This is a genomic window from Luteimonas sp. YGD11-2 (assembly GCF_004118975.1).
Taxonomy (GTDB): domain Bacteria; phylum Pseudomonadota; class Gammaproteobacteria; order Xanthomonadales; family Xanthomonadaceae; genus Luteimonas; species Luteimonas muca.
Genome location: NZ_CP035376.1, coordinates 1,074,012 through 1,130,288 on the forward strand (window position 1 = coordinate 1,074,012; position 56,277 = coordinate 1,130,288).

The window sequence follows — 56,277 nt, forward strand, 5'->3', positions numbered from 1 at the left end:
GCGCCGCCCGGCAAGGATGGCGGCGTGGACATCATTGCCTACAACGATCCGCTGGGTACCCGCCCGCCCCGGATCAAGGTCCAGGTCAAGCGCAACGCGAACTCGCCGCGCATCGATGTGATGGGACTGCGCAGTTTCATGGCTGTGCTCGCCGATGGCGACGTCGGGCTGTTCGTCGCGCTTTCCGGCTTTACCAAGGATGCTGACTACGAGGCGCGCCAGTCCCATCGCCGGGTCAGCCTGATCGATGCGCGTCGCTTGCTAGAGCTGTGGACCACGCATTACGCCCAACTGGATGATGGCGCCCGCGCGCGGCTGCCGCTGAAGCCGGTCTGGTTCCTGGTCGGGGACAAGTAAGTAATGGCTGCGAACAACGAGCTCGACTTGCGGTTCTGGTTTGAGCACCGCAATGGCAAGCGCCTCTATCCCTATCGGCTTACCAATCAGAAGACCGGAAAGGTCGCTTTTCGGGTGGCGCGCCCCGGGACCGGTGCCAACCGCAACGAAAACCAGATCGAGCTGGAAGACGTGGAGGAAGTATTCCGCTATGTCTTCGCGCTCGGTTACTCGGTCCGCCTGCGCGGGCACGATCCTAAATTCAACGGGCTTTACAGCCCCCACGGCCACAGCATCGTCAAGACCTCGGAGTCCTGACGGAGCACGAAGAAGCACACGCAATGATCACAGGCACCATCAAATCCCAGGTCGACCGCATCTGGGACGCTTTCTGGAGCGGCGGCATCTCCAACCCCATGGAGGTCATCGAGCAGATGACCTACCTGCTCTTCATCAAGCGGCTGGACGAGCTGCACACGGTGCAGGAGAAGAAGGCCAACCGCCTCAAGCGCCCGATCGAGCGGCCGGTCTTCGACCCCGGCCAGCAGCACCTGCGCTGGTCGAACTTCCGCCAGTTGGGCGACCCGGCCGAGCTGTACCGGGTGGTGGCCGAGGAGGTCTTCCCCTTCATCAAGAACCTGGGCGGCGCGGAGGACTCCACCTACGCCACCCATATGAAGGATGCGCGCTTCACCATCCCCACGCCGGCGCTGCTGGCCCGGGTGGTGGACATGCTCGACGCCATCCCCATGGACGACCGCGACACCAAGGGCGACCTGTACGAGTACATGCTCGGCAAGATCGCCTCGGCCGGGCAGAACGGGCAGTTCCGCACCCCGCGGCACATCATCAAGCTGATGGTGGAGATGATGGCGCCCAGGCCGTCTGACACCATTTGCGACCCGGCCTGCGGCACCGCCGGCTTCCTGGTCGCCGCCAGCGAATACCTCAGCGAGCACCACGGCCAGGAGATCTACGCAACGCCCGAGGCCGCGCGCCGCTTCAACCACGACACCTTCCACGGCTTCGACTTCGACAGCACCATGCTGCGGGTCGGCTCGATGAACATGCTGCTGCACGGGGTGGAGAACCCCGCCATCGAGAACCGGGACAGCCTCAGCGAAGGCCACGCCGGCGTGGCCGGGCAGTTCAGCCTGATCCTGGCCAACCCGCCGTTCGCCGGCTCGCTGGATTACGAGAGCACCGCCAAGGACCTGCAGCAGATCGTCAAGACGAAGAAGACCGAACTGCTGTTCCTGGCCCTGTTCCTGCGCCTGCTCAAGCCCGGCGGCCGCGCCGCGGTGATCGTGCCTGACGGCGTGCTGTTCGGCTCATCCAAGGCGCACAAGACACTGCGGCGGATGCTGGTGGAGGATCAGAAGCTCGACGGCATCGTCTCCATGCCCTCGGGCGTGTTCCGCCCCTATGCCGGCGTGTCGACCGCAATCCTGCTGTTCACCAAGACCGACTCGGGCGGCACCGACAACGTCTGGTTCTACGACATGCAGGCCGACGGATACTCGCTGGACGACAAGCGCAACCCGCTGGATGCGGCGAAGCATGAGAGCAACAACCTGCCGGACATCCTGGCGCGCTGGCGCAACCGTGATCGCGAGGCGGGCCGCGCGCGCACCGAGCCGAGCTTTCTGGTGCCGAAGGACGAGATCGCCGGCAACGACTACGACCTGTCGATCAACCGCTACAAGGAAGTGGTGTACGAAGAGGTCGAGTACGACCCGCCACAGAAGATCCTTGCCGAGCTGAGGGAGCTGGAGACAGAGATCATGCGGGGAATGGAGGAGTTGGAGGGGATGCTGAAGTGACGGTCGCGACTGCTACGCTCTACGAAGTCGCAGATATCAATCCGCGCTTTGATCGAGCTGAGTTCTCCAATCTGGCGGAAGTCGTCACCTTCGTTCCGATGGCGAAAGTATCCGAAGTGTCGGGTGCGATCACCACAGAAGAACACCGCCCGGTCGGTGAGCTGCTTAAGGGCTTTACACCGTTTTCCGACCGGGATGTTCTGGTTGCGAAGATCACGCCGTGTTTCGAGAATGGAAAGATTGCTCACGCAAGAATCAGTAAACGCGCGGGGTTTAGCTCCACCGAGTTCCATGTCGTTCGTGCTGATACGGAGCGGCTTGATGATCGATATCTATTCCATTTCTTGCGGCAGCCCCTGATCCGCGTTCGTGGTGAGAAGCGGATGACCGGCAGTGGCGGTCAACGCCGCGTGCCGAAGGCATTCTTGGAAAGTTTGAAGGTGCCGCTTCCGCCGCTTGCGGAACAGCGCCGCATCGCGGCGATCCTGGACAACGCCAACGCGCTGCGCGCCAAGCGCCGCGAAGCCATCGCCAAGCTCGACCAGCTGTTGCAGTGCGTTTTTATCGACATGTTCGGCGACCCGGTGACGAACCCGAAAGGCTTGTCTGAATTATCGCTCGGCGAGCTTGTAAGCAGCACCAAGATTGGTCTGGTTCGCTCAGCCAATGAGTTCGGTGAAGATTTTGATATTCCCTACGTACGGATGGATGCGGTATCTGCCGATGGCAAATTCCTGCCAGACAAGGTCAAGAAGACTAGCGCCAGCGAATCGGAGATGAGTGATTACGCGTTGGAGCCTGGCGACTTCCTTTTCAACACGCGTAACTCCAAGGAACTTGTTGGCAAGACATGCGTTTATAACGGGCCGCCGGGCTGGACGTTCAACAATAACCTGATGCGTATCAGGTTCAAGGAAGGGGTTGCATCTTCTGTGATTGCTATGCAATTCCAGTTCGGGCGCGTCAAGCGGGAACTCGAAAAGCGCAAGTCCGGGACCACGAGTGTCTATGCTGTTTATTGGCGGGAGTTGCAGTCACTTCCACTTTTGTTGCCACCAGCTAGCCAACAGCAAAAGTTCGCCGCCATCAAAGCGAAGATCGAAGCCCACAGGCGCGCCCTGCAACGCCACGGGACCCAATTCGACGATCTCTTCGCCGGCGTCCGACAACGCGCCTTTGCCGGCACGCTTTAGCTCATGCCCGCCTACCAGCCGCCCTTCCAGCTCACCCACCGCATGACCGCGCTCGTCGCGGACATCGCCGAACGGCTGGGCGCCTGGAAGGCGGCCAACCGCGGCGCGTTGCTGCCGGAGCTGCGCCGCGGCAACCGCATCCGCTCGCTGCAGGCTTCGCTGGCGATCGAGCAGAACACGCTGAGCGTGGAGCAGGTCACCGCGGTGCCAGCCTGCAAGCCGGTGCTGGTCTCGCCGAAGGTGATCAAGGGTCCGCTGACTGCGGTGGCTCGCTCGAGGCCATCCGCGACAGCCTGAGAGGCTGTAGCCAACAAACACGGGTGGAAATGCAGGTAGAAGCGCGGGTGGAACCAGGGTCCGGCGGCGGTGACATTCGCCGGCGACGTGGCATGACAGTGGACGGGCTGATTTGAGTAATATTACGATTCTTAGGGGGGATTTGTAATCCGCATAAAGTGCCTATAGACTCTCCCCATGGACCCGATCTCCAATCCCTACACCCCGGGTGCAGGCACCCAACCACCGGAACTCGCTGGCCGGGATGAACTGCTGGAAGCCGTCCGCATCGCAAGCGAGCGCGTGCGCGCCGGCCGTCATGCCAAGAGTGTGCTGATGATCGGCTTGCGCGGTGTCGGCAAGACCGTGCTGCTCGACCGGATGCGTCGGAATGCAGAGGCTGCGGGCATGGAGACGGTGCGCGTGGAGGCGCCGGAGGGCCGGTCGCTGCCGGCAATGCTGGCACCGCAACTCCGACAGGCCCTGCTGCGCCTGTCGAGGAAGGAGCAGGCAAAGGAACTGGCACTGCGAGGGTTGCGGGCACTTGCCGGCTTCGCCAAGGCCCTCAAGGTGAAGTTCGCGGACATCGAAGTCGGCATCGATCTGGAGCCCGAGCCGGGGCTGGCCGATAACGGTGATCTTGAACACGACCTGCAGGCACTGCTCGAGGCCGCGGGAGCGGCCGCCGGTGCCGCCGGTAGCGCGCTGGTCCTGTTTGTCGATGAACTGCAGTACGTGCCCGAGGAGCAGCTGGCTTCGCTGATCACCGCGCTGCACCGGTGTGCCCAGCAACAGGTGCCGGTCATGCTGGTCGGCGCCGGCCTGCCGCAGCTGCCGGGGCAGATGGGCCGGGCCAAGTCGTATGCGGAACGCCTGTTCGATTTCCCGTTCGTAGGCCCGCTGGACGATGACGCGGCGCGCGCCGCGCTGGAGGTGCCGGCGGCCGAGTTGGGTGTGCGCTACGAACCGGAGGCGACGGCGCGCGTGCTGGCGGCGACGGAGGGCTACCCCTACTTCCTGCAGGAGTGGGGAAAGCACGCCTGGGATGTCGCCGAAGCGCCGCCGATCGACTCGCAGGATGTCGAGATCGCGTCGCGCGAAGCGACTGCGGCGTTGGACGAGAGCTTCTTCCGGGTGCGCTTTGATCGCCTCACTCCGGCCGAGAAGCGCTACTTGCGCGCAATGGCCGAGTTGGGCCCGGGGCCACATCGCTCGGGCGATATCGCTGCAGTGCTGGGGCGAAAGGTCACGGCACTGGGTCCCACGCGCAACCAGCTGATTGCCAAGGGCATGGTCTGGAGCCCCAGTCACGGCGATACTGCGTTTACGGTGCCGATGTTCGACAGCTTCATGCGGCGGATCATGCCGGGGGATGATTGGCGGACCGCGTAGTGGGATTGAGCGCCCGCGCTGGACACAAGGCGCGAAAGCGGTGGGGGACGCAATGACCAACTTCGATTTCTTGCAAGCCGAGTTCAAGCCGCTCTACGAACCGGCGCGCGGCGCCGAACAACTGGTTTACTCCGACCCGCGTGCCTGCTGCATGCGCACCCGGCATGCGCTGGAGCAGGCGGTGCACTGGCTGTACCAGCACGACCTCACCCTGCGGATGCCGTACGACAACGGCCTTGGCGTGCTGCTGACCCAGCCCGAGCTCGAGCGGCTGCTGCCCCCGCATATCCATCAGAAGACCCGGCTGATCCAGAAGCTGGGCAACCAGGCAGTGCACGGCACCGGCCGGATCGGCCCCGGTGATGCGATGCGGCTGGTGCGGGAGCTGTTCCATGTGCTGTTCTGGCTGGCGCGCACCTACACCCGCGGCAGCGACCCGAAGAGCCTGGAGGCGACCTTTGACGAGAAGCGGGTGCCGCACCTGGTCCGCGCAGACGAGGCGGTGGCCTTCACCCGGGAGGAGCTGGAAAAGCAGGAAGCGAAGTTCCGCGCGCAGATCGAGGCGCAGCACGCCGAGATCGAAGCACGCGAGGCGCGCATCGCCGAAACCAGTGCCAGCCTGGCCGAGCGCGAAGCGGCGCTGGCCGACCTGGACGCCCAGCTGGCACAGGCCCGCGCCCAGCTCGCCGAGGCCAAGGCCGCGAACCTGGCGGTGCCCGACACGCACGACTACCGCGAGGCCGACACACGCCGCTTCCTGATCGACGTGCTGCTGCGCGAGGCGGGCTGGGAAGTCGGCCGCGATGCTTCCGCCGAGGTGCCGGTCACCAGCATGCCCAACCAGAAAGGCGAGGGCTTCGTTGACTACGTGCTGTGGGGCCGCGACGGCAAGCCGCTGGCCGTGGTGGAGGCCAAGCGCAGCCTCGTCGACCCCGACGTGGGCCGTCAGCAGGCCAGGCTCTATGCTGATTGCCTGGAGAAGGAGAAGGGCCAGCGGCCGCTGATCTTCTACACCAATGGCCACCGCACCTGGCTGTGGGACGACCGCCGCGCGCCACCGCGCGAGGTGCAGGGCTTCTACACCCGCGACGAACTGGAGCTGGCGATCCAGCGCCGCAGCCTGCAGCAGGACCTGAAGGGCCTGCCGGTGAACCGCGAGATCGCCGGGCGCGAGTACCAGATCCGCGCCATCCGCTCGATGGCCGAGGCCTTAGCGTCCGGGCGTCGCGCCGGTCTGCTGACCATGGCCACCGGCACCGGCAAGACCCGCATGTCGATCGCCCTGGTCGAGCTGCTGATGCGTGCCAACTGGGTGAAGCGGGTGCTGTTCCTGGCCGACCGGGTGGCGCTGGTGAACCAGGCTGTCAGTGCCTTCAAGACGCACCTGCCTGGTTCCAGTCCGGTGAACCTGGTAACGGAGAAGGACGGGCAGGGGCGCGTCTACCTGTCCACCTACCCCACGATGATGGGCCTGATCGAGCAAATGGAAGGCGACCGCCGCCGCTACGGCGTCGGTCACTTCGACCTGGTGATCATCGACGAGGCCCACCGCAGCGTGTACCAGAAGTACGGCGCGATCTTCCGCTACTTCGACAGCTATCTCGTCGGCCTGACCGCCACCCCGCGCGACGAGGTGGACCGCGACACCTACCACCTGTTCGGGTTGGAGACCGGCGTCCCCACCGATGCCTACGGGCTCGAAGAGGCGGTGGCCGATGGCTACCTGGTGCCGCCGCGGGCGCAGTCGGTGCCGATCCGGTTCGTGCGCGAAGGCATCCGCTACGACGAGCTCAGCGAGGCCGAGAAGGAACACTGGGAGTCGCTGGATTGGGGCGACCGGGACGAGGCACCCGACGAGATCCACGCCTCCGAGGTCAACAAGCAGCTGTTCAACGAAAGCACCATCGACCTGATGCTCAAACACCTGATGGAGCATGGACTGAAGGTGGACGGCGGCGACCGGCTGGGCAAGACCATCATCTTCGCGGTGAACCAGCGCCACGCCGAGTTCATCGCCAGGCGCTTCGACCACCACTACCCGCAGTACAAGGGCGAGTTCGCGCGGGTGATCACCCATTCGGTGAAGTACGCGCAGAGCCTGGTCGACGCTTTCAGCCAGACAGGCAAGCTGCCGCAGATCGCGATCTCGGTCGACATGATGGACACCGGTATCGACGTGCCGGAGGTCGTGAACCTGATGTTCTTCAAGGCGGTGCGCTCGAAGGTGAAGTTCCTGCAGATGATCGGCCGAGGCACCCGCCTTTGCCCGGACCTGTTCGGTCCGGGGCAGGACAAGACCGAGTTCCTGATCTTCGATTTCTGCCAGAACTTCGAGTACTTCAACGAGCACCCGGCAGGTGCCGCGTCGCCGCTGAGCGAGCCGTTGGGGAAGCGGCTGTTCAAGAAGCGGCTGGAGTTGTTATCGCTGCTACCTGTTGAGGAGAAGGAGGCGACAACGAAGGCAGCAGACGGTCACGCCGACTATTCCGCGCTGACACAGCTGCGCCAGGACCTGGTCGACGGCTTGCATGGCGAGGTCGCGGCCATGAACCAGGACAACTTCATTGTCCGCACCGAGCTTGAGCACGTATTCCGTTTTGCTAAGCGCGAGCGCTGGGAGACGCTTGCCGAGACCGATCTGGTGGAACTGCGCGAGCATGTGGCCGGCCTGCCTAGCGAGCTGGAGCACGGGCACATCACTGCCCGCCTGTTCGACCTGGCCTGCCTCAACCTGCAGATCGCCCTGGTCAACGCGACCGCAGACTTTCTCACCTGGCGCGACAAGGTCATCGAGATCGCCAGCAATCTGGAAGGCAAGGACGCCATTCCTGCAGTCAAGGCTCAGCTGCCGCTGATCCAGGAACTGCAGACGGAGACCTTCTGGCAGGACATCACGCTGCCGATGATCGAGAACGTGCGCCGCAGGATCCGTGGGCTGGTGCAGTTCGTGGACAAGACGTCCAGCACGCCGGTGTACACCGCGTTGGACGACGAGATCGGCGAGGGTAGCGAGGTGACGCTGACCAGTTTCAGCGCCGGCATCAACCTGGCGCAGTACAAGCGCAAGGTCGAAGCCTACATCCGTGCCAACGAGAACCATGTCGCTATCGCCAAGCTCCGCCACAACAAGCCACTGACACCCATCGATCTGGAGGAGCTGGAGCGGTTCGTGTACGGAGCGGAAGTCGTGGGTGGGCGGGAGACGTTCGAAAAGTACTATGGCGACGAGCGGCCGCTGGCGGTGTTCATCCGCTCGCTGGTGGGATTGGACCGCAATGCCGCCAAGGAAGCGTTCGCGCAGTTCCTCGACGCGAACCGCTATGGCGCGCAGCAAATCAGGTTCGTGGAGATGATCATCGACCGGCTGACCCATAGCGGCGTGATCGAACCCGCCCAAATGTACGAACCGCCGTTTACGGCTATCCATTACGAAGGCGTGGATGGCGCGTTTGGCGATGCCGACGCAGAGGCGATTTTCCAGATCGTGTCGGCCATCAACTTGCGTGCGGCCGCGTAGGGAAGGCGCTCGGAGATCGACGTGCCAGTAACAACGCAGTCGATGATCGTGCAAGCGAACTCCGAGTTTCGACGATCTGGTGGGCGCGTGTTTTGCGTTGCCAGCGCAGTGCGCTGGATCTGACGCCGCGTCGTCGACGTCACGGGCCTGGGCATGCATCATCAGCGCCTAGCGTGTGCAAGGGTTCTCGAAGTATCTATGTCCGTACTGCCTGCTCAACTGAAGTTGGTCGCCGCACTGATCGCCTTGGCTCCTGCGTTTTCCGCTGGAGCGGCCGCGCGGAGTGCACCTGCGGCAACCACGCAAAAGAGCACGACCATGCAATCCCCGGTACTCGAACGCTTCGCCACCCCCGTCGACGGCATCCACAGTGGTGGCCGGATCAGTGCCGACGATCTGCCGGCGCTGCGCGCGGCGGGCATCCGCCATGTGATCAACCTGGCGCCGACGGCGGAGACGCCCGGCTTCGACGAGGCGGGGGCGGTGCGGGCGGCGGGGATGCGCTACGACACCCTGCCCATTGCCGGCGCGGGTGATCTGGACCGCGAGGCGGTGGTGGCCTTCGACCGGCTGCTGCGGGCGGCCGACGGGCCGACGCTGGTGCATTGCGCCAGCGGCAACCGGGTGGGCGCGCTGGCGGCGCTGCGTGCGGCGTGGCTGCACGGTGCCGACGAGGAGGCCGCCGTGGAGGAAGGGCGGCGCTGGGGCCTGCGCGGGCTGGAAGGCGAGGTGCGTGGGCGACTGGCGCGCGAGCGCTGCGTGGCCGATGCGCGCGACGCTGACGGCGCGGCGCGCTGCGACGCCGCGGGCTGAGTTGGTGCATGTGGGAAGGTTGACAGTCATGACACCCGCCGCAGCGCTGTGTAGATTCAGGGCCTGAATGGATGCGGGAGACAAGGATGTCGACACTTTGGATCGTCGTTGGCGATACGACCACGAACGGGGGCGCCGTGATCGCGGGTTCCCCTTTCACGGATGTGCACGGCAAGCCCGTCGCCAGGATAGGTGACGCTGTCGTGTGCGGCCTGCACGGGCCGACATCCATTGCATCGGGCGACAGCACTCCGATCATCGACGGCGCACCTGTGGCGCGCCACGGTGACAAGTGCGCCTGCGGGTGCTCACTGTTGGCAGTAAGACAGATGTCGACCTCAGTGGAATCCGCGCCATCGTTTGCCCGCCGGGCTGATGCATCTGCGGTGGGCACTGCCACCGCTGCAGTGATGGGTGCAGTTGCACGAGCCAAGCAGGAGCAGGAGGAGCACACAGCTGCGGTTGGGTTCGATGGGCGAAGGACTGCTGCCGGCGTCGTAGATCCGTCCAAGGCCCGGGACGCCGTGCGCGACGCCAATACGGCGCTCCGCGAAGCTGGGGCCTACCGGTCCTATGACACGGAACTCGAGGCAGCGCACGCCTGGAGGCAGCACGTGCTGCCCGTGGCGGACAAACACGGTGTAGAGATCGGTGCCCTGATCACCCGAGATGCCTCGGGGCAGTACCACCTGGGGCCTGCGTTCTCGAACGGCGCTTACGACAACGTCAACGGCCTCCTCGAGAATGGCCAGCAGGTCGCCGGTACAACCACCGCCTACATCCACACGCATCCCTACCCAGGCGGTTGGGTGGGTGCTGACCGGTCGTTCGCGTTCGGTGAGGAACCGGACATCACCCGAAGTGGTCTCCTGGGTGGGACCAACATGGGACCGGACGTCGCTGGCGATCTCGTGTCCGCCTACAGTGAGCAGCTCAACGCATACATCGCCGACAGTGCCGGCCTGCACCAGTTCGATTACAGGCGATACGTGGAACTGCAGCGCCAAAACGCTGGCGGCGTGCGCCTGGGCGACGCTTTCAGGAGCCTGGGACCATGAAGTTGGTCGTGCTCGCGGGCTTGCTCGCCCTGGTTGCCTGCGGTGGTCCGGTGGCGGGTGTGGACGCTGTCGCGCCAGCTTCGACCCATGGCCCCGTAACCGAGGAGCCCCGCTACTGCACCCAGGCAGGCGGCTTCGAAGTACCGCTGTGCAGATACGAACTTCGGGAACTCGCCGGGATTCACGACGACGTGGCTGTCGAGGTTCGGGGATACCTGAAACGCGGGCCAGGGGGCGTGCTTTCTGTTGCTCCGTCACCAGACGGTTCCGGTGCCGTGCCGATCACGCAGATCAATCCAGAGCATGCAGAAGGCTGGTATCTCGATGCAGTCGAGGGCCGTCTGGTGGCCGTTCGCGGTCACTACCGCCACGAACAGAGAGCTCTGGACGTGCTGTCGCTGCGCTGGGTGCAGGAGGAGGGGAGGGAGCCCCCGTCGTTCCCGCCACCTGCACAACGGGGGCGGCCGTCAGCCAGACCCATCGATCCCGCCCAGCCCTGATGTGAGGTGGTGCGAACTGGCCGCGCCACGCCACATGCGCTGCTATATGAGGCGGATATCGCTGCCTGATCCACGTGCAGCGTGGCAGTGACGACCGGCCCGACGGGCGTGCTCAGGCCGCCATTTACCGCCCTTTGCTCGCAGTCGTGTGCGCTGGCGTCGGCGCAGCGCTGCATGGCGGGAGTCGTCCTCGGCAGCGCGGCGCAGCTGTCGACTCAGGACAGGAAATCCACCAGCAATTTGCGCTTGTCGACCGGCAGCTTGCGGAAAGCGGCGAGCAGGCTGGCCTCCTTGTCGCTGAGGCGCCGCGAGGTGGGAGGCGGCTCGCCGGCGCCCAGCTGGAACTGCAGCCAGTTCCGGCTGAAGAAACTGCGGCAGCACATGGAATTCCTCTCGCAGCTGGCGGAACCGCGCACGGCGGACGAGGAACGCGAGTCGGCGCCCGAGGTGAGCGTGGGCGAGGTGGCGATCTGCCTGGAACTGCTGGCCGAGCAGGTGTCCATCGTGCTGGACGAGGTGTCGTGGCCGGCACGGCTGCAGGCGGCGAAGGCAACGCCTAAGGCGGCTGCGAAAGAGGACGAAGACGACGACGAAGAAGACGAGAACGAGGACGAACGCGAGCAGGCCATGGCAGCGCAGGCTGCACCCATGGACGGGGCGCCCGATGCCGAGGCCCGCCCTCGTTACACCTTCGGCATCACCCTCTCGCAGGTGGATGCGCTGGCCCGCCTGATCCAGGCGGTGTCCGCGCATGGCGACGTGGTGGCCGTGGGGCCGCTGGACGATCTGGCCGACGGCACGCTGCCGCAATTGGGGCAGGCAATCTGCGATGCCGCCGATGCGCTGCGCGCCATCCTCGACCAGGTGGAGGACCAGGGGCTCGCCGCGCCCGCGCGGCCCGGCGTCGCCGAGGCGCGCGCGGCGTACTGCGTCGGCCCTCTAGATGGCACCGCGGGCCGCGGCTGGCGCGCGGGGCCGGGCGGCATCGGCATCGCATCGGTGCACTGATATCCGCTGGCAGGCGCGGGTCGGCCGGTGGCCCCGGCAGGCGGCGGCCCGCTCCTGCTGGCTCCCGGCTCCGGCGCTGTTGGCTTTGATCGAACAGCGCGGAGCGGCCGGCCCGGCGGCTCAGGCCGCCATTTCCTCGCAGTGGCGTGCGCACTCGGCGCAGGCATCGGCGCAGCGCTGCATGGCGGGGTCGTCCTTGGCCATCGCGGCGCAGCTTTCGGCGCAGGCGCGGCAGATCGCGGCGCAGGCAGCGCAGGTGTGCACGTGCACGTCGGCGCCGCGCAGCATGGTGTCGGCGCTGGTCCTGCAGATATCGGCGCAGGCCATCATCAGCGTCATGTGCGCGTGTTCCACGTGCCGGCCGCCCTGGCGCAGGCAGTGGGCGATGGTCTCCAGGCAGATGGCGTGGCACTCGGTGCAGGCCTGGATGCAGTCGTCGAGATGGCCGGACTGCGCGGTGTCGTGGTCGTGATGCATCGGGCTTCTCCCGTCGGTGCGTGGCCCGACCATGCATGCAGGCCCGTGGACGTGCCGTCGCCATGCGGCGGGTACCCAGCGGATGCGGTGCGGGGCGGCCCCGGGGCGGGGGCATGGTGATCCCGGGTGACGGGGGCTGCCGTCGGCCCGGCAGTCCGGCACGCGGCTTGCGGGGGGAGGGCGTCGATCCACCCTCCGAGTAACCGCATGTCGCACACCGCGCAGTCCACTGTCATCGCCGGGCCCTGGACGGGCCGGCCCCATGCACCGGCCACCCGCACGCCGGAGCGTCGTCGCGCCGCCCCGTCGGCCGATGCCGCGCGCCTGCGCGACGGCCTGGCGCAGGCACAGCGCGTCACCCTGGAAGCGCTGGAGATCTTCGGCTGGCGCCTGGCCTTCGTCCGCCGTCCGCTGTTCCAGGCGCCGATCCCGGTGCTGTTCGACCAGCAGGGCACACGCCACGTGGTGATCCTCGAAGACGGCACCCTGGACGAACACCCGGTGCTGAAACTGCGGAACTGACCGCCCTGCGGCGCCATGCCGCGGCGGGGTGATCGCGCGGCGGAAACCCCCTGCGGCCTAGACTGCGGGCTCCGCCACCCGGAGAGCCCCCATGGCCCGTGACCCGCAGATGCCAGCCGCCTTCCTAGGCCACGGCAGCCCGATGAACGCGCTCGAACGCAATCGCTTCACCGATGCCTGGCGCGTGTTCGGGGCGTCGGTGCCGCGGCCGCGGGCGATCCTTGTGGTGTCGGCGCACTGGTACATCAACGCCACGGCGGTCACGGCGATGCGGCGGCCGCGCACCATCCATGACTTCTACGGCTTTCCGCAGCCGCTGTTCGACGTGCAGTACCCGGCGCCGGGGCTGCCGGAGATGGCGGACGAAGTCGCCGAGGTGGCGAAGCCGGACTACGTCGGCGCCGACCACGACGGCTGGGGCCTGGACCACGGCACCTGGTCGGTGCTGGTGCATGCGTTCCCGGATGCCGATATCCCGGTGGTGCAGCTCTCCATCAATGCGCAGAAGCCGGCGGAATGGCACGTGGCGATGGGCGCCAGGCTCGCCGCGTTGCGCGAGAGCGGGGTGCTGCTGGTCGGCAGCGGCAACGTGGTGCACAACCTGCGCGCGATGGACTGGAAGCAGCCGGACGCCGCGTTCGACTGGAACACGCGCTTCGACACCGACGCCCGCCAGCTGCTGGCCGAGCGCCCGGGTGATGCGGCGGCGCTGGTGGGCCATCGCGATTACGAAATCTCCGCGCCCACGCCGGAGCACTTCCTGCCGGTGCTGTACCTGGCCGGCTTTGCCGCCGCCACCGGCGTGGGTGCCGGCGTGCTGGTGGAAGGCCCGGCCTACGGCTCGTTGTCGATGACCAGCTATACCGCCGGCCCCGACTGCCCGCCGCCCACGCCCGACGGCCCCGGCGCCGCACCGGTGAGCACGCGGCTGCCGCCGGAGGACAGCAATATCTGAGGCGGGCGGTCAGGGGGCGACGGTGCCTTCGCTCGTGGCCACGTCGGTGATCGGGGGCGCCGCAGCTTCGGCCGGCCGGCGTCGGCCAAAGGCCATGTGGTCGAACACGCCATCGCGTCGTACCCAGGCGTGGTGCAGCGCGGCGCCCGCGTGCACCAGCACCAACGCCAGCAGGCCGTAGGCCAGCCAGGCATGCAGTTCGCGCAGCAGGCCGTAGCGAGCCAGGTCGGCGTCCATCACTGTGGGCAGCACGAATCCACCCACCCGCACCGGCAGCCCGGCGGCCCCGTGCATAGCCCAGCCGGTGAGCGGCAGCGCCAGCATCAGCGCGTACAGCGCCCAGTGGCTGGCGCGGGCCAGGGCGCGCTGCAGGACGGGGATGCTTCGTGGCAAGGGCGGGGCATGGAAGCGCAGGCGGTTGGCCAGGCGCACCAGCACCAGCACCAGTGCCAGCACGCCGAACGCCTTGTGCAGCTGGATGGCCGGCGTGGTCCAGGGCTGCCAGCGATCCACCATGGTCACGCCCAGGCTCAGTTGGGACAGCAGCAGCGCCGCCATCGCCCAGTGCATCAGGCGTGCGGAAAGCGGGTAGCGGGTCATGGCGCGCCCTCCAACAGGGTCTCGCGCGCGCGCCGGCGCAGGCTTTCGGCATAGGCGGCGCGCCGTGCATGCAGGACGGGGTCGGCTGACGGCTCGATGCCTTCCGGCAGCACCAGCGGGTCGAAGTTGAGGCCGTTGCAGTCGCCGCCCTGCTGCGCGCGCGCGTGGGTGAGTTCGACGGTGCCTGCATCCACGGTGCGGCGGGTGTCCGGCCACGGCCGCGAGCCGTCATCGACCGGGTCGCCGGGTTCGGCCAGTTGCAGGCGCAGAGTCCAACGCAGCGGGCCGTCGGCCAGGCGCTGTTGGAACTCGCGGCTCAGCGCGTCATCGGTATGCGGGCCGTCGCCCAGCGGTGCGAACGCGGCCTCCGGCACCATCGCCCAGCGCACCGGCTGGCGCTGGCCATCCGCATCGACCAGCACGAAGGCGTTGATGCCGTGGTAGCGCGTGTTCGCCCAGCTGTCGCTGGCCTCGTAGCTGGCCTGCCAGGCGCGGAAGGCGGCGCTCTCGGGATGCGCCTCGTAGAACGCCGCGACGCGCGCGGGGTCCGGCTTGCCGTTGGCGGGGTCGGGCGCCATCGCGCGCAGCTGGTCGTGGAAAGCCTCGGGCGTGCCCACCGCCAGCACCGGCGGGGTGTTCATCGCCATCCGCCATTGCTGGCCGTCGGCCTGGTTGATCGCCAGCGCCATGCTGCGCACGCCGGCACTGGCCTCGGGTGCAACCGGGCTGCCGCCACCGATCGACAACCGGCCAAGCACCGGAGACTCACCCTCGAACAACGGCGCCGACGACAGCGCCGTGGCGTCGCCGGAGGCGATGAATCGGCCGGACACGCACAGCCCGCGGGCGTGCGCGCGACGGAAGCCGGCGTGCATTGCCTCGCCACCACCCTGCATGGTGTCGACAATCGAGCTGGCCCGGTGCTCACCACCGGTGCCGAACGCGCCGCGCAGCGCGGCAATCCCGGCGGCTGCTGCAACCACCAGGAGAAGGATGATGGCGGTGCGCAATGTGCGGCTGCGCGCTGGGAGCGGATCACCGGAGGACGGCGTGGGCGGGCGGGACGGCATGGGGCGTCTGCGTCAGAAAAGGAGGGGCGCGCACGGCCATCATGACCCAGCGGACCGGAGTGCGCGGTGTGCACGCCGTGACAAAGCGGCCAGCGCCGGTGACCTGCGCCGCTGCCCCGCCTTCATGCCCCTGCGCGTAGCGTGGTTGCCCCATCCACGCAGGCAGGAGAACGAGATGGCCAACAACGATCGCGAAGGTGGCGTGCCGCCCAAGGGCGGGCACGCAAGTGCCAACGATGAAACCGTGACCCCTGGCGGCCATGCCCAGCGCAAGGGCGAAGGCGCCAGTGCGGACGAGCAGCTCCGCGATGCCGGACAGGGCGGCGGCGCCCGCTCCGACGCCGACCGCAACGTGGCCGATGTGGACCGTGACGGCAGCGGCGGCGACAGCGGCACGCGACAGCAGGGCGGTGGTGCCGAAGGCGAGGGGATGGGCTGAGGCCCATGCCTGCTGGCCGGCGCATGGCCGCATGGCCGACGTGCGGTGATCCGGTCACCGCACGTCCCGCGGTAATTTCGCTCCGCTTCCATTCGGCCCGGCCTGGCGTCGGCGATCCACCGTCACGCAGGAGCACGCCATGACCCGCGGACACAGGGCCCCGGTCGGGGAGGACGCATCGGCGCTGGCCGCGGCGATGGAGCCGCTGCCGGACGATTTCGACGACGCCTTCGGCGCCGCCTTCGACCGCTACGCCGACCGTCGCGTGGTGCTGCTGGGCGAGGCCAGCCACGGCACCTCGGAGTTCTATCGCGCGCGTGCGGCGATCACCCGCCGGCTGGTCGAGCGCCACGGCTTCGGCATCGTCGCCGTGGAGGCGGACTGGCCCGATGCGGCGGCGGTCAACCGCCACGTGCGCGGGCTGCCGCAGCGTGAGGGCCAGCCGCCGGTATTCCAGCGCTTCCCGACCTGGATGTGGCGCAATGCGGAAGTCGCCGAGCTGGTCGGCTGGTTGCGCGCGCGCAACGCAGGGCTTCCCGAGGCGGAGCGTGCCGGCTTCTACGGGCTCGACATGTACAGCCTGGGCGCCTCGATCGAGGCGGTGCTCGCGTATCTGGATGACATCGACCCGGAAGCGGCGGCCGAGGCGCGCAAGCGCTACGGCTGCCTGACGCCCTGGCAGCAGGACCCGGCGGGCTATGGCCACGCGGTGACGGCGCGGGGCTATCGCGGCTGCGAGGACGCCGTGGTGCGCCAGTGCCGCGAGCTGCTCTCGCGCAGGCACGACGCTGCCGATGGTGATGACGGCGCCGCGGCCAGCGAGGACCTCCTCGATGCCGCCCAGAACGCGCGGCTGGTGGCCTCGGCCGAACGCTACTACCGCACCATGTACTACGGCGGCGCGGAAAGCTGGAACCTGCGCGACACCCACATGTTCGAGACCCTCTGCCAGTTGCTGGAGTCACGGCCCGGCGCACGCGCGGTGGTCTGGGCGCACAACTCGCATATCGGCAACGCGCGCGCGACGGAGATGGGCCGTTCGCGTGGCGAGCTCAACATCGGCCAGCTGTGCCGCGAGCGTTTCGGCGACGACTGCGCGCTGGTCGGCTTCGGCACCCACGAGGGCGAGGTGGCGGCCGCCGACGACTGGGGCGACGACATGGAGGTGATGCGCGTGCGGCCCTCGCTTGCCGGCAGCGTGGAGCAGCTGTTCCACGACACCGGCATCGCGCGTGGGCTGCTGGACCTCGAGGCGGCGCGCCGCGATTCCACGCTGCGTCGCGTGCTGGGCGAGGAACGGCTGGAGCGCTTTATCGGCGTGGTCTACCGGCCGGCGACCGAGCGGTACAGCCATTACGCCGGCGTGTCGCTGCTGGAGCAGTTCGATTGTGTGGTTCGACCGCACCACCGCGGTGACCCCGCTGGGCGCGCAGCACCCCGCCGCCGGACCACCCGAGACCTGGCCGACCGGGCTGTAGCGCGGCCCGGGTGCTTCCGCAGGAACGGGCGCGTCCGGCTGATGTACGCGCCGGACACCGTGCACGCGCCGTCGGCTGCAGCATGCAGCCCGCGTGGGGGCGGCTTCGCACGGCCTCGACCACGACATCGCGACCTTCGGCCGCCTGACAGGAGGCGGGATGGGCAAGCGCATTTCAAGCGGCACGGTGAGCCGGCTGGCGATCAGCCTGCGTTCGAGCTTCTGGTTCCTGCCGGCAATGATGGTCTCGGCGGCGATCGCGCTGGCGCTGGCGCTGGTGGCGCTGGACCGTGCGCTGGGCACGGCGCCCGCCGAACGCCTGCCGTGGCTGTTCACGCTGGACGCCGATGGCGCGCGCGAAGTGCTGGCGACCATTGCCGGCTCGATGATCACCGTGGCCGGCGTGGTGTTCTCCATCACCATCGCCGCGCTGGCGCAGGCGGCCACGCAGTACACCTCGCGCGTGCTGCGCAACTTCATGCGCGACCGCGGCGCGCGCGCACGACGTGGTGGTGCGCATGGATGCCAAGGTCGGCGAGTTCGCCGCACCCGACCGCCGCCTCGCAAGCATCGGCGCCACCCGCGAGCCCGATGCACGGGCGATGCGCGACCTGGCCTGCCTGTTCGCGGTGGATTCCTACCGCACCATCGACCAGGACGTGGCCTTCGGCATCCGCCAGCTGGTGGACGTGGCGCTGAAGGCGCTGTCGCCGGCGATCAACGACTCCACCAGTGCGGTCACCAGCCTCGACTACATCTCCCTGTTGCTGCGGCGGCTGGCGGTGCGGCGGATCGAGCCGCGGCCGCTGTACGACGGCGACACGCTGCGCGTGCTGCCGGCGGGGCCGTCGTTTGAGCGTCTGGTGGCGCTGGCATTCGAACAGATCCTGGAGAACGCCGAAGGCAACACCACGGTGCTGCTGCGGATGCTGCGCGCGGTCGACCAGGTGCATGGCGTGACCCGCTCGCCTGCGCGGCGACAGGTGCTCGAGGACATGCGCGCGGTGGTGGCGGAGGTGGCGCGCGGCACCGCGCGCAACAGCCGGGCACGGCGGCTGCTGGAGACGCAGCTGAAGGGCCCGGCCTCCGACGAGGACACCGGCGGCGCCTGAATCCACGGCGCGTGGCGGTGGCGCCGCTATCATGTGCGGCACTCCTCGCCTGCAAACGGTGCGCCCATGGCCAAGGCCAATCCCCTCCAGGAACAGCTGCTCAAGGCCGGCCTGGTGAAGAAGTCGAAAGTGGCCGAGGTGGCCCGCGAGCAGGCGAAGGCGCGCATCGGCAAGGCCGCGCCCACCGCGGCCGATGTCGCGCGCGATGCCCAGCGCGCACGCGAGGAGAAGGCCGACCGCGACCGCGCGCTGGAGGCCGAGCGCAAGGCGGCGGCGCGGGTTGCCGAACTGCGCGCGCAGGCGCGGCAGATCATCCGCGACAAGAAGGTGCCGCGCGCTGGCGAAAGCGAATACCGCTTCACCGCCGACGGCGCGATCCGCACCCTGCTGGTCAACGACGACCTCCGCAAGAAGCTGGCATCCGGCGCGCTGGTGATCGCCAACGGCGGCGATGGCTATGAGCTGCTGCCGCGCGCCGCTGCCGACAAGGTGCGCGAGCGCGACGCCGCGATGATCGTGCTCGACCACGGGCAGGACGCAGGCGCGACGGCGGAGGCGAGCTCGGAGGACGATGCGTACTACGCCCAGTTCCAGGTGCCGGACGATCTGATCTGGTAGCCGGATTCGCGTTGCTTTGACGCCTGTCTGGCGAGTCTGGGCCGCACCACTCGATCGGGGCGGCGCATGCACACGCGGACCAGTACGACGACAGCCGATACGCGCGCGGCCGACCTGGCTGCACGTGGGGGCGACTGCTGATGGCGCGTCTTCGCCATAGCGACTGGCCGGACCGCCTGTGGATCGTCCGCCACGGCCAGAGTGCCGGCAACGTCGCGCGCGATCTCGCGGAGGCCGGCGATTCCCACCTGATCGACATCGATACGCGCGATGCGGACACGCCGCTGTCGGACCTCGGTCACCGCCAGGCGCGTGCGCTGGGCGAGTGGTTCGCCGACATGCCGCACAACCGGCGGCCCAACGTGCTGCTGACCTCGCCGTTCGTGCGGGCGCAGCAGACGGTGCACGCGGTCGCCGATGCACTGGGCATCGACCACGACGAGATCGGCGTGGACGAGCGCCTGCGCGAGAAGGAGTTCGGGGTACTCGACCGCTATACCGTGGCCGGCATCCGCGCGACGTTCCCCGACCTTGCGGAGCAGCGCTCGCTGGTCGGCAAGTTCTATTTCCGCCCACCGGGTGGCGAGAGCTGGTGCGACGTGATCCTGCGCCTGCGCAGCGTGGTGGAGGTGCTGCGCCGCGACCACGTGGGCGATCGCGTGCTGATCGTCGGCCACCAGGTCATCGTCAACTGCTTCCGCTATCTGCTCGAATGCATGGACGAGAAGCAGATCCTCGACATCGACCGGCAGAACGACGTGCCCAACTGTTCGGTGACCGAGTACGCCATCGAGCGCGACCGGCCGGATGCGCGCTTTGAACTGCAGGTGGCCAACTTCGCGTTGCCGCTGGAAGAGGCCGGTGAACCGGTGACGGCGGACGCGGACGTGCCGGTCGGGCCGCGATGAGCGCGCAACGCGCGGGCCGTGCGGAAGGTTCGGCCGCGCGCAGGATCACGCCCGCGCTGCTGAAGGCCTGGCCGCTGCCGGACCCGGGTGGCGGCAGCAGCAAGGAGGATCGCGGCCGCGTGCTGGTGGTCGGCGGCAGCCGGCAGCTGCCCGGCGCGGTGCTGCTGACCGGCATCGCGGCGCTGCGCGCAGGCGCCGGCAAGCTGCAGGTGGCCACGGTGGCCGATGCGGCGATGTCCTTGGTGATGTCGCTGCCGGAGGCGCGCGTGATCGGGCTGCCGGGTGGGCGCACGGGCGCGATCCGCGATCTCGATGCCGATGCCACCCGTTCGGTGCAAAACGCGGACGCGGTGGTGGTGGGGCCGGGCATGGAACGCAGCACGGCCACGCAGCGCGTCGCCAGGGCCGTCATCGCCGATGCACGCGCCACCATCGTGCTCGATGCCGGCGCGCTGGATGCCTCGACGGTGGCCGCGTTCCGGCGCCGACGCAGCACCGGCGTGGCCATGGTGATGACGCCGCATGTCGGCGAGATGGCCAGCCTGCTCGAGACCGATGAGGACACCGTCAGGGCCAACGCGGAAGCGATCGCCCGCGAATACGCACGGGCCTGGAACGTGGTGCTGGTGCTGAAAGGCCCGACCACGTGGATCGCAGCGCCCGATGGCCGCCTGTGGGTCAACACCGCCGGCAGCGTGGGGCTCGGCACCTCCGGCTCCGGCGACGTGCTCGCCGGCGTGATCGCGGGCCTGGCCGCGCGCGGTGCGGGCGCGGAGCAGGCGGCGGTGTGGGGCGTGTCGCTGCATGCGCGCGCCGGTGCGCGGCTGACGCGCCGGCATGGCCAGGTCGGTTTCCTCGCCCGCGAGATCAGCGGCGAGATCCCGGCGCTGATGCACGGGCTGTAGCGGTGCGTGGGCAGGCCCCTGGCAGCGGATTGTGCGAGGCGTTGGGCGGTCAGCGTCGGGTGGGATGCCGCGTATCGCACGCGAGCGCGCTCCCACAAGGGGGCGTTGCGGCCTTGCGGTTGTCCTGAAGGAGCGGAATTCCGATGCACCTGATCCAGCTGTTTCTTCCGCTCTACGACAATGACGGGCAGGCGTTCGCGAAGCCGCTGTTCGACACCGTGCGTGGCGAACTCACCGAGCGCTTCGGCGGCGTGACCGCGTTCGTGCGCTCACCCGCGGTCGGCGCCTGGGAGGACCACAGCGGCGATGTGCAGCGCGACGACGTGGTCCTGTTCGAGGTGATGGCCGACCACGTCGACCACGGCTGGTGGGCGGCGTATCGCGCGCAACTGGAACAACGCTTCCAGCAGGACGAGGTGCTGGTGCGCGCGGTGCGCGCCGAGCGCCTGTAGCAGGCCGCGCCCACGCGTCCAGGGGCACGTGAGGCACGTCTCCGCAGAAGGCGGATTGCCCGCGGCTGCATCGGCTTCACCGGCGCAGCGCTAGCGTGGCTTCCCCTGTTTGCGAGGACACCGCGATGAAAGAGCACGATCTCCAAGACCGCGAGCGCCAGCCCGACGTCACCCCGAAAGCGCCCGAACGCGGCCCCTCCACCGAGACCGGCATGCCGATCGACAAGGGCGGCCTGGACCGCGAGGTCGGTGATATCGACGAGGGAGAAGCCGGCGAAGACAGCGACGACGGCGCGCTGCCCGGCCGCGTGGGTGGGGGGCTTGCCGGCGGTTGATTCCACCGCGCTGCCCTCACCCGCCCCTGTCGGGGCACCCTCTCCCGTAAACGGGAGAGGGGTAAAAAGATCGCGCCCGCTTTATCCGTCTCCCGCGTGGATAGAGGTAGAAGGATCGCAGCCGGCTTGATCCGTCTCCTGCGTGGCGAGGGAGGTAGAAAGATCGCAGCTGGCTTTATCCGTCTCCCGCGTGGGGAGAGGTAGAAAGATCAGAGCCCGCTTTACCCCTCTCCCGCCTGCGGGAGAGGGTGCCCCGCAGGGGCGGGTGAGGGCGCTCTTCAGCCCCCCGCCGCGCGCCTCACCGCATCCGGCAGCGGCGTAGGCCGCCCGGTGGCGCGGTCGATCCACACCATCACCACGTTGCCGTCGGCGTACAACGGGGTGCCGTCCTCGCCGACGATGCGGTGCGACAGCGTCACGCTGCTGGTGCCCAGCCGCTCGCAGCCGAGTTCCACCACCACGTTGGCGGGATAGGGGATCGGCACCCGGTAGTTCATCTGCACCGCCGCCAGCAGCGGCGCGGTGGTGTCGGTCACCCACGCCTCGCCCAGCGAATCGAACCAGCGGATCCGCGCCTCCTCGAGGTAGGTCATGAAGTTCGAGTTGTTGACGTGGTTGAACGCGTCGAGATCGCGCCAGCGCAGGGCGATCGGCATGCGGAACAGCGGGGTGGGGGCGTCGCTCATCGGGTTGTTCTGTCCTTCGTGGAGGGTCAGCCGGCGGTGCGGGTCTTCCTGGCCGCCTTTTTGGCCGCCTTCTTCTTCGCGGGCGGCCTGCCGGCAAGCCGGGCATCCGGGCGGAGGCTGGCAACGGGGCCGTCGGCATCGCTTCCCTGCGTGCCCTGTGCGGCCGCCGCGACGGTGTCGGGATCCAGCATCCGCGCCAGGAACTGCCCCGTGTAGGAGCCCGGCACCGTGGCGACCTGTTCCGGCGTGCCCTCGGCGATGATACGGCCGCCGCGATGGCCGCCCTCGGGGCCGAGGTCGATCACCCAGTCCGCGGTCTTGATGACATCGAGGTTGTGCTCGATGACCACCACGGTGTTGCCGTCGTCGCGCAGCTTGTGCAGCACCGCCAGCAGGTGCTCGATGTCGTGGAAGTGCAGGCCGGTGGTCGGCTCGTCGAGGATGTACAACGTGCGTCCGGTGTCGCGGCGCGACAGCTCCTTCGACAGTTTGACGCGCTGCGCCTCGCCACCGGACAGCGTCGTCGCGGGCTGGCCGAGCTTGATGTAACCCAGGCCCACGTCGACCAGCGTTTCCAGCTTGCGCGCGATCGACGGCACCGGCTGGAACAGCTCCAGCGCGTCCTCGACGGTGAGTTCCAGCACGTCGTGGATGCTGTGGCCCTTGTAGAGGATCTCCAGCGTCTCGCGGTTGTAGCGCTTGGCACCGCAGACATCGCAGGGCACGTAGACGTCGGGCAGGAAGTGCATCTCCACCTTGATCAGGCCGTCGCCCTGGCAGGCCTCGCAGCGGCCGCCGCGCACGTTGAAGCTGAAACGCCCGGGCGAATAGCCGCGCGCACGCGACTCCGGCACCTGCGCGAACAGCTCGCGCAACGGGGTGAACAGCCCGGTGTAGGTGGCCGGGTTGGAACGCGGGGTGCGGCCGATCGGCGACTGGTCGATGTCGACGACCTTGTCGAACAGGTCCAGGCCCTTGATCTCGCGATGCGGCGCCGGCGAATGCGAAGCGCCGTTGATCTCGTTGGCGGCCAGCGCGTACAGGGTGTCGTTGATCAGCGTCGACTTGCCCGAGCCCGACACGCCGGTGATTGCGGTGAACAGACCCGACGGAATCCTCAGGTCCACGCCCTGCAGGTTGTTGCCGGACGCGCCCTCCAGCTTCAGCACCATCTTCGGGTTGGCGCGGTGCCGCTTCTTCGGGATCTCGATCTTCTTGCGGCCGGACAGGTACTGGCCGGTCAGCGATCGCGGCGCTTCGAGGATCTGCTCGTAGCTGCCCTCGGCCACCACCTCGCCACCGTGCACGCCGGCGCCTGGGCCGATGTCGACGATGTGGTCGGCGAGGCGGATCGCGTCCTCGTCGTGTTCCACCACGATCACCGTGTTGCCGAGGTCGCGCAGGCGGGTGAGGGTGTCGAGCAGGCGTTCATTGTCGCGCTGGTGCAGGCCGATCGACGGCTCGTCGAGCACGTACATCACGCCGACCAGGCCGGCGCCGATCTGCGAGGCCAGGCGGATGCGCTGCGCCTCGCCGCCGGACAGCGAGTCCGCCTTGCGTTCGAGCGTGAGGTAATCGAGGCCGACATCAACCAGGAAGCTCAGCCGCTCGCGGATCTCCTTGACGATCTTGGCCGCGATCTCGCCGCGCCAGCCGGGCAGGGCTAGCTCACCGAAGAACTTCAGCGCGTCGCCGATCGGCAGCACCACCAGTTCCGGCAGCGGGCGGTCGGCTACGAACACGTTGCGCGCGGCGGCGTTGAGGCGCGCGCCACTGCACTCGGTGCAGGGGCGTTCGCTGATGTACTTCGCCAGTTCCTCGCGCACTGCGGAGGACTCGGTCTCGCGGTAGCGGCGCTCGAGGTTGGGCACGATGCCTTCGAAGCGGTGCCGGCGCTGGCTGCGCTTGCCGCCTTCGGTGTAGTAGGTGAAGCCGATGGTCTCGTTGCCGCTGCCGAACAGCACCGCCTCGCGGGTCTTCGCATCGAGTTCCTGCCACGGCGTGTCGACGTCGAAGCCGTAGTGCTTTGCCAGTGATGCGATCAGCTGGAAGTAGTAGTGGTTGCGGCGGTCCCAGCCGCGCACCGCGCCGGCCGCCAGCGACAGTTCCGGGTGCACCACCACGCGGGCGGGGTCGAAGAATTGGCTGACGCCGAGGCCGTCGCAGGTCGGGCAGGCGCCCATCGGCGCGTTGAACGAGAACAGGCGCGGTTCCAGTTCGGGCAGCGCGTAGTCGCATACCGGGCAGCTGTAGCGCGACGAGAACAGCATCGGCTCGGCATCGGGCGTATCCAGCGAACGCACCGCGGCCATGCCGTCGCCGAGCTTGAGCGCGGTCTCGAAGGATTCGGCGAGGCGCTGCTTGATGTCCTCGCGGACCTTGAAGCGGTCGATCACCGCTTCGATGGTGTGCTTGACGCGCAGCGCCAGCGGCGGCACCGCGTCGATCTCGTAGACCTCGCCATCGACGCGTACGCGCACGTAGCCCTGCGCACGCAGCTGCTCGAACACCTGCGCGTGCTCGCCCTTGCGCTCGCGCACCACCGGCGCCAGCAGCATCCAGCGCTGCTCGCCGCCTTCGTCGGTCGCGCCGAGCGCCAGCACCTGGTCGACCATCTGGCTGACCGTCTGCGCTTCCAGCGGATAGCCGTGAAGCGGGCAGCGCGGGATGCCCACGCGGGCATACAGCAGGCGCAGGTAGTCGTAGACCTCGGTGATGGTGCCGACGGTCGAGCGCGGGTTGTGCGAGGTCGACTTCTGCTCGATCGAGATCGCCGGGCTCAGGCCTTCGATCGTGTCGATGTCGGGCTTTTCCATCACGCTCAGGAACTGCCGCGCGTACGCCGACAGCGATTCGACGTAACGGCGCTGGCCTTCGGCGTAGATGGTGTCGAACGCCAGCGACGACTTGCCGGAGCCGGACAGGCCGGTGATCACGATCAGCTTGTCGCGCGGCAGGTCGAGATCGATGTTCTTGAGGTTGTGGGTACGGGCACCGCGGATGCGGATGAAGTCCATCGCCATCGGGTCGGGGATCCGGGGTATCGATCAGGCTGGCCGGGCCTGGGGTGGGGGAATGCAGCCGGGCGGGGAGCCAATCGGGCAGCCTACCGAGCCCCCGAGATGGGGGCAAACCCACGGAATCCCAGCGCAGGGAGGGCGATTCGGCCGAGCTGACCGGCAGCCGTCCGGCCCGCCCGTGGCAGGTTGGTGCGGCTTGACCGTAACTTGCTGAAAGCCCTAGAATTCCGCTTCTGTCCGGCCTCGATGCCGGCAGCGACCACAATAACTACCAAAGGAAGCATTGGTCATGTACGCAGTTATCGTCACCGGCGGTAAGCAATACCGCGTGATGGCGGGTGAGACGCTCCGCGTCGAAAAGCTCGACATCGAAGCCGGCAACGAGGTCACGTTCGACAACGTCCTCATGCTCGGCGACGGCGAAGGTGTGACGCTCGGTGACGCACTCAAGGGTGCCACCGTCGCCGCCACCGTCAAGGCCCACGGCCGCGCCGACAAGATCCGCATCATCAAGTTCCGCCGCCGCAAGCACCACATGAAGCGCATGGGGCATCGGCAGCACTACACCGAAATCGAGATCACCGGTATCAACGCCGGCGACAAGAAGTAAGGAGAAGCAGTCATGGCACATAAAAAGGGCGTAGGCTCCTCGCGCAACGGCCGCGACTCCAATCCCAAGTACCTCGGCGTGAAGATGTTCGGCGGCCAGGCCATCGAGGCCGGCAACATCATCGTCCGCCAGCGCGGCACCCAGTTCCATCCGGGTCCGGGCGTGGGCCTCGGCCGCGACCACACGCTGTTCGCACTGGTCGACGGCACCGTGGAATTCGCGGTGAAGGGTCCGAAGAAGCGTCGTACCGTCAGCGTCGTCGAAGTGGCCTGACCACCCGCGACCCTGCCGTATCGAAGGCCCCGCTCCGGCGGGGCTTTTCATTGCGGCCGCGCAAGGCCTGCCGTGAACACGCGGCCGCCGCGCATGCGTCATTGCCGGGTCCTCCGGCCTGCGCGGGTAGACTTGCCCGCGCCCATTGCTTCAATCAATCGCGAAACCGCATCCCATGAAACTCGTCGACGAAGTAGAAATCACTGTCAGTGCCGGCAATGGCGGCCATGGCTGCATCGGCTTCCGGCGCGAGAAGTTCATTCCGCTGGGCGGGCCCGATGGCGGCGATGGCGGCAACGGCGGCAGCGTGTGGCTGGTGGCCGACGAGAACCTCAACACGCTGGTCGACTTCCGCCACGAGACGCGCTTCCGCGCGCAGCGCGGCGAGAACGGCATGGGCCGGCAGATGTACGGCAAGGGCGGCGATGACCTGGCCATCAGCGTGCCGGTCGGCACCGTGGTCACCAACGTCGCCACCGACGAGGTCATCGGCGACCTCACCGCGCATGGCCAGCGCCTGCTGGTGGCGCGCGGCGGCCAGGGTGGCCTCGGCAACATGCATTTCAAGAGTTCGGTCAACCGCTCGCCGCGCAAGGCCACGCCGGGCGAGGAGGGCGAGGAGCGCCTGCTGCGGCTGGAGTTGAAGCTGCTGGCCGACGTCGGCCTGCTCGGCTTCCCCAATGCTGGCAAGAGCACGCTGATCCGCGCGGTGTCGGCGGCAACGCCAAAGGTGGCGGACTATCCGTTCACCACGCTCTACCCGAACCTGGGCGTGGTCAGCACCGAGCCGCACCGCAGCTTCGTGGTGGCCGACATTCCCGGGCTGATCGAGGGTGCCGCCGATGGTGCAGGCCTCGGTGCATTGTTCCTGCGCCATATCCAGCGCACCCGCCTGCTGCTGCATCTCGTCGAGATCCAGCCGCTCGACGGTGGCGACCCGGTCGACCAGGTGCGCGCGATCGAGCGTGAGCTTGCGAAGTTCGATGCCGGCCTGCTCGACAAGCCGCGCTGGCTGCTGATCAACAAGGCCGACCTGATGGCGCCCGAGGACGCGCGTGCCGAAGCCGAGCGGATCATCGCCGCGCTGGAATGGAAGGCGCCGTGGTTCCTGGTCTCGGGCCTTGCCCACGAGGGCACCCGTGACGTGATGCGCCGCGTGCAGGCCGAGCTCGACGAGCAGGCCCGCCAGGCCGCCGAGGCGGCGGACGCGGAAGGGTACTGAGCGCGGCGGCCGCGGCGCAGGCCCCGCTCCGCTGGTCCCGCTTTCCTGGTTCCGGTCTCGCCTGTCCTTGATCCGGCCGCTGCCGATCCCGGCTGCGGCTGGTCGCGCCGGCGGGAGTCGTTTCGTCGGGCGGCGACGCCGTCGCCAGTGCGGCTTTCGGTAGGGGCGGGTTTCCGGACAACAAAAAACCCGGCCGGGGCCGGGTTCTTGCGGAACGCCTTGCGGCAAGGACTCAGGCAGCGGCCTTGAGTGCCTTGATGCGGGCGGTCAGGCGGCTCTTGTGACGGGCCGCCTTGTTCTTGTGGATCAGGCCGCGGGCGCTGAACCGGTCGAGGATCGGCTGCGCTGCATTGAAGGCTTCCTGAGCGCCGGCGGCGTCATTGGCCTCGAGGGCCTTGAGGACCTTCCTGACATAGGTACGCAGCATGGAGCGCTGGCTGCTGTTGCGCTGGTTGCGCACGATGGTCTGCTTCGCGCGCTTCTTTGCGGACTTGATGTTGGCCACGGTGGAATCCTGGAAATCGGGAGACGGAAACTGGGGTGTCGGCGCCCGGGTATCCGGGAGGCTTGACAAACGAGCCGGAAATTATGGGGGAAGCAGCGCCGCGGGTCAACAATGCGGCATCATGGGCGGTGATCCGCTGGAACCCTGTTCAGCCGCAATGACCACGCCATTCTGCCAGGCCTGCCGATGAGCGCGCCCGATCCCTCCGCCCCTGCGCCATCGCCGGGAGACAGGGGCCGCCGCGGCGGCCTGCTGCGTTCGACCGCGGTCTTCAGCGGCATGACCCTGTTGTCGCGCGTCGCCGGGTTCGCCCGCGACATGCTGCAGGCGACGCTGTTCGGCACCGGTGGTGCCATGAGTGCGTTCATCGTCGCCTACCGGGTGCCCAATTTCCTGCGTCGGGTGTTCGCGGAAGGCTCGATGGCGATGGCCTTCGTGCCGGTGCTCAACGAGATCCGCGAGCGCGGCGATCGCGCGGCGCTGAAGTCCTTCATCGATCACATGGCCGGTGCGCTGTGCGCGGTGGTGCTGGTCGTCTGCGCCGCCGGCATGCTCGCCGCGCCGCTGGTGGCGCGCCTGTTCGCGCCGGGCTGGGCGGACCAGCCGGAGCTGCTGGCGCAGACCGCGCAGATGCTGCGGATCACTTTCCCGTACCTGCTCTTCATCTCGATGATGTCGCTGGCGGCATCGATCCTCAACAGCACCGGCCGCTTCGGGCTGCCGGCATTCACCCCGGTGCTGCACAACCTCACGATGATCGCGGCAATGCTGTGGCTGGCGCCGCGCTTCGAGGTGCCGCCGGTGGGCCTGGCCTGGGGTGTGCTGGCAGCGGGATTCCTGCAGCTGGCACTGCTGTGGCCGTCGCTGGGCCGGCTGGGCCTGCGGCCGCGGCTGCGGCCGGGTTTCCGCCATCCCGAGGTCCGCAAGGTCGGCCGGCTGATGCTGCCGACGCTGTTCTCCTCGTCGGTGGCACAGGTGAACCTGATCGTCGGCACCGCGTTCGCTTCGGTGCTGGCCGCGGGCAGCGTGGACTGGCTGTACTACTCCGACCGCCTGATCGAGTTCCCGCTGGGTCTGTTCGGCGTGGCGCTGGGCACGGTGATCCTGCCGCACCTGTCGCGCCGGCACGCGGCCGAGGACGCCGCCGGGTACAACGGTGCGCTCGACTGGGGCCTGCGGATGTCGCTGCTTGCCGGCGTGCCTGCCGGGCTCGGGCTGCTGTTGCTGGCCGAGCCGATCGTCGCGACGGTCTACAACTACGGGCAGTTCAGCGCGCTCGACACGCGGATGGCCGCGGTGAGCCTGAGCGCGATGAGCCTCGGCGTGCCGGCCTTCATGCTGACCAAGGTGCTGGCGCCCGCGTTCTACGCGCGCCAGGACACGAAGACCCCGATGCGCGCGGCGATCTGGACCGTGGTCGCCAATATCGTGCTGACCGCGGCGATCACCACGCCGATGTGGCTGGGCGGCGTGGCCGGTGCCCACGGCGGCATTGCCCTCGCCACGGCGCTTGCCGGCGGACTCAACGCGCTGTTGCTGTGGCGTTCGCTGCGGCGCTCCGGGCTGTACCGGCCGGAGGCGGGCTGGGGTGGATTCCTGCTCAGGCTGGCCGCCGGCTGCGTGGCAATGGCCGCAGTGGTGGTGCTGCTGCGCCATGGCATCGGCGCGTGGACGGCGATCGACGCAGCGGTTGAACGGGTCGGCTGGCTGGTGCTGACGATCGGGGCCGGTGCCGGCTGCTACGCGCTGGTGCTGGTGATGCTGGGCCTGCGGCCGCGGCACCTGCGGCACTGACGTCCTTGCCCGCTGTGGAGCGCTTGAGCGCGGTGGCGGGGTCGAGGGCAGGCAGGCCGTATACTGCCGGGCTTCTATGAGCAGGCCCAGCCCTCGACATCTATTCCGCGACGTTGGCGGCGGTCCGGTATGTCCGGGCGGCAGCGTGGTGTGCATCGGCGCGTTCGACGGCCTGCACCTGGGTCATCAGGCGCTGGTGCGGCATGCGGTCGCGCGTGCCCGGGACCTGGACGTCCAGCCGGCGGCGCTGAGCTTCGAGCCGCTGCCCCGCGAATTCTTCGGTGCCGACGCCCCTCCGCCGCGCCTGATGTTGCCGCGTGCCAAGGTCGAAGGCCTGCGCGCGCTGGGTGTGGCCACCGTCGGCCTGCTGCGTTTCAACGCCGCGATGGCAACGATGGAGGCTGCGGAATTCGTCCGCGACGTGCTGGTGCGCCGGCTGGCGGTGCGCGAGGTGTGGGTCGGGCCGGGCTTCCGCTTCGGCCATCGCCGCGGCGGCGATCTCGCCCTGCTGCAACGCATGGGCGCCGGGCTCGGCTTCGCGGCCGGTGAAATCGCACCCTACCTGCACGAAGGCGAGCGCGTGTCGAGCACCGCGATCCGGCAGGCGCTGGTGGAAGGCGACTTCGCCCGAGCCGCGCGTCTGCTCGGCCGCCCGTACGCGGTTGCCGGGCGGGTCGTGCACGGGCGCCAGCTCGGGCGCACGCTCGGTTATCCCACCGCCAACCTGCGCTTCGGCGGCAAGGTGCCGGCACTGCGTGGCATCTACGCCACCCGCGTGCACGGCATCGGCGGCGACGCCGGTCAAAGCCGGCCCTGGCCATCGGTCTCGAGCTTCGGCACCCGGCCGACGGTCGATGGCGTCGAGCCGTTGCTCGAAGCCCATCTTTTCGATTTCGAGGGCGACCTCTACGGGCGCCGCATCGAGGTCGAATTCGTCGCGCGCCTGCGCGACGAGGAGAAATTCCCCGATCTCGACAGCCTGGTCGCACAGATGGACCTCGACGCTGCGCAGGCACGCGCCGCGCTGGCAGCCGCCGACGATCATCCCCAATTGCAGCCACACCATAGGGTCACCGCGTGAGCGACGACGCCAACCGCTACAAAGCCACCATCCACCTGCCCGCGACGGACTTCCCGATGCGCGGGGACCTGCCCAAACGTGAGCCGCAGACGCTGGCGCGCTGGGAGGCGGACGGGCTGTACCAGCGCATCCGGGAAGCCGCCCGCGGGCGCCCGCAATGGGTACTGCACGATGGTCCACCGTATGCCAATGGCGTGATCCACATCGGCCATGCGGTGAACAAGGTGCTCAAGGACATGGTGGTGAAGTCGAAGCTGCTGGCCGGCTTCGATGCGCCGTACGTGCCGGGCTGGGATTGCCATGGGCTGCCGATCGAACATGCGGTGGAGAAGACCCACGGCAAGGTCGGTGAGAAGCTCGATGCCGCCGCGTTCCGCGCGAAATGCCGCGAATACGCTGCCAGCCAGGTCGAACTGCAGCGCACCGGCTTCAAGCGCCTCGGCGTGACCGGCGACTGGGACCGACCCTACCTGACGATGGATTTCCGCTACGAGGCGGACATGCTGCGGGCGCTTGCGAAGATCGTCGAGCGCGGCCACGTGACGCGCGGCTTCAAGCCGGTGCACTGGTGCTTCGACTGCCAGTCGGCACTGGCCGAAGCCGAGATCGAATACCAGGACAAGCAGTCGCCGGCGATCGACGTCGCCTACGTCGCAATCGACGGCTCCACGCTCGCAGGCCGCTTCGGTGCCGCGCTGGAGGAGGGCGCGACGGTGGCGGTGCCGATCTGGACCACCACGCCGTGGACGCTGCCGGCATCGCTTGCGGTCTCGATCGGCGCGGATATCGATTACGTCCTGGTCGAAGGCCCGCTGCGCGACGGCGCACGCCAGTGGCTGGTGGTGGCCGAGGCCCTGGCGGCGAAGGTGCTGGCGCGCTATGGCGTCGATACGGTGACCGTGCACGGGCGCGAGCGCGGCGCGGCCCTCGATGGCCTGCGCCTGCGCCATCCGTTCTACGACGACCGCGAGATCCCGCTGCTGCTGGGTGAGCACGTGTCCGACGAGGACGGCACCGGTGCGGTGCATACCGCGCCCGGCCACGGCCAGGAGGACTTCGCCGTGTCCCAGCGCTACGGGCTGGTGGAGGGCACGCCGGCCAATGTGCTGAATCCGGTCGACGGCCGCGGCGTGTATCTGCCGACCACGCCGGCGATGGGTGACGCGGCGCTGGCCGGCGTGCACCTGTGGAAGGCCAACGCGCTGATCGTCGATGCGCTGCGGGCACGGGGCGCGCTGCTGGCGCACGCGGACATCAACCACAGCTACCCGCACTGCTGGCGGCACAAGACGCCGGTCGTGTTCCGCGCGACGCCGCAGTGGTTCATCTCGATGGAGCAGGCGCAGCTGCGTGCGGATGCGCTCAAGGCCGTCGAGGACGTGCGCTGGGTGCCGGACTGGGGCCAGGCACGCATCACCGGCATGGTCGAGGGACGGCCCGACTGGACGATCTCGCGGCAGCGTTACTGGGGCGTGCCGATCGCCCTGTTCGTCGACCGCGAGACCCAGCAGCCGCACCCGCGCTCCGCGGAACTGATGCGCGAGGTCGCCGCGCGCGTGGAGCGCGACGGCGTGGACGCGTGGTACACGCTGGATGCCTCCGAGCTGCTCGGCGATGACGCCGCGCGTTACGACAAGGTCACCGACATCCTCGACGTCTGGTTCGACTCCGGCGTCAGCCACGAATGCGTGCTCGCGCAACGTGCCGATGACGGCCTGCGCAAGCCGGCGGACCTGTATCTCGAAGGGTCCGACCAGCATCGCGGCTGGTTCCAGTCGTCGCTGCTGTCGGGCGTGGCGATGGATGGCGTCGCCCCGTACCGCCAGGTCCTGACCCACGGCTTCACCGTGGATGCCGACGGCCGCAAGATGTCCAAGTCGCTGGGCAACGTGGTCGCGCCGCAGCAGGTGGTCGACGCGATGGGCGCCGACGTGCTGCGGCTGTGGATCGCCGCGGCCGACTACCGCAACGAGATGTCGGTTTCCGACGAGATCCTCAAGCGCAGCGCCGATGCCTACCGCCGCATCCGCAATACCGCGCGCTTCCTGCTGGGCAACCTCAACGGCTTCGAACCCGCGCAGCACCTGCGTCCGCTCGAGGACATGGTCGCGCTGGACCGCTGGATCGTGCACCGCGCGTACCGCCTGCAGGAGCGCATCGTCGACGCCTACGAGCGCTACGACTTCCCGGAGGTCGTGCAGGCGCTGTCGAACTTCTGCAGCGTGGATCTCGGTTCGCTGTATCTCGACGTCACCAAGGACCGGCTGTACACGATGCCGGAGGACTCGCGCGGGCGCCGCAGTGCGCAGAGCGCGATGTACCGCATCGTGGAAGCCTTCGTGCGCTGGATCGCGCCGATCCTCGCCTTCACCGCCGACGAGCTGTGGCGCCATCTCCCGGCGGCCACGGCGGAGGGCCCGCGCCCGGAGCACGTGCTGTTCGCCACCTGGTACGACGGCCTGGCACCACTGCCCGCCGATGCGCCGCTGTCGGAGGACGACTTCGAGCGCCTGCTGGCGCTGCGCGAGCAGGTCGCCAAGGTGCTGGAGCCGATGCGCGCCAGCGGCGAGATCGGTGCCGCACTCGAGGCCGAAATCGAACTGCGCGCCAGCGTCGCCGACCAGAACCGTGTCGGCCCGCTGGTCGACGAATTGCGCTTCTTCCTGATCAGCGGCGACGTCACCGTGGTGGATGCCGACGAGGCGGAGGATGCGCTGCGCATCGTGGCCACGCCGACCACCAGGCCGAAGTGCGTGCGCTGCTGGCAGCATCGTGCCGACGTCGGCGCCGTTGACACGCATCCGCAGATCTGCGGCCGCTGCGTGACCAATATCGAAGGCGAGGGCGAGGACCGGCGCTGGTTCTGAAGCCCGGTCGCCCGCCGCATCGTTCCGCAGCCCGCCGGTGCGGCATGATGCCGGCCCGATGGACCACACGAGTGCACGATCACCGATGACAACCACGCGCCCGAAACCCGATGCCCTGGCCTGGCTGCTGCTGTCGCTGGTGGTGATCGCGCTCGACCAGCTCACCAAGTACTGGGTGCTGACCAGCCTGCCGGAGTACACCGCGGTCCCGGTGATCGAGGGCTTCTGGAACTGGTACCGCACCTACAACACCGGTGCGGCGTTCAGCTTCCTCGCCGACGCCGGCGGCTGGCAGAAGTGGTTCTTCACCGCCCTCGCGATAGGCATCAGCGGCCTGCTGGCGTTCTGGCTGTCGCGCACGCCGCGTGGTGACTGGAAGACCGCGCTGCCGTTCGCACTGGTCATCGGCGGTGCCATCGGCAACGTGATCGACCGGCAGATCCACGGCCACGTGGTGGATTTCATCCAGTGGCACTGGAAGGACTACTACTGGCCCGCGTTCAACATCGCCGACATGGCGGTGGTGGGCGGCGCGATCGGGATCGCGTTGTTCGGGCTGTTCCAGGACAGCGGGAAGAAGCGGTAGGGGCGGGGGTAGACGGGAGAGGGGCGATCGTGCCGGGCGGGAGCGGGCGTGGCGACTGCGCTTCAGGCTGACCGCGCGCGGCTCCGCTAGAATCCGGTCTCTATGGAAATCATCCTCGCCAATCCCCGTGGCTTCTGCGCGGGCGTCGACCGTGCGATCGAGATCGTCAAGCGCGCCATCGAGACCCTGGGCGCGCCGATCTACGTGCGCCACGAGGTGGTCCACAACCGTTACGTGGTCGAGGACCTGCGTGCGCGCGGGGCGATCTTCGTCGAGGAACTCGACGAGGTGCCCGACGGCAACACGGTGATCTTCAGCGCCCACGGCGTGTCGCAGGCGGTGCGTGCGGAAGCCGACCGCCGTGGCCTCAAGGTGTTCGATGCGACCTGCCCGCTGGTGACCAAGGTGCATCTGGAAGTCGCGCGCCACTGCCGCGCGGGCCGCGACGTGGTGCTGATCGGCCATGCCGGCCATCCGGAAGTCGAAGGCACGATGGGGCAGTGGAGCCGCGAAGGCGGCAACGGCCATATCTATCTGGTCGAGGACGAGGCCGATGTGGCCAGGCTGGAGGTCGCCCAGCCGGAAAACCTTGCCTACACCACGCAGACCACGCTGTCGGTGGACGATACCCGCAACGTCATCGCCGCGCTGCGCGCCCGCTTCCCGGCGCTGCAGGGCCCGAAGAACGACGACATCTGCTACGCCACGCAGAACCGCCAGGATGCGGTGCGTGACCTTGCGCGCCGCTGCGACCTGGTGCTGGTGGTGGGTTCGCCGAACAGTTCCAACTCCAACCGCCTGCGCGAGCTTGCCGAGCGCGATGGCGTGGAGGCTTACCTGATCGACGGCGCCGACGAGATCGACCCGGCCTGGATTGCCGGCCGCCAGCGCATCGGCGTGACCGCCGGTGCCTCCGCCCCCGACGTGCTGGTGGAAGGCGTGATCGCGCGCCTGCGCATCCTCGGCGCGGGCACGGTCGCCGAGCTCGATGGCGAGCCCGAGAACATGGTGTTCGCGCTGCCCAAGGAGTTGCGGCTGCAGCTGGTGGAGTGAGGGCCTTTGACCGCGCCCCCCGCTGCCCCTAGAATCTGCGGCCCCGCCGGAATAGCTCAGTTGGTAGAGCGGCGCATTCGTAATGCGTAGGTCGTAGGTTCGATTCCTATTTCCGGCACCAGGGTCCAGACGCCCCGCGAAAGCGGGGCGTCGTCGTTTTGCGGCCGCTGTCATCGCACAGCCATCGGCGTTTCACCGGTTCTACGCAGTGCGCGTACCAGACTTCCGGCTCCCCACCAGACCCGGCCGGCGCACCATGGACCACAGCTGCATCGATATCTACATCACCCGCGACGTCGACGGGTACGTGGTCGCCCCGGCGGGCAGCCCGTTGCCGGAGGACGCCATGACTGCGCTGGGCGGGGTGGTGCACGGCTGGATGCAGCAGGTCGGCGAGGCGGCGCGGCTGCCGGGCTGGCGCGGCGTGTGCCGCGATATCGATGCCTGCGGCTACAGCGTGCTGTCGGATGAGGATTTCGTGGCATTGCTGCTGCCGGGTGAACTTGCGCCGCCGCCCACGCCACTGCGCATGCAGCCGGGTGCCGGCGCCGTGGCCGCGGCGGCCTGACGGTCGGATCGGCTCAGGGAGACAGGTCGTAGCGCAGCCGGAAACGCACCGGCGCGGCCGCGTCGTCGTCGGCAGCGCCGATCCGGTACAGCCGCGCCGCCTGGTCGCCGGCCTCGCGCATCAACGCCGCGATTCCTTCGGCCTCGACGGTCTCAACGTCGATCACCCGGCCGTCGGCGCCGAAGGTCAGCGTCCACAGGAAGTGGCCGCGATAGTCCTTGGGTGCGACACCGGCGGGGTAATTGGTGCGCCCCTGCACGAACACCGCGTCGCGGCGATGGAAACCCGCACTGGCGAGGTCGGCCGCGATCTCGACGGGGTCGCGGGCGATCTCGACACCGTCATAGGTCAGCACCACTTCGTGTTCGCCGGCGGACAGGCCATGGCGCGCGGGTTCGAATGGATGGCAGCGCACGATCAGCGCAGACGCGGCCACCGTCTCCTCCACCAGCGTCACCGTAGTCCCATCGCGCTCCGCCAGCAGCCGCACGGTCACATCGGCTTCCGGGAACCTCGAGGATTTCCAGCACAGCTGGTGCGGGCGGTCCGGCTGCAGGATCAGGCCCAGTGCCACCGGTCGCACCTGCGTGGCGGGGTCGCGTGCTTCCCACAGGAACTCGATATGCCCATGCGGCGGCGGACGGCCGGCCGCGGCCCCGGAGAGCGACAGCAGCGCGGACAACAGCAGTGCCCTTGTGTCCATACGGGTTCCATCGTCCGGAGCTCGCCGCGAGCATAGCGGGCCGGGTGCCGCCGCGTGCCTGCGTTGCGCGGGTCTCGCCCTGCGCGACGGGCGCCCGCTACCCTGTCGATCCTTTTCGCGGATCCTCCGGCAATGTCGAAAGCTCCAGCCACGGCCAAGGCCGGTCGCGCGCGTACCGCCTATGTCTGTGCCGAGTGCGGCACCGACCACGGCAAGTGGCAGGGCCAGTGCGCCGGCTGCGGCGCATGGAACACCCTGTCGGAGTTCGTGATCGAGCCTGCAGCAAAGGCGGCGGCCAGCGGTGGCACGACCCGACGCGCCGGCTGGGCCGGTGCGGTCGAGGCGCCGAAGGTCACCGCGCTCAAGGATGTGCGCCATATGGAGGACGCGCGGGTGTCGACCGGTATCGGCGAACTCGACCGCGTGCTCGGGGGCGGCATGGTCGAGGGCGCGGTGGTGCTGGTCGGTGGGGACCCGGGTATCGGCAAGTCCACCCTGTTGTTGCAGGCGGTGGCGCGGATGGCGGCGACGCTGCCGGCGCTGTACGTCACCGGCGAGGAATCGCTGGGCCAGGTGGCCGGGCGCGCAGCCCGCCTGGACCTGCCCCTCGACGGGCTGCAGGCGCTGGCGGAAACCGGCGTGGAAACCATCCTCGAGCACGCCGCGGCCATGCGGCCGAAGCTGATCGTTGCCGACTCGGTGCAGACGCTGTGGACCGAATCGCTGACCGCGGCGCCGGGCTCGGTGAGCCAGGTGCGCGAGTCCGCCGCACGGCTGGTGCGCTATGCCAAGGAGACCGGCACCGCGGTGTTCCTGGTCGGCCACGTCACCAAGGAAGGCGGCATCGCCGGCCCGCGCGTGCTCGAGCACATGGTCGATGCAGTGCTGTATTTCGAGGGCGAGAGCGGCAGCCGCTTCCGCGTGCTGCGCGCGTTCAAGAACCGCTTCGGTGCGGTCAACGAGCTCGGCGTGTTCGCCATGGGCGACAAGGGCCTGAAGGAAGTGCCGAATCCGTCGGCGATCTTCCTGTCGGGCGGCAGCACCCGCCAACCCGGTAGCTGCGTGATGGTGACCCGCGAGGGCACGCGGCCGCTGCTGGTGGAGGTGCAGGCGCTGGTCGACAGCTCGCCGCTGTCCAATCCACGGCGCGTGGCGGTCGGCCTGGAAGGCAACCGGCTGGCGATGCTGCTGGCGGTGCTGCACCGGCACGGTGGGGTGCTGGTCGGCGACCAGGACGTGTTCGTCAACGTGGTGGGCGGCATCCGCGTGCAGGAAACCGCGGCCGACCTGCCGGTGCTGCTGGCGGTGCTGTCGAGCCTGCGCGACACGCCATTGCCGGAGAAGACCATCGCCTTCGGCGAGGTAGGTCTGTCGGGGGAGATCCGCCCGGTGCCCAATGGCGAGGAACGCCTGCGCGAGGCGGCCACCCACGGCTTCCGCCGCGCGATCGTGCCGAAGGCAAATGCGCCGAAGTCGGGATCGGTGAAGGGACTCGAGGTGATCGCCGTCGAACGGCTGGCCGACGCGATCGACGCGCTGTAGCGGTTGCGGCAGGCTCAGCGCGGACGTTGCAGCACCAGTTCCAGCACGAACTTGCTGCCGAAGAACGCCAGCACCAGCAGCACCATCGCGGCCAGCGTCCAGCGCACGGCCGGCGGTCCGCGCCAGCCGTACCGCCAGCGCCCGAACAGCAGCGCGCCGAACACCAGCCACGACAGCACGCTCAGCACCGATTTGTGGATCAGGTGCTGGGCGAAAAAGTCATGCACGAACAGCACCCCGGTCAGCAGGGTGGCGGTCAGCAGCACGAAGCCGACCGTGATGGTGCGGAACAGCAGGGTTTCCAGCTCGGTCAGCGGCGGCAGCGCCCGCAGCCAGCGGTGGAACTCGCGCCGTCGCAACGCGCGTTCCTGCGCCCCCAGCATCAGCGCAAGCAACGCGGCGATGGCGAGCGTGGCATAGGCCAGCAGCGCGAAGCCCGCATGCAGCTGCAGGCGCCAGTCCAGACCTTCCGGATCGTGGTGCCCGGTAAGGGCATAGACCAGAAGTGACGCCGTCGCCAGCGGAAACACCACCACCCCCAATGCCGCCGTGCGGCCGCGGAGCCCGAACAGCAGGGTGGCCACGGCCATGCCGAGACCCACCAGCGACAGCGCCGAGAAGAAGTGCAGGTCGGCGCCGCCCAGGTCGCGCCAGGCCAGCAGGTGTGCGATGCCGTGCAGGATGGTGGCGATCACCGCGGGCGCTGCCCAGGCCGCGCCGGTTGCCGCCGATTCGCGCGCCAGCGTTCGCACCAGCATGCCGGTTGCGACGAGGTAGAGCAGGGCCGCGATGAGAACGATTGTCATCGCGGAAGTGTCGCATACGCACCGGCGCGTCGTACGGTGTTTCCCGGCCTGTTCCGGGGCGTTGCGGAGGTCGCGGGTATAATCTGCGGCCCTCTCTTCCAAGCGCGGAACCTGCATGTTCGAGTCCCTCACCCAGCGCCTGTCCGGCACCATGGAGCGCCTGCGCGGCCGCGGGCGGCTGACCGAGGAGAACATCCGCGAAGCCACCCGCGAGGTACGGATCGCGCTGCTGGAGGCCGACGTCGCCCTGCCGGTGGTGCAGGCCCTGATCGAGCGCATCAAGGTGCGCGCGGTCGGCCAGGAAGTGCTGAAGTCGCTGACGCCCGGCCAGGCACTGATCAAGGTCGTGCGCGACGAACTCACCACGGTGATGGGCGCGCAGGCGACCGAGCTCAACCTCAACGTGCCGGCGCCGGCGGTGATCCTGATGGCCGGCCTGCAGGGCGCGGGCAAGACCACCACGGTCGGCAAGCTTGCGAAGCTGCTGAAGGAAAAGCGCAGGAAGAAGGTGATGGTGGTCAGCGCGGACGTCTACCGCCCGGCCGCGATCGAGCAGCTGAAGACCCTGGCCGACCAGGTGGGGGTGACGTTCTTCCCGTCCGATGCCTCGCAGCAACCGGTCGACATCGTGCGTGCGGCGATCGACGACGCCCGCAGGTCCTATGTCGACGTGCTGCTGGTCGATACCGCCGGCCGCCTCGCCATCGACGAGGCGATGATGGCCGAGATCAAGGCGCTGCATGCCGCGGTCAACCCGGTCGAAACGCTGTTCGTCGTCGACTCCATGACCGGCCAGGACGCCGCGACCACCGCCAAGGCGTTCTCCGAAGCGCTGCCGCTGACCGGCGTGGTGCTGACCAAGACCGACGGCGACGCCCGCGGCGGTGCCGCGCTCTCGGTGCGCTACATCACCGGGCGGCCGATCAAGTTCATCGGCACCGGCGAGAAGACCGACGGCCTCGACGTCTTCCACCCGGACCGCGTCGCCAGCCGCATCCTCGACATGGGCGATGTGCTGTCGCTGGTCGAGCAGGTCGAGAGCCAGGTCGACAAGGACAAGGCGCAGAAGCTTGCCGAGAAGGTCGCCAAGGGCAAGAAGTTCGACCTCAACGACATGCGCGACCAGCTCGAGCAGATGCAGGGCATGGGCGGCATCCACGGCCTGATGGACAAGTTGCCGGGCATGGGCCAGATCCCGGACACCGTCAAGAACCAGGTCACCGGCAAGGAAGTGCCGCGGATGATCGCGATCATCAACTCGATGACCAGGAAGGAGCGTCGCAACCCGGCGCTGCTCAACGGCTCGCGCCGCGCCCGCATCGCGGCCGGCTCCGGCACCCATCCTTCCGACGTCAACAAGCTGATCAAGCAGTACCAGCAGATGGAGAAGATGATGTCGAAGATGGCCCGCGGCGGGATGAAGGGGATGATGCGCGGGCTGCAGGGCATGATGGGCGGGCGCGGCGGGATGCCGTTCCGCTGAGTCGCGGCGGCATCCGCTCCATGCTCCGGACCGGGCGGATGCCATGCTGATCTTCCGCAACGGCCACCCGGCCACCGCGGCCGATCTCGCGCATCCGGCACTGGTCAACGATGGCCACTTCACCACGATGCAGGTCCGTGGTGGCGCGGTGCAGGGGCTGGAGCTGCATCTGCAGCGTCTCGCCGACGCGCACCGCACACTGTTCTCGCGGGATCTGGATACCGCGCGCGTCCGCGCCGACTGCGCTGCCGCAATCACGGCCAGTGGACTCGCCGATGCCACGTTGCGGGTGACGATCCACCCGGGCGGCTCCCACCTCGACGCCTCCGGCCCGGTCGTGCTGGTATCCCTCGCCGCGCCGGCGCTCCCGGGTGCCGACGGCCTGCGGCTGAAGTCCTTCGTATACGTGCGCGAGCTACCCGGGGTGAAGCACGTCGGCACGTTCCCGCTGCTGCACTACCGCCGCCTCGCGTGCGTGGCCGGGTGCGACGATGCGCTGTTCGTGACGGCGGGAGGCCTTGTGTGCGAGGGGTCGTTCTGGAACCTCGCGCTGTGGGACGGCCGGATGGTGATCTGGCCCGATGGCCCCGCCCTGCGCGGAACCCGCGAGCAGCTGCTCCAGCGCGAATTCCGCCGGGCCGGGGTCGCCCAGCAGGTCCGTGCGGTGGCGCTGGACGAGCTGCCGGGACTGGCCGGCATCTGCTGCAACTCTCGCGGCGTGCAGCCACTGGCGTCGGTCGATGGCCGCAAACTGAGCGATCCGGCCGCGCTGCTGGCACTGGCCGCCGCCGCGGACGTCCGGATCCTCTGGGACCCTCTGGACACGAAGGAGGGTGGGGCCCCTACCGTCGCCGGAACGGCTTCGCTATAATTTCCGGCTTACCGCGCCATCCTGGCGACTGGGCAACACCGAGAAACTCCATGGTCAAGATCCGTCTCACCCGCGGCGGCGCCAAGAAGCGCCCGTTCTACCACATCATCGTCACCGACTCGCGCAGCGCCCGCGACGGCCGCAACATCGAACGCGTGGGTTACTACAACCCGGTGGCACAGGGTGCCGAACAGCGTGTCGTGCTCGACACCGCCCGCGTCGACCATTGGGTCAAGCAGGGTGCGCAGATGACCGACAAGGTCCGCGCGCTGTACAAGGAAGCGGGCAAGGCCCAGCCGGCCGCTGCCTGAAGCTGACGGCCGCGCCCCGGGCGCGGCCTTTTTCGTACGAACGATGACCGATCCCACCCGTCGCATCCTGCTGGGCAGGATCCACGGCGCCTTCGGCGTGCGTGGCGAGCTGCGCGTGGAATCGTTCACCGATCCCGAGACCGAGCTCTTCCGCTACCAGCCCTGGACCCTGCGTGATGCGCAGGGCCGCGAGCGGGTGGTGGAAGGTGCGCGTGGCCGTCCCGGCCCGAAGGGCGTGGTCGCCACGTTGCCCGGCGTCGAGGATCGCGAGGGTGCCGACGCCATGCGCGGCACCGAGATCTGGGTGCCGCGCAGCGCGCTGCCGCCGCCCAGCGCGGACGAGTTCTACTGGGTCGACCTCGAGGGCATGCGCGTGCGCAATGTCGAGGGCGTCGATTTCGGCACGGTGGCATTCGTGTTCTCCACCGGCGCCAACGACGTGCTGGTGGTGCGCGACGATGCCCGCGAGCGAATGGTTCCGTTCGTGCGGCCGGATTACGTCATCGGGATCGACATGGACGCCGGCACCATCCTGGTCGACTGGGATCCGGACTTCTGATCGGAGGCTGCAGCCCCTCGGCTGCTTCGAGCCGCATCGCCTGCGGCGCCCCGGACCGCCTTGGTATCGTGCGCGGTCTGCAATCCGGCCCCGGGCCCGCCATCCATGCGCATCGATGTGATCAGCCTGTTTCCCGAGTTCGTCGATGCCTGTGCGGGTTTCGGCGTGGTCGGCCGTGCACGCGAGCGCGGGCTGCTGTCGATGCACGGCTGGAACCCGCGCGATTACGCCGAGGGCAACTACCGCCGCGTCGATGACCGCCCCTTCGGCGGTGGGCCGGGCATGGTGATGCTGGTCGATCCGCTGCGTGCGGCGATCGCCGCCGCGCGCGACGCCGACCCGCAGCCCGCGCATGTCGTCTACATGAGCCCGCAGGGCAGGCTGCTCGACCAGGCGCGGGTGCGCGAACTGGCCGCGCTGCCGCGGATGATCCTGCTGTGCGGACGCTACGAGGGCGTGGACGAGCGGCTGATCGCCGCCGAGATCGACGAGGAGCTGTCGATCGGCGACTACGTGCTGTCGGGCGGCGAACTGCCGGCGGCGGTGCTGGTGGACGCGGTGGCGCGCCTGCGCGAAGGGGTGCTCAACGACGCCGAGTCGGCCGTCCAGGACAGCTTCGAGCCGGACCCCACGATCGAGGGCGGCGTGCTGCTCGATTGCCCGCACTACACCCGCCCGCCGCAGCATGCGCTGGGCGACGTGCCCGGGGTGCTGATGGGCGGCAACCACGCCGCGATCGCCCGCTGGCGCCGGATGCAGGCGCTCGGCCGCACCGTGGAACGCCGCCCGGACCTGCTCGACGAGACCAGGCTGTCGGCTGCCGACCGGCGCCTGCTGGCGGAGTACCGTGCCCGGGTCGCGGCGGGTGAACCGGACGCCTGAGCGGCGCTGGCATCGCCCGCCCGCATCCGGTTACAATGCCCGGCTAGTTTTACCCGCCAGAGCGTGCGTCCACGTGCACCACGCCTACAACGACTCCAACAGGCCAAGAACATGACCACCAAGCCCTCCCTGAACACCCTGCTGCAGGACTTCGAGAAAGACCAGGCGCAGCGCACCCTTCCCGAATTCGGCCCCGGCGACACCGTCGTCGTCAACGTCAAGGTCAAGGAAGGCAACCGTGAGCGCGTGCAGGCCTACGAGGGCGTGGTCATCGGCATCAAGAACGCCGGCCTCAATTCGGCGTTCACCGTGCGCAAGATCTCCCACGGCTTCGGCGTGGAGCGCGTGTTCCAGTCGCACAGCCCGTCGATCGAATCGCTGGAAGTGAAGCGCCGCGGCAAGGTCCGCGCCGGCAAGCTGTACTACCTGCGTGGCCTGGAAGGCAAGAAGGCGCGCATCAGGGAAGACCTGTCCGCGGGCGCCAAGGCCAAGAATGCCAAGGCCGCCGCCGACCTCGCCGCAGCCGCACAGGCTGCGGAAGCTGCCAAGGCGGAAGCCGCAGCAGCTGCAGCCGCCACCGAGTAAACCGGTCCGGCAAGCGCGCACGACGGCCACCTCCGGGTGGCCGTTTGCGTTTGCGGCGATGACGCGGCGCCCATTCCCCGGGCATAGAATCGTTGCCGGGTTTCTGCGGAGAGGATCATGTCCACCACTGCCGTTCGCACGGGCCTGGCCGTGCCGGTCATCCTGCTGCTGGCCGCCTGCACGGCGAACACCGCGCGGCTGGCCGATGGCCACGTCCGCGCCACCGACCTTCGAGAGTGCGCGGCGGTGCGGGCAGGCGAGGCCGAGCGCCTCGCCGATGGCTCCATCTCGATGGAGGACCACCGCCGCTGCGAAACCGGCGCCACCTGGTCGACGCGTCGCGAGACCGTCCCGGCCCCGGACTTCCGTCGGCCCGTCAGCGACCCCTGACCTCCGCCCCGCTGGAGCCCGTGACCGATGATGACCCGAGCCAGCGCCGCGCCCGCAGTGGCGGATGCCCAGACCAGCGTGCGGCTGGACCTGTGGCTGTGGGCGGCGCGCTTTTTCAAGACCCGCAGCGTCGCCCGCCAGGCGGTGGAGAACGGCAAGGTCGCCATCGGCGGCGAACGGCCCAAGCCTTCGCGCGCGGTCCGCGTGGGCGACGCCTTGCGCATCGAGCGTGGCGAGGAAGCGTTCGAGATCGAGGTCATGGGGCTGTCGGATAGCCGCGGCCCGGCCAGCGTCGCGCGGCTGCTGTACAGCGAGTCCGAGGCCTCGCGCCAGGCCCGCGAGGCCCGCCTCGCCGAGCTGCGTGCACAGCGCGCCGGCTACAGCGCGCCGGAAACCCGGCCCGACAAGCGGGCGCGCCGGCTGATCCGCGCGCTGGGCGATATCGACGCCAGCTGAGCGTGCTGTGGCCAGCGTCGGTCACGGGGTTCCGCGCCGGCGGCGTGCCGCACTGTCGGCATGTCCCGTGCGCGACCCGGCGCATATGGCAGTGCCCCTGAACCGCCCTGTCCGGGTTCAGTCCCCGGCGATGTGCACGGGCGTAGGCTGCAGACATGTCCGCGTCCATCCATACCTCCCGAGCCCTGCACCGAGTCGCAGCCACCCTGTTTCTGGGCGTTACCGCCTGGTCGTCAGCGGGCGCCCAGGTACGTGCACCCGAGCCGATGCCCCGCCAGGTCGAGGGCACCCGGCTGCAGACGCCGCCGCCGCCGCCCGCCCATGTGCGCCCGGCGCTGACCGATCCGCGGGTGCGGCAAGCACAGGATCGGCTGGATACCCGCCGCCGCGTGATCGAGTCCGACCGCCAGCACGAGCAGCGGCTGCAGACGCTCGGTGCCACACCGCAGGCGAGGGAGACCGAGCTGGCGGCGTCCCGGCTGCGCGAAGCCGATGCACGCCGGGATGCGGCGTTGCTGCGCGAACGCGAGGCGGCGGTACGCGAAGCGCGTGCCCGCGAGCTGGTGGATCCACCACGCCGGTAAGTCGCTGCGACAGGGCGTCGGTCCCTCCAGCATCCTCCAGCGTCCGGGGTTGCCGGGATCGACGGCACATCAATGGTCCGACAGCTCTGCAATGGCGCCAGACGACCGCGCGCCGAAGAAGGCCCATGCGTCAGCCGGCTACGCGCCGTAGCCGCCGTAGCCGCATTCCCGGAAGTCGCCCGGCTTTACCAACACTGCCCCGGCCCCAAGCGGGTGTCACACCAATGACTTCAGCCGGTACAGCGCCTCCAGCGCCTGCTTCGGCGTGAGCTCGTCCGGGTCCAGCGCCGTCAGTGCATCGAGCGCCGCGGACGGCGCTGCCGAGAACAGCCCGAACTGCCGCGGCGCGTCCAGCGCCGGTGGCGACATCGCTGCCGACTGGCTCTCGCCACTGCGCTGCTCGAGTTCCGCCAGTCGCCGCCTGGCCTGCTGCAGCGTGGCCCTGGGCAACCCGGCCAGCGCGGCCACCTGCAGGCCGAAACTGCGGTTGGCGGCGCCTTCCTTGACCGCATGCATGAACACCAGGCTGTCGCCGTGCTCGACCGCATCCAGGTGCACGTTGGCGATGCCGCTGCCGGCTTCGCCGGCCAGCGTGGTGAGCTCGAAATAATGGGTCGCGAACAGCACGTAGCTGCGGTTGACGTCCGCCAGGTGCCGCGCCACCGCATCGGCCAGCGCCAGCCCGTCGTAGGTGGAGGTGCCGCGGCCGATCTCGTCCATCAGCACCAGCGACTGCGCGGTGGCGTGGTGGAGGATGTAGCTGGTCTCGCTCATCTCGACCATGAAGGTCGACTGCCCGCGCGCGAGGTCGTCGCCGGCGCCGATGCGGGTAAGGATGCGGTCGATCGGGCCGATCACCGCGCGCGTCGCCGGCACGAAGCTGCCGATATGCGCCAGCAGCACGATCAGCGCGTTCTGGCGCATGTAGGTGCTCTTGCCGCCCATGTTGGGGCCGGTGATCACCAGCATGCGGCGGTCGGGGTCGAGCACCAGGTCGTTGGGCTCGAACGGTTCGTCGCGCACCGCCTCCACCACCGGGTGGCGTCCGCGCTCGATCTTCAGGCACGGCGCGGATTCGAGTTCCGGGCGTGACCAGTCCAGCGCCTGCGCGCGCTCGGCGAAACAGGCCAGCACGTCGAGTTCCGCGAGCGCGCCGGCGCACTGCCGCAGCGGTTCCAGGCGCGCGTTGAGGGCATCCAGCAACTGCTCGTACAGCAGCCGTTCGCGGGCCAGTGCGCGTTCGCGCGCCGACAGCACCTTGTCCTCGAAGGCCTTCAGTTCCTCGGTGATGTAGCGCTCGGCGTTGGTCAGCGTCTGCCGCCGCGTGTAGTGCACCGGCGCCTTCGCCGCCTGCGCCTTGCTGATCTCGATGTAGTAGCCGTGCACGCGGTTGTAGCCGAGCTTCAGCGTGGGGATCCCGCTGGCCTCGCGCTCACGCGCCTCGAGGTCGACCAGGAAACCGTCGGCATTGGCCGACAGTGCGCGCAGCTCGTCGAGTTCGGCGTCGTAGCCGTCGGCGAACACGCCGCCATCGCGCGCGAGGACCGGCGGCTGCTCGACCACCGCGCTCGACAGCAGATGCGCCTCGGCATCGTGTTCGCCCATCGCCGCAGCCAGCGCCTGCAGCCGAGGCGAGTCGAGGGCCGCCAGCAGGCCGCGCAGCCCCGGCAACATCGCCAGGCCATCGCGCAGCGTGGACAGGTCGCGCGGTCGCGCCGAGCGCAGCGCGATGCGTGACAGGATGCGTTCCAGGTCACCCAGTGCGCGGAAGCGCTCGCGGATGTCGGTGTCGGCGCCGCGCGTGATCAGGGTGTCGACCGCATGCAGGCGCTGGTCGAGCACGCCGCGGTCGCGCAGCGGCCGATGCAGCCAGCGCCTGAGCAGGCGCCCGCCCATCGGCGTCACCGACGTGTCCAGCACGCCCAGCAGGGTATGCCGCGCGTCGCCGTCGACACGGCTGTCGAGTTCGAGGTGGCGACGGGTCGCGGCATTCATCGCGATCGCGCCGTCACTGGTCTCGACCGCGATCGAGGTCAGGTGCGGCAGCCGCTGCTTCTGGGTCTCCTCGACATAACCCAGCAGCGCGCCCGCGGCGGCAGTGGCCAGCGGCCGGTCTTCCATGCCGAAGCCGGTGAGGTCATGCAGGCCGAAGAAGCGCAGCAGCTGGCGACGCCCGCTGTCGGCATCGAACAGCCACGGCGCTCGGCGGCGCAGGCCACGGCGTTCGGCGAGGAACGCGGGCCAGCCGTCCTCGTCGGGCACCAGCAGCTCGGCCGGGTCCAGGCGTGCAAGCTCGGCTTCCAGCTGGTCGTCGTTGGCGACCTCGTTGACCAGGAAGCGGCCACCGGCGAGATCCGCCCAGGCCAGCCCGTAGCCGCTGCCTCTGGATGAAGTGCCGCCGCGCGACAGGGCCAGCAGCAGGGTGTCGCGGCGCTCGTCGAGCAGGGCCTCGTCGGTGACCGTGCCCGGAGTGACGATGCGCACCACCTTGCGCTCGACCAGCCCCTTGGCCTGTGCCGGATCACCGATTTGCTCGCAGATCGCCACCGACTCGCCCAGCGCCACCAGCCGTGCCAGGTACCCCTCGGCCGAGTGATGCGGCACGCCGGCCATCGGGATCGGCGCGCCGCCGGAGCTGCCGCGCTGGGTCAGGGTGATGTCGAGCAGGCGCGCGGCCTTGCGCGCGTCGTCATAGAACAGTTCGTAGAAATCGCCCATCCGGAAGAACAGCAGCACGTCGGGGTGCTCGGCCTTGGCGGCGAAGAACTGCCGCATCAGGGGCGTGTGCTGGGTCGGGGCGGCCTCGGCAGGCGCGGTGTGTTCGCTCAACTCGACAGGTTCCAACAGGACAGACAGGCGCGTGGCGCCGTCGTCCAGTGTATCGCGCGCGCCGGGGCCGACGGACGGCGCCGGCGCGGGGCGCTCAGTCCTGCCGGTCGCCCGGGGTGAAGAACAGCGCGGACAGCGGTGGCAGCGCAACCGACAGCCGGAACGGCTGCCCGTGCGCGGGCTGCGCCTCGGCGTGCACGCCACCCAGGTTGCCCGCACCGGAGCCGCCGTACGTGGCGGCGTCGGTGTTGAGCAGCTCGCGCCAGTAGCCGCCCGCAGGCACGCCGACCGTGTATGCGGCGTGGCGCAACGGGGTCAGGTTCAACACCACGAGGACCGGCGCGTCGTCGCCATGGCCGCGGCGCAGGAAGGCGAAGACGCTGTTCGCTGCATCGTCGCCCACGAGCCACTCGAAGCCGCCCGGGTCGGCATCGCGTGCATGCAGTGCGGGCCTCGACGCGTGCAGGCTGTTGAGGTCGCGCACCAGTTGCTGCACGCCGCGGTGCGGGGGCTCGTCGAGCAGGTGCCAGTCGACCTGGCCATCGTGGTTCCACTCGCGGTCCTGGGCGATCTCGCAGCCCATGAACAGCAGCTTCTTGCCCGGGTGCGCCCACATGAAGGCGAGGTAGGCGCGCAGGTTGGCGAGCTTCTGCCAGCGGTCGCCGGGCATCTTGCCCAGCAGCGAACCCTTGCCGTGCACCACCTCGTCGTGCGACACCGGCAGCACGAAACGCTCCGAATAGGCGTAGACCATCCCGAACGTCATCCTGTCGTGGTGGTAGCGCCGATACAGCGGATCCTCGGCCATGTAGGTCAGGGTGTCGTGCATCCAGCCCATGTTCCACTTGTGGCTGAAACCCAGGCCGCCCTGCGACACCGGCGCGCTCACGCCGGGCCAGGCGGTGGACTCCTCGGCGATCACCAGCGCGCCCGGACACTGCGCGGCCACCACCTCGTTGAGGCGGCGCAGGAAGGCCACGCTCTCGTAGTTTTCGCGGCCGCCGTGGACGTTGGGGATCCACTCGCCGGGCTCGCGGCTGTAGTCGCGATAGAGCATCGACGCCACCGCGTCCACGCGCAGGCCGTCGACGTGGTAGCGCTGCAGCCACTCCAGCGCGCTGGCGATCAGGAAGCCGCTGACCTCGTTGCGGCCGTGGTTGTAGATCAGCGTGTTCCAGTCCTTGTGAAAGCCCTCGCGCGGGTCGGCGTGCTCGTACAGCGCAGTGCCGTCGAAGCGGGCGAGGCCGTGGGCGTCGGAGGGGAAGTGCGCCGGCACCCAGTCCAGCAGCACGCCGATGCCTTCGCGGTGGCAACGGTCGACGAAGCGCGCGAAACCCTCTGGCGCGCCGTGGCGGCCGGTGGGGGTGAACAGCCCGAGCGGCTGGTAGCCCCAGGAGCCGCCGAACGGGTGCTCGGTGATCGGCAGCAGTTCGACGTGAGTGAAGCCCATCGACGCCACGTAAGGCACCAGGCGGTCGGCCAGCGCATCCCAGTCGAGCGCGCCGCCATCGTCGCCATGCATCCACGAGGCCGCGTGCACCTCGTAGATGCTCATCGGCGAGGCGAAGGGGTCGCGCTGTGCGCGCTCGGCCATCCAGTCGTCGTCGGACCAGCTGAAGACATCGGCGGCAGGCACGACCGAGGCCGTGAGCGGCGGCGCCTCGCTGGCGCGCGCGACCGGATCCGCCTTAAGCGGCAGCAGGGTGCCGTCGGCTGCCAGCAGCTGGTACTTGTAGCGCGCCCCGGGGCCGACGCCGGGAATGAAGATCTCCCAGATGCCGGCGTCCGGCCGCAGGCGCATACCGTGTCGCCGCCCGTCCCAGCCGTTGAAATCGCCGACCACGGCCACGCGTGCGGCATTCGGTGCCCATACGGCAAAGCGCACGCCGTCCACGCCGTCGATCCGCGCGACGTGCGACCCGAGCGCGTCGCCAAGGCGGAGATGGCGACCTTCGGCGATGAGGTGGAGGTCGAGATCACCGAGGATCGGCCCGAATGCGTAGGGGTCCGCGGTGCGCTGCTCGCTGCCATCCGGCCAGCGCAGTAACAACTCGTACTTGCCCGTGTGCGCGATCTCGGCCTCGAACAGGCCGGGGGCCTGCGGGTGCGGGTGCAGCGTCACCGGTTGCGCGCCGGCATCGCCGGACGCGAGCACCTGGACCTCCGCCGCACCCGGCATCCAGACGCGCACGATGCGCCGGCCGCCGACATCGTGCGGGCCAAGGATCGCGAACGGATCGCCGTGGCGCGATTCCACCAGCGCCCGCAGCGCCTCCGCCGTCAGACCGTCGTCGTCCACGGACGCGCCCGGGGTGGGGATGCCGGCGTCAGTCATGGCCATCCTCCAGTAGTTCGTCGAGCAGCGTGGCCAGGCCGCGGACCGGCACGTCGATCCACGCGGGGCGGTTGGCGGCCTCGTAGGCGATCTCGTAGGCGCCCTTCTCGATCAGGAACAGCGCCAGCAGCGGGCCCACCGCGTCGGGCTGCGCCCACGGCCTGGCGGTCTCCTGCAGCACCTTGAGGTAGGCGGCACGGAAGTGCCCGCCGGAGCGCTGGCGGAAGGCGGCCAGGAACTCCGCCGAGCGTTCGTCGACCGCGGGCGCGACACCCTCCTCGCCGCGCTCCAGCATGGCCGCTGCATAGTCGAGCGAGCGCAGGAAGCCGGCCACGTCACGCAGGGGGCTGGTCCTGGCGCGTCGTTCCTCCGGTGGTCGCGCAGGCTCGCCCTCGAAGTCGATCAGGTAGGCATCGTCCTGCACGACGAGGATCTGGCCGAGGTGGAAATCGCCATGCACGCGGGTGAGCAGCGCACCGGGCGCGGCATTTGCGAGGCGTCGCAACAGCGGTTCCAGGCGCGGGCGCAGCGACATCAGGTGCTGCTGGGCCGGCGAGGGTGATTCCACGCCGCCCAGCGCCCTGAACGCGCGCTCCAGCTGGGTGCGAGCACTCTCGACCCAGTCGGTGATCTGCGCGTCACCGGCGTCCTCCGGCGCGAACGCCGGGTCATCGCTCGGCAGCGCCAGCGCCTGGTGCAGCTCGCCCAGCCGGCGCCCGACCGCCGTGGCGAAGGCGTCGTAGCCGCACAGCAGTTCCTCGTGCCGGTCCTCGTCGGGCGGGGTCAGGCGGAACTCGTCGAAGGTGCGGTGCAGATAGTCGAGCGTCCACCGCCAGGCGTCGCCCTGGTTCTGCAGGAAGCCCTGCAGCACCATAAGCGTCGACGGCACGCCCTGGTCGTCCACGCGCACGACCTCGCCCAGCAGCGGCGCGATGTTGCCGTAGCCCAGAGTGGTGAGGTGCCGGCCCATCTCGGTCTCGGGGTTGATGCCCGGGGTGATCCGGCGCACCAGTTTCAGCACCGCGGTGTTGCCGATGACCAGCGAGCTGTTGGACTGCTCGGCCGACAGCCAGCGCACCGGCTGCTCGCCGTCGATGCCGATGCGGGCGATCCAGTCGGTGGCCTCGAAGCGGATCTCGCCGTCGGGCGTCTGCAGGCGGGTACCTGCCTTCATAGCCGTCACCACCGCGCTTGCCAGCGTGGGCGCGGCGAAGGCATCGGTCAGGAAGCCGACGTTGCGGCCGCGCCTCACCCGCGTCAGCGCGAGCTGTTGCGGCAGCGCCGGCAGGTCCTCGGCCTCCCAGGCGATGCCCAGCGGCAGCAGGTAGCGCTCGTGGCGGCTGCCGTCGGGGCCGAGGGCGACGTCCACTTCCGTCATCAGCAGGTCGCCTTCGCCGCCTTCGAGTGGCTGTGCGTAGGCGATGCGCACCGAGTCGATGCCCTGGTCCTTGGCCGCGAACCAGCGCCGGTTGCACAGGTAGACCGGCAGCACCTTGTGCTCGAGCAGTTCGCGCGGGCGCTCAAGCCCTTCCTCGACCAGCGTGCCGCGCAGCACCAGGGTCTCGAACTCCGGCATCGCCTGCACCGGCGGGACGTGCCAGTCCGGCATGGCGCCGTCGGTGACCAGCTGGAAGGCATAGAAGCCGTAGGCGGGCAGGGTGAGCAGATAGGAGAACTCGTGGCCGATCGGCGGGAACGAGGTGCCGCCGACGATCTCCACCGGGATGCGGCCGTCGTACATCGTCAGGTCCAGTTCCACCGCCTGCAGCGTGCGCGACAGGTTGGCCACGCACAGCACGAGTTCGTCCTCGAACTCGCGCAGGTAGGCGAGGATCTTGCGGTTGCCGGGGTACAGAAAGGTCAGCGTGCCGCGGCCGAAGGCGCGGTAGCGGTTGCGCACCTCCAGCATGCGTCGGGTCCAGTTGAGCAGGGAGTGCAGGTCGCGCTGCTGGGATTCGACGTTGATGGTCTGGAAGCCGTACAGCGGATCCATCAGCGGCGGCAGCACCAGCCGCGCGGGATCGGCGCGCGAGAAGCCGCCATTACGGTCGATCGACCACTGCATCGGCGTGCGCACGCCGTCGCGGTCGCCGAGGTGGATGTTGTCGCCCATGCCGATCTCGTCGCCGTAGTACAACACCGGCGTCCCGGGCATGGTCAGCAGCAGCGAGTTCATCAGCTCGATGCGGCGGCGGTCGCGCTCGAGCAGCGGTGCAAGCCGGCGGCGGATGCCGAGGTTGATGCGCGCGCGCTGGTCGGCGGCGTAGGTCTGCCACAGGTAGTCGCGCTCGCTGTCGGTGACCATCTCCAGCGTGAGCTCGTCGTGGTTGCGCAGGAAGATCGCCCACTGGCAGTTGTCCGGGATGGCCGGGGTCTGGCGCAGGATGTCGCTGATCGGAAAGCGGTCCTCGCGCGCGATCGCCATGTACATGCGCGGCATCAGCGGGAAGTGGAACGCCATGTGGCATTCGTCGCCGTCGCCGAAGTACTGCTGGGTGTCCTCCGGCCACATGTTGGCTTCGGCCAGCAGCAGGCGGTCGGGGTAGTGCGCGTCGACCTCGGCGCGGATCTTCTTCAGGATCGCGTGGGTCTCCGGCAGGTTCTCGTTGCTGGTGCCTTCGCGCTCGATCAGGTACGGCACCGCGTCCAGGCGCAGGCCGTCCACGCCGAGGTCGAGCCAGAAGCGCATCACCCGCAGCACTGCCTCGAGCACCTCCGGGTTGTCGAAGTTGAGGTCGGGCTGGTGCGAATAGAAGCGGTGCCAGTAGTACTGGCCGGCCACCGGGTCCCAGGTCCAGTTCGATTTCTCGGTGTCGCAGAAGATGATGCGGGTGCCGGCCAGCGCATGGTCGCTGTCCGACCACACGTAGAACTCGCGCTCCGGCGAGCCCTTGGGCGCCTGGCGCGCGCGCTGGAACCATTCGTGCTGGTCGGAGGTGTGGTTGATCACCAGCTCGGTGATGATCCGCAGGCCACGCCGGTGCGCCTCGTCGAAGAAGCGGCGCACGTCGTCCATGTCGCCGTAGTCCGGGTGCACGCCGCAGTACTCGGCGATGTCGTAGCCGTCATCGCGTCGCGGTGATGGGTAGAACGGCAGCAGCCACAGGGTGTTGACGCCCAGCCCGGCGATGTAGTCGAGCTTCTGGATCAGGCCGGCGAAGTCGCCGACGCCGTCGTCGTTGGCGTCGAAGAACGACTTCACGTGCAACTGGTAAATCACCGCGTCCTTGAACCACAGCGGGTCGCCGGCGACATGGCCGGAGCGCGGGATCCCGTCGGCCCCGATGTTTGTATTTTCCGTTGCGCTCATGGTGCTGCCTCCGGCGCATGGCCGTCGCTGATGGGGCCCGGGCCGACCCGCCAGATGGCGAACGGCAGGTCGGCGGGGTCGAGCCGCAGGTGCTGGTGCTTGCCCTGCCAGGTGCTGCGCGTGCCGCGCCAGAGGTCTTCGACCTGTACCGACGCGTGGTCCGGCAGGCCCCACTCCCACAGCGGCAGCTCGAAGTCCGCTTCGTGGGCGTTGTACGGGTCGAGGTTGATCGCGACCAGCACCATGTCGTCGCGCGCGCTGCGGCGCTTGCCGAAGTAGAGGATGTTGTCGTTGAAGGCGTTGTAGAACGTGATCCCAAGGTGCGTCTGCAGCGCCGGGTTGAGGCGGCGCAGCAGGTTGAGCCGGGTGATCTCCGCGACGATGTTGCCGGGGCGGTCCCAGTCCCATTGGCGCAGCTGGTACTTCTCGGAATCCAGGTACTCCTCCTTGCCGGGCTTGAGCGGCGTCGCCTCGCAGAGCTCGAAGCCGCTGTACATGCCCCACAGCCCCGACAGGGTTGTGGCCAGCGCGGCGCGGATCAGGTGCCCGGCCCGGCCGGAGTGGTGCAGGAAGACCGGGTTGATGTCGGGGGTGTTGACGAAGAAGTGCGGCCGGAAGAAATCCGCGGGCGGGCCGTCGGCCAGTTCGGTCATGTACTCGATCAGCTCGGCCTTGGTATTGCGCCAGGTGAAGTAGGTGTAGGACTGGGAATAGCCGACCTTGGCCAGCCGGTACATCAGCTTCGGCCGGGTGAAGGCCTCCGACAGGAACACCACGTCCGGGTGGGTGGCGCGGATGTCGCCGATCATCCATTCCCAGAACGGGAACGGCTTGGTGTGCGGGTTGTCGACGCGGAACAGGCGCACGCCCTCGTTCACCCAGAACGCCACCACGTCGCGCAGTGCCTGCCACAGGCCGGGAATCGAACCGCTTGCGTAGAAGTCGACGTTGACGATGTCCTCGTACTTCTTCGGCGGGTTCTCCGCATAGCGGATGCTGCCGTCGGCGCGCCAGGCGAACCAGTCCGGGTGCTCGCGCAGCCAGGGGTGGTCGGGCGAACACTGGATGGCGAAGTCGAGCGCGATTTCGAGGCCCTCCGACGCCGCCGCGGCCACCAGCCGACGGTAGTCGTCCAGCGTGCCGAGTTCCGGATGCACCGCGTCGTGGCCGCCCTCGTCGGCGCCGATGGCATAGGGGCTGCCGGGTTCGCCGGGCTCGGCGGTCACCGAGTTGTTGCGGCCCTTGCGGTTGCGCCGTCCGATCGGATGGATCGGCGGCATGTAGAGCACGTCGAAGCCCATCTCGCGGATCGCCGGCAGGCGCGCGATGACGTCGTCGAAGGTGCCGTGCGGCTGCACGCCGTCGGGACCCGGCACCGCCATCGAGCGCGGGAACAGCTCGTACCAGCTGGAGAAGCCGGCGCCCAGGCGTTCCGAGTCGACAGCGAATGCCGTCGTGCAGCGATTGAGGAAAGGCTTGCGGTCGCAGCGCGCCATCGCCTTCGCGGTGTCCGGCGCCAGCAGGATCGCGCTGCGCGCCTGGGCATCCCCGCTCGCCTCCAGCGCTGCGGCGATGTCGCGCAGCGCGGTGTCTCCGGCGGCCTCGGCGGTGGCGCGCACCAGCTGGACGACCTCGTCGAGGTCGACGGCGGTGAGGTTGCCGGCTGCGAGGCGCTTCTCGAGGTCCATCCGAGCGGTCGCGAACTCGTCGCGCCAGGCCTCGACGGTGAATTCGTGGCGGCCGATGCGGTCGAGGGTGAACTCGCCGCACCAGCGGTCATTGGCCAGGTGCCGCATCGGCACGCGGCGCCACTGGCGCTGGCCGGCGAGTCGCCACAGCACCGCCGCGGCGACACGGTCATGCCCGTCGCAGAGGATGTCGGCCTGGACCGTGACCTGGTCGCCGACGATGCGTTTGACCGGGAAACGGCCGCCGTCCAGCGTCGGCGTCACCGATTCCACCGCCACCCGGGGGCCGGCAGCACCCTTGTCCACGGGCTGGCGGGCGCGCTGCACCGGCGGGTTGGGCGTGATCGCGTAGCTGCGGACTTCGGCCGGTTCGAGGGCAAGGCCGCAGTCCGGTTCGATGCGCGGTGCGCCCGCCGGGTGGCATGCCTCGAAGCTGCCGCCGCAGGCGGTGTTGCGCAACAGCGCGCGCGTGTCGACCATCGCCACGTGCTCGGCATCGGTGTTGACCAGGAGCAGGCGCGCGCCGGGCGCGGGCCCCGGTCCCACGGCCGCCATGGGCTCGACCAGCCAGGCCGCGGCGGCGGAGGTGGTGCCGCCCAGCACCGGCCGCAGGGTGCGCCGTCGCGCGGCTTCCGCGCCGCCGCGATCGGCCAGCAGGTCGTTCGCCTCGCGCAGGGCCGCGTCGGCCTGCATATCGGCGGCGTCAGGCAGGACGGCGAAGAGGCTGTCGCCGCTCTGCGCCGCGAAGGCCAGTGCGCGTGCCCGGGTGGCGGGGGTGGTGGCCGCCAGCTGGAGCGGGTCGTCGACGACCGGGATCACCGCGGGCAGGCGGCCCAGGCGCGCGTCCTCCTCCACATACCAGGTCGAGCGGAAATCCCACCACGCCAGGGAC

General features: G+C 69.0%; 51 protein-coding genes, 1 tRNA gene and 1 pseudogene (2 of these 53 running past the window's edge). 41 read left to right on the forward strand and 12 right to left on the reverse strand.

Going from position 1 to position 56,277, the window contains the following annotated elements:
• The 11 genes from ERL55_RS04890 to ERL55_RS04945 form a co-directional block, all read left to right on the forward strand.
• Positions 1-357: the final stretch of a restriction endonuclease gene (locus ERL55_RS04890; protein ID WP_129137214.1), read on the forward strand. 531 nt of this gene lie to the left of the window's left edge; only the last 357 of its 888 coding nucleotides appear in the window; its start codon lies off the left edge, out of view; it ends in the stop codon at positions 355-357.
• Positions 358-360: 3 nt separating this feature from the next.
• On the forward strand, positions 361-654 hold the full coding sequence (locus tag ERL55_RS04895) for a hypothetical protein (protein WP_129135432.1): 294 nt from the start codon (positions 361-363) through the stop codon (positions 652-654).
• A gap of 23 nt (positions 655-677) precedes the next feature.
• A complete protein-coding gene (locus ERL55_RS04900) occupies positions 678-2,159 on the forward strand; it encodes a class I SAM-dependent DNA methyltransferase (RefSeq protein WP_129135433.1) in 1,482 nt (493 codons plus the stop codon).
• Positions 2,156-3,352, forward strand: coding sequence for a restriction endonuclease subunit S (locus ERL55_RS04905; protein WP_129135434.1), 1,197 nt, complete (start codon positions 2,156-2,158; stop codon positions 3,350-3,352). The genes ERL55_RS04900 and ERL55_RS04905 overlap by 4 nt, the downstream gene beginning before the upstream one ends.
• Positions 3,353-3,355: 3 nt before the next feature.
• On the forward strand, positions 3,356-3,649 hold the full coding sequence (locus ERL55_RS04910; protein WP_129135435.1) for a hypothetical protein: 294 nt from the start codon (positions 3,356-3,358) through the stop codon (positions 3,647-3,649).
• A gap of 177 nt (positions 3,650-3,826) precedes the next feature.
• A complete protein-coding gene (locus tag ERL55_RS04915) occupies positions 3,827-5,020 on the forward strand; it encodes an ATP-binding protein (protein WP_129135436.1) in 1,194 nt (397 codons plus the stop codon).
• Between the two features lie 52 nt (positions 5,021-5,072).
• Positions 5,073-8,537 (forward strand): DEAD/DEAH box helicase family protein, encoded by a 3,465-nt coding sequence (locus ERL55_RS04920; protein ID WP_129135437.1) that lies wholly within the window; start codon positions 5,073-5,075, stop codon positions 8,535-8,537.
• A 318-nt stretch (positions 8,538-8,855) separates the two neighbouring features.
• Positions 8,856-9,350: a sulfur transferase domain-containing protein gene (locus tag ERL55_RS04925; RefSeq protein ID WP_129135438.1), complete on the forward strand. Its 495-nt coding sequence runs from the start codon at positions 8,856-8,858 to the stop codon at positions 9,348-9,350.
• Positions 9,351-9,436: 86 nt separating this feature from the next.
• The gene (locus ERL55_RS04930) at positions 9,437-10,408 is read left to right on the forward strand and encodes a PAAR domain-containing protein (protein WP_129135439.1); all 972 of its coding nucleotides are present in this window, start codon (positions 9,437-9,439) and stop codon (positions 10,406-10,408) included.
• Positions 10,405-10,908 (forward strand): hypothetical protein, encoded by a 504-nt coding sequence (locus ERL55_RS04935; protein WP_129135440.1) that lies wholly within the window; start codon positions 10,405-10,407, stop codon positions 10,906-10,908. Before ERL55_RS04930 ends, ERL55_RS04935 begins: the two co-directional genes overlap by 4 nt.
• A gap of 81 nt (positions 10,909-10,989) precedes the next feature.
• Positions 10,990-11,916, forward strand: coding sequence for a hypothetical protein (locus ERL55_RS04945; RefSeq protein WP_206733366.1), 927 nt, complete (start codon positions 10,990-10,992; stop codon positions 11,914-11,916).
• A gap of 120 nt (positions 11,917-12,036) precedes the next feature.
• Here ERL55_RS04945 and ERL55_RS04950 read toward each other — a convergent pair whose 3' ends face one another.
• A complete protein-coding gene (locus tag ERL55_RS04950) occupies positions 12,037-12,393 on the reverse strand; it encodes a four-helix bundle copper-binding protein (RefSeq protein ID WP_129135442.1) in 357 nt (118 codons plus the stop codon).
• Positions 12,394-12,600: 207 nt separating this feature from the next.
• Here ERL55_RS04950 and ERL55_RS15105 point away from each other — a divergent pair, with 207 nt between their 5' ends.
• Both ERL55_RS15105 and ygiD read left to right on the forward strand, forming a co-directional pair.
• Entirely contained in the window at positions 12,601-12,915 is a 315-nt protein-coding gene (locus ERL55_RS15105; protein ID WP_241685843.1) for a hypothetical protein, read from the forward strand.
• 91 nt (positions 12,916-13,006) lie between these two features.
• A complete protein-coding gene (gene ygiD / locus ERL55_RS04960; protein ID WP_241685844.1) occupies positions 13,007-13,870 on the forward strand; it encodes a 4,5-DOPA dioxygenase extradiol in 864 nt (287 codons plus the stop codon).
• A gap of 9 nt (positions 13,871-13,879) precedes the next feature.
• On the opposite strand, the gene ERL55_RS04965 is transcribed toward ygiD, so the two are convergent.
• Complete coding sequence (locus ERL55_RS04965) at positions 13,880-14,470, reverse strand: cytochrome b/b6 domain-containing protein (protein WP_129135443.1); 591 nt, start codon at positions 14,468-14,470, stop codon at positions 13,880-13,882.
• A complete protein-coding gene (locus ERL55_RS04970; protein ID WP_241685845.1) occupies positions 14,467-15,480 on the reverse strand; it encodes a catalase family peroxidase in 1,014 nt (337 codons plus the stop codon). The genes ERL55_RS04965 and ERL55_RS04970 overlap by 4 nt, the downstream gene beginning before the upstream one ends.
• 235 nt (positions 15,481-15,715) lie before the next feature.
• Between ERL55_RS04970 and ERL55_RS04975 the strand changes: the two genes are divergently transcribed.
• The 8 genes and pseudogenes from ERL55_RS04975 to ERL55_RS05010 all read left to right on the forward strand — a co-directional run bounded on the left by ERL55_RS04975 (position 15,716) and on the right by ERL55_RS05010 (position 21,786).
• Positions 15,716-15,979: a hypothetical protein gene (locus ERL55_RS04975; protein ID WP_129135445.1), complete on the forward strand. Its 264-nt coding sequence runs from the start codon at positions 15,716-15,718 to the stop codon at positions 15,977-15,979.
• Positions 15,980-16,175: 196 nt separating this feature from the next.
• Positions 16,176-17,363 (forward strand): annotated as a pseudogene (locus ERL55_RS15110) (erythromycin esterase family protein); the annotation flags it as partial.
• A gap of 611 nt (positions 17,364-17,974) precedes the next feature.
• A complete protein-coding gene (locus tag ERL55_RS15025) occupies positions 17,975-18,568 on the forward strand; it encodes a DUF2254 family protein (protein ID WP_241685846.1) in 594 nt (197 codons plus the stop codon).
• Positions 18,569-18,634: 66 nt separating this feature from the next.
• On the forward strand, positions 18,635-19,186 hold the full coding sequence (locus ERL55_RS04990; protein ID WP_129135446.1) for a DUF2058 domain-containing protein: 552 nt from the start codon (positions 18,635-18,637) through the stop codon (positions 19,184-19,186).
• 140 nt (positions 19,187-19,326) lie between these two features.
• Positions 19,327-20,094 carry a histidine phosphatase family protein gene (locus ERL55_RS04995; RefSeq protein WP_129135447.1) on the forward strand — a complete coding sequence of 256 codons (768 nt, stop codon included), beginning with the start codon at positions 19,327-19,329 and terminating at the stop codon, positions 20,092-20,094.
• The gene (locus ERL55_RS05000; protein WP_129135448.1) at positions 20,091-20,999 is read left to right on the forward strand and encodes an NAD(P)H-hydrate dehydratase; all 909 of its coding nucleotides are present in this window, start codon (positions 20,091-20,093) and stop codon (positions 20,997-20,999) included. Before ERL55_RS04995 ends, ERL55_RS05000 begins: the two co-directional genes overlap by 4 nt.
• Before the next feature lie 143 nt (positions 21,000-21,142).
• Complete coding sequence (locus tag ERL55_RS05005; RefSeq protein WP_129135449.1) at positions 21,143-21,451, forward strand: hypothetical protein; 309 nt, start codon at positions 21,143-21,145, stop codon at positions 21,449-21,451.
• 125 nt (positions 21,452-21,576) lie between these two features.
• Positions 21,577-21,786 carry a hypothetical protein gene (locus ERL55_RS05010; RefSeq protein ID WP_129135450.1) on the forward strand — a complete coding sequence of 70 codons (210 nt, stop codon included), beginning with the start codon at positions 21,577-21,579 and terminating at the stop codon, positions 21,784-21,786.
• 278 nt (positions 21,787-22,064) lie between these two features.
• Here ERL55_RS05010 and ERL55_RS05015 read toward each other — a convergent pair whose 3' ends face one another.
• Both ERL55_RS05015 and uvrA read right to left on the reverse strand, forming a co-directional pair.
• Positions 22,065-22,472 (reverse strand): thioesterase family protein, encoded by a 408-nt coding sequence (locus tag ERL55_RS05015; RefSeq protein WP_129135451.1) that lies wholly within the window; start codon positions 22,470-22,472, stop codon positions 22,065-22,067.
• A 26-nt stretch (positions 22,473-22,498) separates the two neighbouring features.
• Positions 22,499-25,495 (reverse strand): excinuclease ABC subunit UvrA, encoded by a 2,997-nt coding sequence (gene uvrA / locus ERL55_RS05020; protein WP_129135452.1) that lies wholly within the window; start codon positions 25,493-25,495, stop codon positions 22,499-22,501.
• Between the two features lie 286 nt (positions 25,496-25,781).
• On the opposite strand from uvrA, the gene rplU reads away from it, so the two are divergent.
• The 3 genes from rplU (at position 25,782) to cgtA (ending at position 27,597) form a co-directional block, all read left to right on the forward strand.
• Positions 25,782-26,102, forward strand: coding sequence for a 50S ribosomal protein L21 (gene rplU, locus ERL55_RS05025; RefSeq protein WP_129135453.1), 321 nt, complete (start codon positions 25,782-25,784; stop codon positions 26,100-26,102).
• A gap of 12 nt (positions 26,103-26,114) precedes the next feature.
• Positions 26,115-26,375 (forward strand): 50S ribosomal protein L27, encoded by a 261-nt coding sequence (rpmA, locus tag ERL55_RS05030; protein ID WP_100322887.1) that lies wholly within the window; start codon positions 26,115-26,117, stop codon positions 26,373-26,375.
• Positions 26,376-26,550: 175 nt separating this feature from the next.
• Positions 26,551-27,597 (forward strand): Obg family GTPase CgtA, encoded by a 1,047-nt coding sequence (gene cgtA, locus ERL55_RS05035; protein ID WP_129135454.1) that lies wholly within the window; start codon positions 26,551-26,553, stop codon positions 27,595-27,597.
• Positions 27,598-27,829: 232 nt separating this feature from the next.
• Here cgtA and rpsT read toward each other — a convergent pair whose 3' ends face one another.
• Positions 27,830-28,102, reverse strand: coding sequence for a 30S ribosomal protein S20 (gene rpsT, locus ERL55_RS05040; protein WP_129135455.1), 273 nt, complete (start codon positions 28,100-28,102; stop codon positions 27,830-27,832).
• Positions 28,103-28,288: 186 nt separating this feature from the next.
• Between rpsT and murJ the strand changes: the two genes are divergently transcribed.
• The 7 genes from murJ (at position 28,289) to ERL55_RS05075 (ending at position 36,051) form a co-directional block, all read left to right on the forward strand.
• Positions 28,289-29,896 (forward strand): murein biosynthesis integral membrane protein MurJ, encoded by a 1,608-nt coding sequence (murJ, locus tag ERL55_RS05045; protein WP_129135456.1) that lies wholly within the window; start codon positions 28,289-28,291, stop codon positions 29,894-29,896.
• Between the two features lie 76 nt (positions 29,897-29,972).
• Positions 29,973-30,977, forward strand: a complete 1,005-nt coding sequence (locus ERL55_RS05050) for a bifunctional riboflavin kinase/FAD synthetase (protein ID WP_129135457.1) — start codon at positions 29,973-29,975, stop codon at positions 30,975-30,977.
• A 56-nt stretch (positions 30,978-31,033) separates the two neighbouring features.
• Positions 31,034-33,844, forward strand: coding sequence for an isoleucine--tRNA ligase (ileS, locus tag ERL55_RS05055; protein WP_241685876.1), 2,811 nt, complete (start codon positions 31,034-31,036; stop codon positions 33,842-33,844).
• Positions 33,845-33,929: 85 nt separating this feature from the next.
• Positions 33,930-34,430: a signal peptidase II gene (gene lspA / locus ERL55_RS05060; RefSeq protein ID WP_129135459.1), complete on the forward strand. Its 501-nt coding sequence runs from the start codon at positions 33,930-33,932 to the stop codon at positions 34,428-34,430.
• A 102-nt stretch (positions 34,431-34,532) separates the two neighbouring features.
• Complete coding sequence (gene ispH / locus ERL55_RS05065) at positions 34,533-35,483, forward strand: 4-hydroxy-3-methylbut-2-enyl diphosphate reductase (protein ID WP_129135460.1); 951 nt, start codon at positions 34,533-34,535, stop codon at positions 35,481-35,483.
• 45 nt (positions 35,484-35,528) lie between these two features.
• Positions 35,529-35,604: transfer RNA gene (locus ERL55_RS05070), tRNA-Thr, on the forward strand.
• A gap of 135 nt (positions 35,605-35,739) precedes the next feature.
• Entirely contained in the window at positions 35,740-36,051 is a 312-nt protein-coding gene (locus ERL55_RS05075) for a hypothetical protein (protein WP_129135461.1), read from the forward strand.
• Between the two features lie 13 nt (positions 36,052-36,064).
• On the opposite strand, the gene ERL55_RS05080 is transcribed toward ERL55_RS05075, so the two are convergent.
• Complete coding sequence (locus ERL55_RS05080; protein ID WP_129135462.1) at positions 36,065-36,754, reverse strand: hypothetical protein; 690 nt, start codon at positions 36,752-36,754, stop codon at positions 36,065-36,067.
• Between the two features lie 132 nt (positions 36,755-36,886).
• On the opposite strand from ERL55_RS05080, the gene radA reads away from it, so the two are divergent.
• Positions 36,887-38,296: a DNA repair protein RadA gene (radA, locus tag ERL55_RS05085; protein WP_129135463.1), complete on the forward strand. Its 1,410-nt coding sequence runs from the start codon at positions 36,887-36,889 to the stop codon at positions 38,294-38,296.
• A 14-nt stretch (positions 38,297-38,310) separates the two neighbouring features.
• Here the strand turns inward: radA and ccsA are convergent, their stop codons facing one another.
• Positions 38,311-39,102 (reverse strand): cytochrome c biogenesis protein CcsA, encoded by a 792-nt coding sequence (gene ccsA / locus ERL55_RS05090; protein ID WP_129135464.1) that lies wholly within the window; start codon positions 39,100-39,102, stop codon positions 38,311-38,313.
• A 115-nt stretch (positions 39,103-39,217) separates the two neighbouring features.
• On the opposite strand from ccsA, the gene ffh reads away from it, so the two are divergent.
• The 9 genes from ffh to ERL55_RS05135 all read left to right on the forward strand — a co-directional run bounded on the left by ffh (position 39,218) and on the right by ERL55_RS05135 (position 45,223).
• The gene (gene ffh / locus ERL55_RS05095; protein WP_129135465.1) at positions 39,218-40,585 is read left to right on the forward strand and encodes a signal recognition particle protein; all 1,368 of its coding nucleotides are present in this window, start codon (positions 39,218-39,220) and stop codon (positions 40,583-40,585) included.
• A 43-nt stretch (positions 40,586-40,628) separates the two neighbouring features.
• A complete protein-coding gene (locus tag ERL55_RS05100) occupies positions 40,629-41,456 on the forward strand; it encodes an aminotransferase class IV (RefSeq protein ID WP_129135466.1) in 828 nt (275 codons plus the stop codon).
• 50 nt (positions 41,457-41,506) lie between these two features.
• Positions 41,507-41,767: a 30S ribosomal protein S16 gene (rpsP, locus tag ERL55_RS05105; protein ID WP_129135467.1), complete on the forward strand. Its 261-nt coding sequence runs from the start codon at positions 41,507-41,509 to the stop codon at positions 41,765-41,767.
• Between the two features lie 43 nt (positions 41,768-41,810).
• Entirely contained in the window at positions 41,811-42,326 is a 516-nt protein-coding gene (gene rimM, locus ERL55_RS05110) for a ribosome maturation factor RimM (protein ID WP_129135468.1), read from the forward strand.
• Positions 42,327-42,431: 105 nt separating this feature from the next.
• Positions 42,432-43,208, forward strand: coding sequence for a tRNA (guanosine(37)-N1)-methyltransferase TrmD (gene trmD, locus ERL55_RS05115; RefSeq protein ID WP_129135469.1), 777 nt, complete (start codon positions 42,432-42,434; stop codon positions 43,206-43,208).
• A gap of 111 nt (positions 43,209-43,319) precedes the next feature.
• Positions 43,320-43,793, forward strand: a complete 474-nt coding sequence (gene rplS, locus ERL55_RS05120) for a 50S ribosomal protein L19 (RefSeq protein WP_129135470.1) — start codon at positions 43,320-43,322, stop codon at positions 43,791-43,793.
• 117 nt (positions 43,794-43,910) lie between these two features.
• Positions 43,911-44,183 (forward strand): hypothetical protein, encoded by a 273-nt coding sequence (locus ERL55_RS05125; RefSeq protein ID WP_129135471.1) that lies wholly within the window; start codon positions 43,911-43,913, stop codon positions 44,181-44,183.
• A 27-nt stretch (positions 44,184-44,210) separates the two neighbouring features.
• Positions 44,211-44,639 carry an RNA-binding S4 domain-containing protein gene (locus ERL55_RS05130; RefSeq protein WP_241685847.1) on the forward strand — a complete coding sequence of 143 codons (429 nt, stop codon included), beginning with the start codon at positions 44,211-44,213 and terminating at the stop codon, positions 44,637-44,639.
• Between the two features lie 155 nt (positions 44,640-44,794).
• Complete coding sequence (locus tag ERL55_RS05135; RefSeq protein ID WP_206733369.1) at positions 44,795-45,223, forward strand: hypothetical protein; 429 nt, start codon at positions 44,795-44,797, stop codon at positions 45,221-45,223.
• Between the two features lie 216 nt (positions 45,224-45,439).
• On the opposite strand, the gene mutS is transcribed toward ERL55_RS05135, so the two are convergent.
• The 4 genes from mutS to ERL55_RS05155 form a co-directional block, all read right to left on the reverse strand.
• Positions 45,440-47,998: a DNA mismatch repair protein MutS gene (gene mutS, locus ERL55_RS05140; RefSeq protein ID WP_129137218.1), complete on the reverse strand. Its 2,559-nt coding sequence runs from the start codon at positions 47,996-47,998 to the stop codon at positions 45,440-45,442.
• Positions 47,999-48,146: 148 nt separating this feature from the next.
• Positions 48,147-50,387: a 1,4-alpha-glucan branching protein GlgB gene (gene glgB / locus ERL55_RS05145; RefSeq protein WP_129135473.1), complete on the reverse strand. Its 2,241-nt coding sequence runs from the start codon at positions 50,385-50,387 to the stop codon at positions 48,147-48,149.
• Positions 50,380-53,697, reverse strand: a complete 3,318-nt coding sequence (gene treS / locus ERL55_RS05150; protein ID WP_129135474.1) for a maltose alpha-D-glucosyltransferase — start codon at positions 53,695-53,697, stop codon at positions 50,380-50,382. The genes glgB and treS overlap by 8 nt, the downstream gene beginning before the upstream one ends.
• On the reverse strand, positions 53,694-56,277 hold the 3' portion of the coding sequence (locus tag ERL55_RS05155) for an alpha-1,4-glucan--maltose-1-phosphate maltosyltransferase (protein WP_129135475.1). The gene runs 653 nt beyond the window's last position; 2,584 of the gene's 3,237 nt are visible here — the last part of the coding sequence; its start codon lies off the right edge, out of view — the gene reads right to left on this strand; the stop codon is at positions 53,694-53,696. The genes treS and ERL55_RS05155 overlap by 4 nt, the downstream gene beginning before the upstream one ends.

What these genes read in the sequence shown, in the direction of transcription:
- rplU (WP_129135453.1), top strand. Translation starts at nt 25,782, where the DNA reads ATGTACGCAGTTATCGTCACCGGCGGTAAGCAATACCGCGTGATGGCG.
- ERL55_RS05015 (WP_129135451.1), bottom strand. Translation starts at nt 22,472, where the DNA reads ATGAGCGACGCCCCCACCCCGCTGTTCCGCATGCCGATCGCCCTGCGC.
- ygiD (WP_241685844.1), top strand. Translation starts at nt 13,007, where the DNA reads ATGGCCCGTGACCCGCAGATGCCAGCCGCCTTCCTAGGCCACGGCAGC.
- ERL55_RS04900 (WP_129135433.1), top strand. Translation starts at nt 678, where the DNA reads ATGATCACAGGCACCATCAAATCCCAGGTCGACCGCATCTGGGACGCT.
- cgtA (WP_129135454.1), top strand. Translation starts at nt 26,551, where the DNA reads ATGAAACTCGTCGACGAAGTAGAAATCACTGTCAGTGCCGGCAATGGC.
- mutS (WP_129137218.1), bottom strand. Translation starts at nt 47,998, where the DNA reads ATGCGGCAGTTCTTCGCCGCCAAGGCCGAGCACCCCGACGTGCTGCTG.
- ERL55_RS04950 (WP_129135442.1), bottom strand. Translation starts at nt 12,393, where the DNA reads ATGCATCACGACCACGACACCGCGCAGTCCGGCCATCTCGACGACTGC.
- ERL55_RS15105 (WP_241685843.1), top strand. Translation starts at nt 12,601, where the DNA reads ATGTCGCACACCGCGCAGTCCACTGTCATCGCCGGGCCCTGGACGGGC.
- murJ (WP_129135456.1), top strand. Translation starts at nt 28,289, where the DNA reads ATGAGCGCGCCCGATCCCTCCGCCCCTGCGCCATCGCCGGGAGACAGG.
- glgB (WP_129135473.1), bottom strand. Translation starts at nt 50,387, where the DNA reads ATGACTGACGCCGGCATCCCCACCCCGGGCGCGTCCGTGGACGACGAC.
- ERL55_RS04920 (WP_129135437.1), top strand. Translation starts at nt 5,073, where the DNA reads ATGACCAACTTCGATTTCTTGCAAGCCGAGTTCAAGCCGCTCTACGAA.
- radA (WP_129135463.1), top strand. Translation starts at nt 36,887, where the DNA reads ATGTCGAAAGCTCCAGCCACGGCCAAGGCCGGTCGCGCGCGTACCGCC.
- ERL55_RS04915 (WP_129135436.1), top strand. Translation starts at nt 3,827, where the DNA reads ATGGACCCGATCTCCAATCCCTACACCCCGGGTGCAGGCACCCAACCA.
- ERL55_RS05010 (WP_129135450.1), top strand. Translation starts at nt 21,577, where the DNA reads ATGAAAGAGCACGATCTCCAAGACCGCGAGCGCCAGCCCGACGTCACC.
- ERL55_RS04935 (WP_129135440.1), top strand. Translation starts at nt 10,405, where the DNA reads ATGAAGTTGGTCGTGCTCGCGGGCTTGCTCGCCCTGGTTGCCTGCGGT.
- ileS (WP_241685876.1), top strand. Translation starts at nt 31,034, where the DNA reads ATGCGCGGGGACCTGCCCAAACGTGAGCCGCAGACGCTGGCGCGCTGG.
- ERL55_RS05005 (WP_129135449.1), top strand. Translation starts at nt 21,143, where the DNA reads ATGCACCTGATCCAGCTGTTTCTTCCGCTCTACGACAATGACGGGCAG.
- ERL55_RS05080 (WP_129135462.1), bottom strand. Translation starts at nt 36,754, where the DNA reads ATGGACACAAGGGCACTGCTGTTGTCCGCGCTGCTGTCGCTCTCCGGG.
- ERL55_RS05125 (WP_129135471.1), top strand. Translation starts at nt 43,911, where the DNA reads ATGTCCACCACTGCCGTTCGCACGGGCCTGGCCGTGCCGGTCATCCTG.
- ERL55_RS04925 (WP_129135438.1), top strand. Translation starts at nt 8,856, where the DNA reads ATGCAATCCCCGGTACTCGAACGCTTCGCCACCCCCGTCGACGGCATC.
- ERL55_RS05100 (WP_129135466.1), top strand. Translation starts at nt 40,629, where the DNA reads ATGCTGATCTTCCGCAACGGCCACCCGGCCACCGCGGCCGATCTCGCG.
- rplS (WP_129135470.1), top strand. Translation starts at nt 43,320, where the DNA reads ATGACCACCAAGCCCTCCCTGAACACCCTGCTGCAGGACTTCGAGAAA.
- lspA (WP_129135459.1), top strand. Translation starts at nt 33,930, where the DNA reads ATGACAACCACGCGCCCGAAACCCGATGCCCTGGCCTGGCTGCTGCTG.
- ERL55_RS05075 (WP_129135461.1), top strand. Translation starts at nt 35,740, where the DNA reads ATGGACCACAGCTGCATCGATATCTACATCACCCGCGACGTCGACGGG.
- ERL55_RS04910 (WP_129135435.1), top strand. Translation starts at nt 3,356, where the DNA reads ATGCCCGCCTACCAGCCGCCCTTCCAGCTCACCCACCGCATGACCGCG.
- uvrA (WP_129135452.1), bottom strand. Translation starts at nt 25,495, where the DNA reads ATGGCGATGGACTTCATCCGCATCCGCGGTGCCCGTACCCACAACCTC.
- ERL55_RS04930 (WP_129135439.1), top strand. Translation starts at nt 9,437, where the DNA reads ATGTCGACACTTTGGATCGTCGTTGGCGATACGACCACGAACGGGGGC.
- rpsP (WP_129135467.1), top strand. Translation starts at nt 41,507, where the DNA reads ATGGTCAAGATCCGTCTCACCCGCGGCGGCGCCAAGAAGCGCCCGTTC.
- ERL55_RS04975 (WP_129135445.1), top strand. Translation starts at nt 15,716, where the DNA reads ATGGCCAACAACGATCGCGAAGGTGGCGTGCCGCCCAAGGGCGGGCAC.
- ERL55_RS04895 (WP_129135432.1), top strand. Translation starts at nt 361, where the DNA reads ATGGCTGCGAACAACGAGCTCGACTTGCGGTTCTGGTTTGAGCACCGC.
- treS (WP_129135474.1), bottom strand. Translation starts at nt 53,697, where the DNA reads ATGAGCGCAACGGAAAATACAAACATCGGGGCCGACGGGATCCCGCGC.
- ERL55_RS15025 (WP_241685846.1), top strand. Translation starts at nt 17,975, where the DNA reads ATGGATGCCAAGGTCGGCGAGTTCGCCGCACCCGACCGCCGCCTCGCA.
- ERL55_RS05130 (WP_241685847.1), top strand. Translation starts at nt 44,211, where the DNA reads ATGATGACCCGAGCCAGCGCCGCGCCCGCAGTGGCGGATGCCCAGACC.
- ERL55_RS05000 (WP_129135448.1), top strand. Translation starts at nt 20,091, where the DNA reads ATGAGCGCGCAACGCGCGGGCCGTGCGGAAGGTTCGGCCGCGCGCAGG.
- ERL55_RS04995 (WP_129135447.1), top strand. Translation starts at nt 19,327, where the DNA reads ATGGCGCGTCTTCGCCATAGCGACTGGCCGGACCGCCTGTGGATCGTC.
- trmD (WP_129135469.1), top strand. Translation starts at nt 42,432, where the DNA reads ATGCGCATCGATGTGATCAGCCTGTTTCCCGAGTTCGTCGATGCCTGT.
- rpmA (WP_100322887.1), top strand. Translation starts at nt 26,115, where the DNA reads ATGGCACATAAAAAGGGCGTAGGCTCCTCGCGCAACGGCCGCGACTCC.
- ffh (WP_129135465.1), top strand. Translation starts at nt 39,218, where the DNA reads ATGTTCGAGTCCCTCACCCAGCGCCTGTCCGGCACCATGGAGCGCCTG.
- ERL55_RS04990 (WP_129135446.1), top strand. Translation starts at nt 18,635, where the DNA reads ATGGCCAAGGCCAATCCCCTCCAGGAACAGCTGCTCAAGGCCGGCCTG.
- ccsA (WP_129135464.1), bottom strand. Translation starts at nt 39,102, where the DNA reads ATGACAATCGTTCTCATCGCGGCCCTGCTCTACCTCGTCGCAACCGGC.
- ispH (WP_129135460.1), top strand. Translation starts at nt 34,533, where the DNA reads ATGGAAATCATCCTCGCCAATCCCCGTGGCTTCTGCGCGGGCGTCGAC.
- ERL55_RS05135 (WP_206733369.1), top strand. Translation starts at nt 44,795, where the DNA reads ATGTCCGCGTCCATCCATACCTCCCGAGCCCTGCACCGAGTCGCAGCC.
- ERL55_RS05050 (WP_129135457.1), top strand. Translation starts at nt 29,973, where the DNA reads ATGAGCAGGCCCAGCCCTCGACATCTATTCCGCGACGTTGGCGGCGGT.
- rimM (WP_129135468.1), top strand. Translation starts at nt 41,811, where the DNA reads ATGACCGATCCCACCCGTCGCATCCTGCTGGGCAGGATCCACGGCGCC.
- ERL55_RS04965 (WP_129135443.1), bottom strand. Translation starts at nt 14,470, where the DNA reads ATGACCCGCTACCCGCTTTCCGCACGCCTGATGCACTGGGCGATGGCG.